Annotated in this window: 42 protein-coding genes; 13 read left to right on the top strand and 29 right to left on the bottom strand. The window is 44.8% G+C overall.

Annotated features, from left to right (window positions below):
* Positions 1 to 215: 215 nt before the first annotated feature.
* From lon to A1359_RS20110, 4 genes are all read right to left on the bottom strand, one after another.
* The gene (lon, locus tag A1359_RS20125) at positions 216 to 2,621 is read right to left on the bottom strand and encodes an endopeptidase La (protein ID WP_066987712.1); all 2,406 of its coding nucleotides are present in this window, start codon (positions 2,619 to 2,621) and stop codon (positions 216 to 218) included.
* Entirely contained in the window at positions 2,611 to 3,030 is a 420-nt protein-coding gene (locus A1359_RS20120; RefSeq protein WP_066987710.1) for an Hsp20/alpha crystallin family protein, read from the bottom strand. Before A1359_RS20120 ends, lon begins: the two co-directional genes overlap by 11 nt.
* 111 nt (positions 3,031 to 3,141) lie before the next feature.
* On the bottom strand, positions 3,142 to 5,427 hold the full coding sequence (locus tag A1359_RS20115) for a putative bifunctional diguanylate cyclase/phosphodiesterase (RefSeq protein WP_083960740.1): 2,286 nt from the start codon (positions 5,425 to 5,427) through the stop codon (positions 3,142 to 3,144).
* Positions 5,424 to 8,045 carry a chemotaxis protein CheB gene (locus A1359_RS20110; RefSeq protein ID WP_066987708.1) on the bottom strand — a complete coding sequence of 874 codons (2,622 nt, stop codon included), beginning with the start codon at positions 8,043 to 8,045 and terminating at the stop codon, positions 5,424 to 5,426. The genes A1359_RS20115 and A1359_RS20110 overlap by 4 nt, the downstream gene beginning before the upstream one ends.
* Positions 8,046 to 8,312: 267 nt before the next feature.
* Between A1359_RS20110 and A1359_RS23580 the strand changes: the two genes are divergently transcribed.
* The 5 genes from A1359_RS23580 to A1359_RS20085 all read left to right on the top strand — a co-directional run bounded on the left by A1359_RS23580 (position 8,313) and on the right by A1359_RS20085 (position 11,874).
* Positions 8,313 to 8,507: a DUF2934 domain-containing protein gene (locus tag A1359_RS23580; protein ID WP_066987706.1), complete on the top strand. Its 195-nt coding sequence runs from the start codon at positions 8,313 to 8,315 to the stop codon at positions 8,505 to 8,507.
* 157 nt (positions 8,508 to 8,664) lie between these two features.
* The gene (locus A1359_RS20100; protein WP_232322414.1) at positions 8,665 to 9,516 is read left to right on the top strand and encodes a hypothetical protein; all 852 of its coding nucleotides are present in this window, start codon (positions 8,665 to 8,667) and stop codon (positions 9,514 to 9,516) included.
* Positions 9,517 to 9,643: 127 nt separating this feature from the next.
* Positions 9,644 to 9,835: a DUF2934 domain-containing protein gene (locus A1359_RS23345; RefSeq protein ID WP_066987702.1), complete on the top strand. Its 192-nt coding sequence runs from the start codon at positions 9,644 to 9,646 to the stop codon at positions 9,833 to 9,835.
* Between the two features lie 112 nt (positions 9,836 to 9,947).
* On the top strand, positions 9,948 to 11,243 hold the full coding sequence (locus A1359_RS20090; protein WP_066987699.1) for an ATP-binding protein: 1,296 nt from the start codon (positions 9,948 to 9,950) through the stop codon (positions 11,241 to 11,243).
* Complete coding sequence (locus A1359_RS20085) at positions 11,236 to 11,874, top strand: response regulator transcription factor (RefSeq protein WP_066987698.1); 639 nt, start codon at positions 11,236 to 11,238, stop codon at positions 11,872 to 11,874. Before A1359_RS20090 ends, A1359_RS20085 begins: the two co-directional genes overlap by 8 nt.
* Before the next feature lie 40 nt (positions 11,875 to 11,914).
* Here A1359_RS20085 and A1359_RS20080 read toward each other — a convergent pair whose 3' ends face one another.
* On the bottom strand, positions 11,915 to 12,502 hold the full coding sequence (locus tag A1359_RS20080) for a hypothetical protein (protein WP_066987696.1): 588 nt from the start codon (positions 12,500 to 12,502) through the stop codon (positions 11,915 to 11,917).
* Between the two features lie 390 nt (positions 12,503 to 12,892).
* On the opposite strand from A1359_RS20080, the gene A1359_RS20075 reads away from it, so the two are divergent.
* Both A1359_RS20075 and A1359_RS20070 read left to right on the top strand, forming a co-directional pair.
* Positions 12,893 to 14,212, top strand: coding sequence for a DUF2254 domain-containing protein (locus tag A1359_RS20075; protein ID WP_066987694.1), 1,320 nt, complete (start codon positions 12,893 to 12,895; stop codon positions 14,210 to 14,212).
* Positions 14,213 to 14,293: 81 nt separating this feature from the next.
* Entirely contained in the window at positions 14,294 to 15,655 is a 1,362-nt protein-coding gene (locus A1359_RS20070; protein WP_083960742.1) for a mechanosensitive ion channel family protein, read from the top strand.
* Between the two features lie 201 nt (positions 15,656 to 15,856).
* Here the strand turns inward: A1359_RS20070 and A1359_RS20065 are convergent, their stop codons facing one another.
* From A1359_RS20065 to A1359_RS20040, 6 genes are all read right to left on the bottom strand, one after another.
* Positions 15,857 to 16,315: a hypothetical protein gene (locus tag A1359_RS20065; RefSeq protein ID WP_066987690.1), complete on the bottom strand. Its 459-nt coding sequence runs from the start codon at positions 16,313 to 16,315 to the stop codon at positions 15,857 to 15,859.
* 87 nt (positions 16,316 to 16,402) lie between these two features.
* The gene (locus A1359_RS20060) at positions 16,403 to 16,789 is read right to left on the bottom strand and encodes a thiol-disulfide oxidoreductase DCC family protein (RefSeq protein WP_066987688.1); all 387 of its coding nucleotides are present in this window, start codon (positions 16,787 to 16,789) and stop codon (positions 16,403 to 16,405) included.
* 7 nt (positions 16,790 to 16,796) lie between these two features.
* Positions 16,797 to 17,528 (bottom strand): MBL fold metallo-hydrolase, encoded by a 732-nt coding sequence (locus A1359_RS20055; RefSeq protein WP_232322412.1) that lies wholly within the window; start codon positions 17,526 to 17,528, stop codon positions 16,797 to 16,799.
* A gap of 51 nt (positions 17,529 to 17,579) precedes the next feature.
* Entirely contained in the window at positions 17,580 to 18,014 is a 435-nt protein-coding gene (locus A1359_RS20050) for a GlcG/HbpS family heme-binding protein (RefSeq protein ID WP_066987686.1), read from the bottom strand.
* Positions 18,015 to 18,137: 123 nt separating this feature from the next.
* Positions 18,138 to 18,338: a hypothetical protein gene (locus A1359_RS20045; RefSeq protein WP_157200612.1), complete on the bottom strand. Its 201-nt coding sequence runs from the start codon at positions 18,336 to 18,338 to the stop codon at positions 18,138 to 18,140.
* A 96-nt stretch (positions 18,339 to 18,434) separates the two neighbouring features.
* A complete protein-coding gene (locus A1359_RS20040; RefSeq protein WP_066987682.1) occupies positions 18,435 to 18,878 on the bottom strand; it encodes a ferritin-like domain-containing protein in 444 nt (147 codons plus the stop codon).
* A 615-nt stretch (positions 18,879 to 19,493) separates the two neighbouring features.
* Here A1359_RS20040 and A1359_RS20035 point away from each other — a divergent pair.
* From A1359_RS20035 to A1359_RS20020, 4 genes are read left to right on the top strand one after another with little or no spacing between them, the layout of a single operon-like run.
* Positions 19,494 to 20,957, top strand: coding sequence for a sensor histidine kinase (locus A1359_RS20035; RefSeq protein ID WP_066987680.1), 1,464 nt, complete (start codon positions 19,494 to 19,496; stop codon positions 20,955 to 20,957).
* A gap of 15 nt (positions 20,958 to 20,972) precedes the next feature.
* Positions 20,973 to 21,548, top strand: coding sequence for a hypothetical protein (locus tag A1359_RS20030; protein WP_066987678.1), 576 nt, complete (start codon positions 20,973 to 20,975; stop codon positions 21,546 to 21,548).
* A 5-nt stretch (positions 21,549 to 21,553) separates the two neighbouring features.
* Complete coding sequence (locus tag A1359_RS20025) at positions 21,554 to 23,158, top strand: sensor histidine kinase (RefSeq protein ID WP_066987676.1); 1,605 nt, start codon at positions 21,554 to 21,556, stop codon at positions 23,156 to 23,158.
* Positions 23,151 to 23,879, top strand: coding sequence for a response regulator transcription factor (locus tag A1359_RS20020; RefSeq protein WP_232322411.1), 729 nt, complete (start codon positions 23,151 to 23,153; stop codon positions 23,877 to 23,879). Before A1359_RS20025 ends, A1359_RS20020 begins: the two co-directional genes overlap by 8 nt.
* A 48-nt stretch (positions 23,880 to 23,927) precedes the next feature.
* Here the strand turns inward: A1359_RS20020 and A1359_RS20015 are convergent, their stop codons facing one another.
* From A1359_RS20015 to rpoE, 5 genes are all read right to left on the bottom strand, one after another.
* The gene (locus tag A1359_RS20015; RefSeq protein WP_083960739.1) at positions 23,928 to 24,986 is read right to left on the bottom strand and encodes a lytic transglycosylase domain-containing protein; all 1,059 of its coding nucleotides are present in this window, start codon (positions 24,984 to 24,986) and stop codon (positions 23,928 to 23,930) included.
* 597 nt (positions 24,987 to 25,583) lie between these two features.
* A complete protein-coding gene (locus A1359_RS20010; RefSeq protein WP_066987674.1) occupies positions 25,584 to 26,987 on the bottom strand; it encodes a DegQ family serine endoprotease in 1,404 nt (467 codons plus the stop codon).
* 48 nt (positions 26,988 to 27,035) lie between these two features.
* Positions 27,036 to 27,869 carry a MucB/RseB C-terminal domain-containing protein gene (locus A1359_RS20005; protein WP_232322409.1) on the bottom strand — a complete coding sequence of 278 codons (834 nt, stop codon included), beginning with the start codon at positions 27,867 to 27,869 and terminating at the stop codon, positions 27,036 to 27,038.
* A gap of 110 nt (positions 27,870 to 27,979) precedes the next feature.
* Positions 27,980 to 28,483, bottom strand: coding sequence for a sigma-E factor negative regulatory protein (locus A1359_RS20000; RefSeq protein WP_066987669.1), 504 nt, complete (start codon positions 28,481 to 28,483; stop codon positions 27,980 to 27,982).
* 10 nt (positions 28,484 to 28,493) lie between these two features.
* Positions 28,494 to 29,084: an RNA polymerase sigma factor RpoE gene (rpoE, locus tag A1359_RS19995; RefSeq protein WP_066987668.1), complete on the bottom strand. Its 591-nt coding sequence runs from the start codon at positions 29,082 to 29,084 to the stop codon at positions 28,494 to 28,496.
* A gap of 137 nt (positions 29,085 to 29,221) precedes the next feature.
* Between rpoE and nadB the strand changes: the two genes are divergently transcribed.
* Complete coding sequence (gene nadB / locus A1359_RS19990) at positions 29,222 to 30,841, top strand: L-aspartate oxidase (protein ID WP_066987666.1); 1,620 nt, start codon at positions 29,222 to 29,224, stop codon at positions 30,839 to 30,841.
* Here the strand turns inward: nadB and gspD are convergent.
* The 13 genes from gspD to A1359_RS19925 form a co-directional block, all read right to left on the bottom strand.
* A complete protein-coding gene (gene gspD / locus A1359_RS19985) occupies positions 30,838 to 33,111 on the bottom strand; it encodes a type II secretion system secretin GspD (RefSeq protein WP_066987664.1) in 2,274 nt (757 codons plus the stop codon). The two genes, nadB and gspD, sit on opposite strands and share 4 nt — an antisense overlap.
* The gene (locus tag A1359_RS19980; RefSeq protein WP_157200611.1) at positions 33,101 to 33,592 is read right to left on the bottom strand and encodes a hypothetical protein; all 492 of its coding nucleotides are present in this window, start codon (positions 33,590 to 33,592) and stop codon (positions 33,101 to 33,103) included. Before A1359_RS19980 ends, gspD begins: the two co-directional genes overlap by 11 nt.
* Before the next feature lie 107 nt (positions 33,593 to 33,699).
* Positions 33,700 to 34,278 carry a type II secretion system protein GspM gene (gspM, locus tag A1359_RS19975; RefSeq protein WP_066987660.1) on the bottom strand — a complete coding sequence of 193 codons (579 nt, stop codon included), beginning with the start codon at positions 34,276 to 34,278 and terminating at the stop codon, positions 33,700 to 33,702.
* Positions 34,271 to 35,479, bottom strand: a complete 1,209-nt coding sequence (locus tag A1359_RS19970) for a PilN domain-containing protein (RefSeq protein WP_066987658.1) — start codon at positions 35,477 to 35,479, stop codon at positions 34,271 to 34,273. The genes gspM and A1359_RS19970 overlap by 8 nt, the downstream gene beginning before the upstream one ends.
* Positions 35,451 to 36,455, bottom strand: a complete 1,005-nt coding sequence (locus tag A1359_RS19965) for a type II secretion system minor pseudopilin (protein ID WP_066987657.1) — start codon at positions 36,453 to 36,455, stop codon at positions 35,451 to 35,453. The genes A1359_RS19970 and A1359_RS19965 overlap by 29 nt, the downstream gene beginning before the upstream one ends.
* Positions 36,424 to 37,089, bottom strand: coding sequence for a prepilin-type N-terminal cleavage/methylation domain-containing protein (locus A1359_RS19960; RefSeq protein WP_232322402.1), 666 nt, complete (start codon positions 37,087 to 37,089; stop codon positions 36,424 to 36,426). The genes A1359_RS19965 and A1359_RS19960 overlap by 32 nt, the downstream gene beginning before the upstream one ends.
* On the bottom strand, positions 37,086 to 37,511 hold the full coding sequence (locus A1359_RS19955; RefSeq protein WP_066987655.1) for a type IV pilus modification PilV family protein: 426 nt from the start codon (positions 37,509 to 37,511) through the stop codon (positions 37,086 to 37,088). Before A1359_RS19955 ends, A1359_RS19960 begins: the two co-directional genes overlap by 4 nt.
* Positions 37,498 to 37,959 carry a GspH/FimT family pseudopilin gene (locus tag A1359_RS19950; protein WP_066987653.1) on the bottom strand — a complete coding sequence of 154 codons (462 nt, stop codon included), beginning with the start codon at positions 37,957 to 37,959 and terminating at the stop codon, positions 37,498 to 37,500. Before A1359_RS19950 ends, A1359_RS19955 begins: the two co-directional genes overlap by 14 nt.
* Positions 37,960 to 37,965: 6 nt before the next feature.
* The gene (gspG, locus tag A1359_RS19945; protein WP_066987651.1) at positions 37,966 to 38,391 is read right to left on the bottom strand and encodes a type II secretion system major pseudopilin GspG; all 426 of its coding nucleotides are present in this window, start codon (positions 38,389 to 38,391) and stop codon (positions 37,966 to 37,968) included.
* Positions 38,392 to 38,404: 13 nt separating this feature from the next.
* Positions 38,405 to 39,622, bottom strand: a complete 1,218-nt coding sequence (locus A1359_RS19940) for a type II secretion system F family protein (protein ID WP_066987649.1) — start codon at positions 39,620 to 39,622, stop codon at positions 38,405 to 38,407.
* A 127-nt stretch (positions 39,623 to 39,749) separates the two neighbouring features.
* On the bottom strand, positions 39,750 to 40,712 hold the full coding sequence (gene hflC, locus A1359_RS19935; RefSeq protein WP_066987647.1) for a protease modulator HflC: 963 nt from the start codon (positions 40,710 to 40,712) through the stop codon (positions 39,750 to 39,752).
* Positions 40,709 to 41,686, bottom strand: coding sequence for an FtsH protease activity modulator HflK (hflK, locus tag A1359_RS19930; protein WP_066987645.1), 978 nt, complete (start codon positions 41,684 to 41,686; stop codon positions 40,709 to 40,711). Before hflK ends, hflC begins: the two co-directional genes overlap by 4 nt.
* A gap of 233 nt (positions 41,687 to 41,919) precedes the next feature.
* The gene (locus A1359_RS19925) at positions 41,920 to 42,399 is read right to left on the bottom strand and encodes an FKBP-type peptidyl-prolyl cis-trans isomerase (RefSeq protein WP_066987643.1); all 480 of its coding nucleotides are present in this window, start codon (positions 42,397 to 42,399) and stop codon (positions 41,920 to 41,922) included.
* 54 nt (positions 42,400 to 42,453) lie between these two features.
* Between A1359_RS19925 and greB the strand changes: the two genes are divergently transcribed.
* Positions 42,454 to 42,945 (top strand): transcription elongation factor GreB, encoded by a 492-nt coding sequence (gene greB, locus A1359_RS19920; protein WP_066987641.1) that lies wholly within the window; start codon positions 42,454 to 42,456, stop codon positions 42,943 to 42,945.
* Positions 42,946 to 43,230: the final 285 nt, after the last annotated feature.

Below are 43,230 nucleotides of genomic sequence, written 5' to 3'. Positions count from 1 at the left end.
CTTAATGGCATTGACGCGGAGCATGGGAACCATAGGAGGAAGTTAATTTTGGCGAAATCCTAAGCACGTAACGTATCTCCCTTTATAAATAATGCATTCCCATTAAAAAAATGGATATAAGTATAAATACCTATGCAATCTGCATTGCACAAATTGATTTGCCGCATCGGCGGTTTAGAGCAATAAATTAAAGCAGGCTTTCTGGGATGTACGGACTATATTTCTATACTTTGTAAAGCGTCTTCAACACGTTCCAGCCAGACAAAGTTAAGTTGTTTTCTGACGGCTTCAGGAATTTCTTCAAAGTCGCGTTGATTCCTGGCTGGCAGCATGACGGTTGTTATGCCGGCACGCGCCGCAGCAATTACTTTTTCCTTTATGCCACCCACGGGTAGCACCATGCCGCGCAGGCTAATTTCGCCTGTCATGGCGATGTCGCTTTTAACCGTACGCTCTGAAAATGCTGAATATAAGGCAGTGAACATGGCAACGCCGGCACTGGGGCCGTCTTTGGGGATAGCCCCAGCGGGCACATGCACATGAATGTCGTGTTTTTTGAATATATGGGGGTCCAAAGATAAGGCAGTCGCGTGTGATTTCACCAGACTCAATGCCGCTTGGGCGCTTTCTTTCATCACATCGCCGAGCTGCCCGGTTAGTATCAACTGACCGCTGCCCGCCACTTTGGCAGCTTCAATAAATAGAATATCTCCGCCAACCGGTGTCCACGCCAAACCGGTCGCCACGCCCGGCACGCTAGTGCGCATCAATACTTCGCTTTCAAATTTTCTGGGTCCAAGAATTTCCGGAATATGTGCAACTTCAATTTTTCGACTCAGTAGTTGGTCTTCAGCAATTTGCATGGCTACGCGGCGAAATACTGAACCAATTTCGCGTTCCAGATTTCGACAGCCCGCCTCGCGGGTATAGTCCTGAATAATGGTTTGTATGGCTTCATCCGTGATGCTGCATTGCTCTGGCGTCAAACCGTTGGTTTCTAACTGACGACCAATCAGATAACGCCTGGCTATCTGGGCTTTTTCATCCAGGGTGTAACCGGTGAGTTCTATCACTTCCATGCGATCTCTCAGCGGCATCGGTATGCTATCCAGCACATTAGCCGTACCAATAAACATGACATGGCTTAAATCAAACGCCACACCCAGATAATTGTCGCGAAAGCTTGAATTTTGTTCCGGGTCCAATACTTCCAACAATGCGGAGGATGGGTCGCCCTGAAAACTGGCGCTCAGTTTATCCATTTCATCCAGCATAAATACCGGATTATGAGTGCCTGCCTTGCGTATTGATTGGATGATGTTTCCGGGCAGCGCGCCGATATAGGTGCGTCGATGCCCACGAATCTCGGCTTCATCATGTGTGCCACCCAGACTAATGCGCACAAATTCTCGCCCACTGGCACGGGCAATACTGCGTCCCAGCGAGGTTTTGCCGACACCTGGCGGGCCGACAAAACACAAAATCGGACTTTTGCCATGCGGATTTAACTTGCGCACAGCCAAAAACTCCAAAATGCGCTGCTTAACTTTATCCAGGCCGTAATGATCCTCATCCAGGATTTGCCTGGCTTGGCCAATATCAATCACGCCTGGGCTGGCTTTTGACCACGGCAGTTCGGTTAACCAATCCAAATAGGTGCGTATCATGGAATATTCACCGCTGGCATCAGGCATATGCTGCAAACGACTCAGTTCCTTAAGCGCCTGTTTTTCTACTTCATCAGGCATCTTCGCGTCATTAATGGCTTTTCTAAGCTCTTCAATTTCAGCCAGATTGCCTTCGGTTTCGCCCAATTCTTTCTGAATGGCTTTAAGTTGTTCGCGCAGGACATATTCCCGCTGATGCTGCCCCATACTTTCCTGGGTTTGTTCGTTGATCTGATTGGAAAGCTTTAAGACTTCAATCTTATAATTGAGGAGTTCAAGCACTTTGTCGAAACGCGCCTGAATATCAAACAACGCCAGTAATTGCTGTTTTTCCTCGGGTTTTGTAATCAGATAACTGGCAATCAAATCAGCCAATAAGGCAGGTGCAGTGACCGATTGAATGGCATTAACCACTTCTGTCGGCGGTTGTCCTGTCAAACTAAGCACCTCCATGGCCTTTTGCTTAACCGTGATCATCCGCGCCTCAATATCCTTGGAATCAGAGTCAGGTTCGGTAATCAATTCCACGCGGGCCACCAGATAAGGGTAATCCGGTAAAAATGTTATGACACGAAAGCGTTTCACACCCTGGCAGACCACATGATGTGTGCCGTCAGGTGTGGTGATATAGCGTAAAACCTCGGCTACGGTACCAATGTCGTAAAGATCGTCCGGTTCCGGATCGGCATCAGTCTCATATTTTTGCATCAACAAGCCAACGGGCTTTTCCGAACGTATGGCTTGTTGCAAAGCGGCAATCGATTTTTTACGGCCGATGACTAACGGATGCAACACTTGTGGAAACAATACAGTTTCCAGCATAGGTATAACGATCAGTGCGTCCTCCGGCACTGTTAGCGAAGATGATTTATTTTCACTGCTTAGTTCGGTAAGTGATTTCTCCGCGTTGTGCTCATCCGCTTGGAATAGCTTTTTCAGATCCTTAATGTCCATGGGAGCCTGTATGTTTTTTTAGCGTAAGGATCAAACAACCGTTTGCAAGCTCACGGCCACCCAATTCATAATCACCTACCGGGAGTTCAAGACGCCGTTCAAAACGTCCATAGGGTATTTCAAGTCGTTTGATTTCGGCTTCCGGACTGACTGGCAAATGGCGTTTGCCGCTAACCATCAGATGCGTGCCTTCCAATATCACTTGTAGATGCTCTGGTGCAACACCGGGCAGCGCCATCATGATTTTAAATTCTTGCCGCGTTTCGTAAATGTCGACCAGTGGCTCCCAAGTGGGTGGTCTGGCATGCAAATCGGCCGGTCTAAAAAATTGTCTATGCAATCGATCTGCTCGATTCAGCATGGCACAGGCTTCTGCCCACATCCAGGCATCAAGATCATCTAATGACATAAGTTTTGCACCCTACTGAAATATTATGTGGCGATAGCAGTAATACCGATTAAGCCTTTTTATAACCCGTAACCTAAAAGGGTTTGGCGCAGTTGGCTGGAGCGACTCAGTTTAATAACAACGAGTTAATTCTGGCCAATTAAACACCTTAGGTTGAAACAATTTTTCAAAATCATCCGCATTGATCGGCTTGGAGAACAGGTAGCCTTGCCCAAAGTCGCAACCTGCGGCTAACAAAAGTTCACGTTGCAACTCAGACTCTATGCCTTCTGCAATGACCTTCATGCCCAGTTCGTGCGCCATGACGATCATGGCTTTACACAATGCCAAATCACTGATGCCTGAGGTAAGATTTCGCACAAACGACTGATCGATTTTCAAATAATCGATATGGTATTTATTCAAGTAAGACAATGATGAATAACCGGTGCCAAAATCGTCCAGAGAGACCTGAAAACCGGCATCGCGAAAAGATAATAATTTGTCTGACACGTCGCTGGAAACATCCATCAGCAGACTTTCAGTAATTTCAACCACAATGCTGCCCTTGGGCATACCAATTTCCAGCATACGTTCTAGCCAATCTTGATTACCCATACGCTGACGAAATTGAATCGGTGATTTGTTCACACTAATTTGAAATTGCGGATCGAATTTTGCCCGCCAGAGTTTGACCTGTTTGACGGCTTCATTAAAAACCCAATTTCCCATTTCGATAATAAACCCGGTTTCCTCGGCAATATTGATAAATTCAGCAGGATTGACCAAACCTCTTTGCGGATGCAACCAGCGTATCAGCACCTCTGCTTTATGCATTTCCCTCATCTTCAAGTCGACGATAGGTTGATAATAAAGTAAGAATTGATGAGCAGCGAGTGCGCCGCGTAAATCGTTGGCCAGGTAGATTCTATTCTCGGCAGATTCCTGCATGGCCGGCGTGAAATAACAAAAATGATTGCGCCCGGCTTCTTTAGCCGCATACATGGCTTGGTCGGCATTTTTTACCAGTGCTCCCAGTTCTTCCGCATCGTTGGGACAAAGCGTAATACCAATGCTGACGGAGATATAGACTGTTTCGTTCTGTATCTCATAGGGTTCGCTCAAGCACTGAAGCAGCGCATCAGCGACCCGATCGATACTGCTCAAATCCTCCAGCTCACCCAGGATGATGGTAAATTCATCACCACCCAACCGGGCTACGGTATCAACCTCGCGCACACAGCTTTTAAGCCTATTCGCCACCTCTATCAGTAACTGATCGCCGACTTCATGTCCCAGAGTGTCATTAACATCCTTAAAGCGGTCCAGATCGAGAAACAGCAGTGCCAGCGACTTATGATCGCGATGCGTCTGTTTGATGGCTAATTGCAGCCGCTCGTGAAACATGCTGCGGTTGGGTAAACCGGTGAGTGGATCAAAGTTGGCTTGTTTCCAGATCAAGGCTTCGTTCTTTTTCTGTTCGGTCATATCAGAAAACGTCACCACCCGTTGCCGCACTTCACCTTCGGCATCGTAACTGGTATGAATAGTCATCCAGGTCGGGAAGTAATCACCGTTTTTACGCTTATCCCAGATTTCGCCTTGCCAATGGCCTGTTTTCAGTAACACGGCCCACAGGTTGCTGTAAAAGTCTCTATCATGCCGACCGGAATTCAGCAGATCACTATATTGACCTAAGGCTTCTTGCTCTGTATAGCCGGTTAACGCTGTAAACGCTGGGTTAATAGCAATAATCTGGTTATTTGGATCCAGGACCATGATGGCTTCGCCGATGGCCATATACACCATAGCCGCCAGTTGTAATTCACGATCGTGTTGTTTACGTTCGGTAATATCGCTCACAATAACCAGACAGTGTGGCTGATAGGGTTCTGTATGGGCCTCGATCGCAACAATAATGGACCGGTTTTTAAGTTGCAGCTCAAACTCAGCCGATTCGCGCTGGTTAGAGCTCAGGGCTTTTGCTAAAAAAGCGATAAAACTGGATCGTGCGTGGTCACTCACCAGGGCCATAAAACGTTGTTGACATAATCTGGCGCGGGGTATGTCGAGTAATTTGGCTGCAGCATGATTGGCCTGAATAATATGACTCTGGCTGTCCAAGGTAAAATAAGCCATAGGTGCAAAGTCATACAGATGGGTGTAGCGCTCCCGGGCGCCGTCCAATTCTACTTGCGTCCTGCGGAGCACATTATTCTGATTTTCCAGCTCAATTTGATGGATTTGCAATTGCTGATTTTGCATTTCCAGTTCGAGCTGATGTACTTGTAATTCGTGGACTAATTTTGCGTTACTCCATGAATGGCTGGGTTGCTTGTCCGATTTTACTAAGAGTGGCTGCTGGGTTAAGGTTGGCTGTTTGTCCTCATCATCCAGGTGGTTGTCTGATTTTTTCATTCGATTTTGTCTCGTAACTCAGCCTCCAGCTGTTTGATCTCACAAATATCGACAAAGGTAATCACCACACCGTCAATCACATTATCCTGCGTTCGGTAAGGCATGATGCGCACTTTAAACCAGCGATTATCGAAGGTTTTAATCTGTTGGTCGATAAAGGCCAGAGTCTGCGCCACTTTTTGGATATCCGCCATGAATTGCGGGTAATCCAGGTCGGTAACGATATCAGACAATTGCCGCCCCAAATCGCCGGGTATCAGTTTGAATAAATGAGTGGCGTAACTGGTGAAACGTCTGATCTTGAGTTGATTGTCCAGAAAAACCGTGGCGATTTCCATGCTATCAAGCAAGTTTTTCATATCGTTGTTCACCCAGGTCAGGTCTTCAACTTTTGATTGCAGCTCTGCATTCACCGTTTGCAATTCTTCGTTCAAAGACTGCATTTCTTCTTTTGAGGTGTTGAGTTCTTCGTTGGTGGATTGTAATTCTTCGTTGGATGACTGCAGTTCTTCGTTGGCGGATTTGAGTTCTTCCTGAGAGCTTTGCATTTCCTCGCGGGTAGTCTGTAAATCTTCCAAAGCCTGCTGTAATTGAGTTTCTAAAAGTTTCTGTATAGCGCCGGGTTTGCGGCGTCGCAACTTGCCGCTTAAAGGCGGGGCGATATCGTTAAAAACGACAATTAATTTATTGCACAGTAGATCGGGTGACGTAAGGGCTTGCACAGTCAGGTTGATCGAATGAGGTATGCCATTCATGTCTAGAGTTAAATCCGGTACGAAAACGGCTTCTGGTTGTCGCTGTGCCTTCTTTAACGCCAGCGCCAGTTCATTACGCAACCCTTCACGCGCCATGGCATAGATATTCCAATTAGCCTTGCCGGCCGCCGGTTCCAGATATTTGCCGGTGCGACCTGAAATATAAACAATGTCGCCATCTGTATTCACCAACACGGCCGCTGGGGTGAAGTGCCTAAGCAAAAATTGTTCTGTTAGCGTTTCAAGATTTGCGGGCTGGCCGGTCATAGATTGAGTACTCCTGGGCTCTTTTTCTGCTAAAACAGACACTGGGAAATATTTGATCGGAAACTCTAGCGAGGAAGTCATTGGTAAAATATTATCAATGCGCTGATAGAGACGTGCGTTTTTATCAATCGGCTTAAACAAGCTAATCTGACTACCAATCGTTTCGGCATTACCCAGCATTAACAGACCATGAGCGGTCAAGGCGTAGTGGAATAACGGAATTAATTTATTCTGTAGCTGTTGATCAAGATAGATCATTAGGTTTCGGCAACTGATGATGTCCAGCTTGGTAAACGGTGGGTCCATGATGATATTTTGCGGGGCAAAAATCACCATCTCGCGTATGGTTTTACTTATCCTATAGCCGTTTTCTTCCTGGATAAAAAAACGCTTAAGCCGTTCGGTGGACACATCCTCACTAATATTAGCCCGGTAAAAACCTTGCCTGGCTTTCTCAATCGCGTCGTCATCCAAATCGGTAGCAAAGATTTGCAGCGAAAATCCTGTTTGAGATTGACGTTGATTCAACACTTCGTTAAAGACCATGGCCAGTGAGTACGCTTCTTCTCCGGTACTGCAGGCCGGCACCCACGCACGCAGAGGCTTGCCCATAAGATAGTTATCCAATAATGCTGGCAGAGCAACGGTTTTAAGCTGTTCCCATACAGCAGGGTCTCGAAAAAAATTAGTCACGCCAATTAAAAGTTCTTTAAACAGCAAGTCCAGCTCATGAGGATTTTCGCGCAAATACCGCACATAACTGGCAATCGCATCAATTTTATGTAAACCCATGCGACGCTCTATACGCCGATAAATCGTGTTTTTTTTATACAGTGAGAAATCATGGCTGGTACGTTCGCGTAACAGAATGATGATCTGCTCCAGGCTATTTTGCGATTTAAGTGGCAAAATCGGTTCTGAGCCGACAATGCTGCTATCGGCAACATGATGACTATGATTGAGATAGTTGATGATATGTGTTGGCAATTCTTGCGCCGGCGCCACAATATCAGCCAGTCCGGCCTGAATAACGCTACGCGGCATGGCATCAAATTTAGCGGTTTCCGGGTCTTGCACCAACGACAGTCCAGCATTTTCTTTGATGGCACGTAACCCCAAGGTACCATCACTGCCCATGCCGGACAAAATCACCCCAATCGCACGTTCGTGTTGATCTTCGGCCAATGAACGAAAAAAGAAATCTATCGATAGACGCAGGCCGCGCGCAGCAACTGGATCCAGTAAATACAGACTGCCATGCAGAACGGAGAGGTCCTTATTTGGCGGTATCACATACACGCAATTGGCTTTTACCTTCATGCGATTGCCAGCCTGAGTGACTCGCATGGGGGTAATGCGTTGCAACAACTCCGGCATAACTCCTTTATGTACGGGATCAAGATGCTGAATGATGACGAAAGCCAAGCCACTATCGGCAGGCATATGAGATAAAAAGGCTTCCAGTGCTTCCAGGCCACCAGCAGACGCGCCGATACCCACGATTCTGGGGATACCGCTAGCGCGATTACGCGGAGGCTTTTTAGTCGACTTTTGCGTAATCAGAGTATCCGGTGTTTGGGTTTTAGATATTGGCATACTACTTAGGTGTTTTCATGACTCGGTTTTAGACAATCTGTCGATGTTATTCCCTCTCAGGCATCCGTTTAATCAGCTCGCTGAAGATTATTTGGCAGTCTCGCACAAAACCCATAGTTCGGTAAGTGATATTTGTATACGTATTTGCACGTATTTTAATCGAATTAAATAATTGTTAGCCTATAAAGCATTCCATGATTACACCTATTTTGATGCCAGTTTTTAACTTTAATTCATGGGTTACTGAGCATTTAAGAGGAGAATAGCATGAGTACTAAAGCTAACCCATCAACACAAAAACTACATACATCTTCTGTAGAAACTGCCGAAGTCATACCGGAGCCTGAGATAGACGAACGCATTGCTGAATTGGCCTATTACAAAGCTGAATGTCGGGGATTTGAACCTGGCTATGAATTGCAGGATTGGCTTGAGGCAGAAAAAGAAATTTCGCTGTTATAGAATATATTTTGAAAAATAATATCCAATAAATGAGCAGTATTTTATCAATCATTAGCGTTAATCTAGCTTGACTTACAATAATAAATTAATCGTAAAATAGATTAAAATAATTAATACTCATATCATAGGCTGACAAATTCTCTTCTGTTGAGCAACTTTGATAGTTTTTAAGGAAAATAATATGAAGCGTTCTCAGAGTTTTAATAGAAAATGCGAACCAGGATATAAAGAAATTAAGCGGGAAATAGCCATACACGAAGCAGGACACGCTGCGGCAATTTATTTAGGCAATAAGAAACAGGGATTGCCCGTCGTTTTTTTTCAAATTTATATTAACCCATTAAAAAACAGCTTACATAACAACCTAGGTTTGAAAGGACGAGATAGCCATCAGTATGTTGCAAAAATCGAGGGTGGGCGCTTAATCCACACGCTACCTTATTCTTTTAGCGAAGCAACTAAAGACTTTTCGACGGCTCAAAAGCGTGCTTTCGAACAGGCATTTGAGGCTGATATTTTTAATATGCTAATAGGTCCATTGGCTGAAGCCAAGTATGTGTCGCTACGCGATGACGAGGCGATAAACTTTGGTTTGGTGAATATAGATTCATTGCATTTCTATGGTGGATCATCCGATCTTGAGATGATTAACGAATATGTTGACTGCTATATTGAAGACGATAATTTAAGAAAAAATAAAATATCTTATTTATTCAAGGCTGCATATGACTTTATCAGCAATCAATCTAATTGGTTGGCTATTACAGCCTTGGCTGAGGCCATTTTAGCGGATGACAAAAAAATCATCGAATACGAAGATATTATCGAAATACTGGAACATGGTCGCCATGTTGCCAGTCAACATGAGCTGCATATTCCTGAATATTTTCACACTAATCTGGTTAAACAAGCATTGTTTGAGCCCGAAACAATCAGGCCTATTACCTATTATCATTGTTATGCCGAATCATCGGATCAGGTTTTATTTGAAGAAGCCACAGCCATCTAGGTCAATTTTTAAGTTTTACACCCATAGTTGTTGGATGACATGGATGCATGACCTGTTCTGAATCTGCAAAATTTTTAGCTTTACACTAATAGTCAATTAAATTATTTAATCAAAAAGGGTGTGTAAAATGAAAATATCCAAGACTAAAGAAACCAAAAAATACGCTATAAACCCTGAGAATATCGTTATTATACAAATGCCCTATTTTGACGATGGCATTTCTAGGCTGGCTTATTTTAAGGCTGAAAAAAGAGGTTTTGTACCCGGTTACGAACTGGATGACTGGCTTCAGGCTGAGCAAGAGTATATACCGAAATAACTCAATACTGTCAGCATAGACTAACACCCTTAACGCTCTAGCCACTCTCTCTGGCGTTTGATGATTGGCATGGTGTTGGATTTTTATATGAATATGCCGCTGAAGGTGCAACATGCCAAGATCAGCCAAGTCCAAGCAGGCTCATGCCGACGAATTGCGTAGCAAAGCGGAGCAATGTTTGCAGGAACAGCCTGTTGCAGGCCACTGTGATAAGGAGGCAGATACCTGCAAGCTCATGCACGAATTACAGGTCTATACCCTAGAACTGGAAATGCAGAATGAGGAAATATTATCCACGCAGGCTCAATCTTATGCTGCATTGGATCGCTATACCGAGTTGTTTGACTTTGCGCCAGTCGGTTACCTCACTTTAAATAACCAAGGTCGGATTATAGAAATCAATTTAACCGCTGCCGCCATACTGGGAGTCGAGCGAGCAGACATTATCGGTTCGCTGATAACCACTTACATCGAAAACCAGAAATTGTTCAAGCACTATCTGGATCAAGTTTTTAACTATGCCAACAATGTCGTTATCGAACTGAATATCCTGCGCCCGGATGGCAGCTTGCTGGACGTCCAGATGGAAAGTCGAGTGAGTAGTAGTGAGGAAGTATGCCCTCTGCAAATTCGTACAATCTTGACCGATATATCCAGCCGGAATTCTTTAGAGCGGCAATTACAACAACAACGTAGTGAATTGGAATTACTGGTTAAGCAGCAGGTAGCGATACAAACCGCCGCCGCCATCGCACATGATCTTAATCAGCCGCTGGCGGCGATTTCAGCATTTAGTGAAGCTGCGCTGGCTTATCTGCATAAGGAGGTCATTTCTGCTGCCCCATTGCAACGGGCGCTGAAAGGTTGCGTAGAACAAGCGCAACGCGCCGGCCTATGTTTGCACGAACTGCTTGGTTTTTTGCAAAAGCGTGAACTGGTAACAGAGCCTTTTAATCTGAACTTACTAATCCAAGATGTGCTGACAATTATTCAACATGATAGATGTCGTGATTTTAAGCCGGAAATCAGACTCGACTCGAATTTACCAGCAGTCATAGCCAACCCGCTACAAGCCAGAAAAGTGTTGCAGAATTTGTTGTGTAATAGTCTTGATGCCATGGAAGGCACTGGTTTTAAAATCGATGATATTTTAATTAGCGTTTCTACTCGGGCTGAGTGGAACATGGCTCAGGTCACGGTGCAAGACAGTGGGCCTGGAATAGATGCCGATACTGCGAAACGCATTTTTGAGCCCTTTTTTACCACTAAACTCAACGGCAGCGGACTAGGGCTGGCAATCAGTCGTTCACTGATCGAAGCTAACGGCGGCCAACTTTGGATGGAGCCGAATGTAGATCAGGGCGCTATCTTTCATTTCACGCTGCCATTTGCACCATCGCATGAATAGCAAAATTCAACCAGAGACAGCCATATACATTATCGATGACGATGTGGCCATTAGGGATTCATTATCGCTAATGCTCGAATTGGAAGGTTACTCAGTTCAGAGCTTCGACGGTGCCGAAGCATTTCTGGCGGCAGGCCCCTACACTTGCGTCAACTGTTGCGCCATTGTCGATATCCGCATGCCGAATATGACAGGACTTCAACTACAGCAGGCGCTCATCGAACGAAGTATTTTGATACCGATTATCTTTTTGACCGGATTTGGCGACATCCCCACGAGCGTTAAAGCCATCAAAGCCGGGGCCATCGACTTTTTGACTAAACCTATCACAAAGCAAAATCTTTTGAAATGTGTTCGGCAGGCGTTACAAATATCCCAACGGTGGCATACCGAGCTTGAACAGCGTCAAGCAATTCAGGCGCGCTTGAATACTTTGACCAGCCGAGAACAGGAGATAATGGCATTAGTCATTAAGGAACAATCTAACAAAGAGGTCGCGCGTCTACTGGGTATTAGCCATCGCACAGTGGAATTGCATCGCTCCCGGTTAATGCAAAAGATGAACGTTAATAGTGTGCTTGAGCTTGCTAAAGTTTATCAATCCGTTCAGTCTGAGCGACGACAACGGTAGTCTTGAATGCGTTGAACACAGGTTTACTCTTAGAGTTGCTTTACTCCAAATCTTTAAAATCATGTCGGGTTAATTGCACATCCGAGCGGTATTTGGCCGCATGACCATAAGCAATGAATTTATGATATCGGCTGTGTAGGTTTTTCAAACGTCCGGCATGCTTTATAGGGCACCAGAACTGTTCAGTACGGGCGGCTATTTCCTGCAAGTAAGCCACCAGGCCATTAAAATAGCTACAGTAGGCGCAATTAATTTTTTCTATGATATTCAAATAATCTAAATACGCCCGGTCGAAGTTGAAATAATCTTGCCGTTTCACCCTTGGAATGCCGTAAATAGGAAAACAAACCCATTGATACAGACTACAGGTCGCATCCATCAACAAAGCGGGAAAAATACACATCCAGATTAATGGTGCACTGATGATATGTTTAAGCGGAGCATCTTTTAAATAAAGGTATAGCGACTTGATATAAGCCTTATTCCGAATAATAGCGTTTTGTTCAAAATAGACTTTGCGTTTGCGGATTTCGTAAGCAAACGTTTCTTGTTGCTTTTGCAATTCTTCGAGTAACTCATTTTCCAACGCTTTCATTTTATTCAACAGCGTTTCGAGTTCAGTTGTCATACATATTCCTTAGGTGCAGGTTTTTAAGCGTTGGCTGACCAACTGCGGGCTTGTTTTCTGCACTAAAAAGGAGAATCAGTGCGGGTTGACGTTGAACGGTCTTTTTAGCCAACGATTCGTGTTAGCGTCTCCTGTGTCAGATTGTCTATCTCTGAACATTTCGTTCACAACATTAGGTGTTTGTTTCAGTTGTCAGTACAAAGGTCATGGCGACAACTATGCAATGGCCGGAACTTTAAAAACCCGATTTGGGTTTGATGATGTTAAGGTAGTCATACAGTATCAGGGTTTATAATTTAGATGCTTTCTTTTTACTGTAACCCTCGAAACTGTCAAATCCGAAGTTAGGATTAAGTTAGAGTTATTAACCAATAATCGACTGACAAGGCAATGAGAACCTGGCTGATTCATTTTTGGGAATATCTACGCAATAGCTACTGGTTAATTCCTGCCATTATGCTTTTTACCTCAATAGGTTTGGCCTATAGCATGCTAGTGGCTGATGCGCATATCAATTTATTGCATTTTAGCGGACTTCGCTGGCTGGTTTTTACCAGTTCAGCGGGTGCTCAGGCCGTGCTGTCAACTATCGCAAGCTCGACATTTGCCGCTGCTACCTTGACCTTTTCGGTGACGATGGTCACGCTGAGTCTGACCAGTTCACAGTTCGGACCTCGCCTGCTGCGGAATTTTTTACGGGATCCTTTTAATCAATTTATCTTCGGTGCGTTTATTGCCAACTTTGTGTATTGTTTGCTGATTATGCGTGGCATGGTGGTTGCCGATAACCGGATACCCAGCATGTCCATCAGTCTGGCAATTATTCTAGTGTTGATCAATGCACTGTTGTTTATTGGCTTCATTCATCATTTAACCTCCTCTATTCGCTTTGAACGCATGGCCTATGATATTGGCCAGGAACTCCTCGAAGCTATACACCGTGTTTTACCCGAACCCTATACCGAAAAAGATAATTTGGCGGCTGAGGTTGCGCTACCGAATGTCGGCGAAAGTGTAATTAAAACCGATGCATTTGGTTATCTTCAAGCCATCAATTATTCGGCACTATTATCGCTGGCCGAGAAAGAAGCCATCACCATCAAGCTGTTATTTAAGCCGGGACACTACATTTTACCTGGCAGCCCCATTGCTTATGTGTGGCCAGCCTTGAATCAAAAAGCGCATATTGAAAAGTCCATATCTAGCAGTTTTTTGCTGGGCAAAGAACCCAGTGGCGAGCAGGATTTAGAATACTGCATCAGACAATTGGTCCAAATTGCGGCGCGGGCTCTGTCACCTGGGATTAATGATCCGTTTACCGCAATGACTTGTATCGATTATTTGGCCACAGGACTGGCTACTATTGCCAAACTGCAATTACCGGAGTTTCAAATTAGAAATGAGGCAGGACGATTACTGCTGGTAAAGAGTGAGATATCTTTCCAAAACCTGTTGGAGGCTAGTTTTGTCATCATCCGGCAAATGTGTAGTGATAATCCTTCGGTGGTGATTTATTTGCTTGAGACGTTTTTGCATTTGGCCCCTCTTGCTCAGCGTAAGGCCGATCGGCAAGCGATTGAACGAATCTCCCGCTTAACATTTGAATCTGCATTAAATCATCACCTTTTGGCTCCCGATGAGCAAGCGATCCAACAACGGTTTGAACAAATCAAACAAGCGTTAAAGCACTTGGAGAAAGCTAATAGCTAAATTACTGCCTTGCCAACCTTCTGCTGAGCGCGTAGGGTTCAACTAACCATGCTAACAATCTCAACCAAAAATAGGTTTACCGTGCGCAGTTATATTCTTCTGCTGATTTTATTGGTATCGCAAACAGGCATAGCTAATAATGCTTATGCAGATGCCATTGATCAAATTTTATCCGGCAGTACTAAAGCCGATGGTGCAAAACTTGATAAACCCATTGAGCTGGAACACAGCAAGCAAAACGACTTACAGATAAAAAAACGCTTAACACAGATTTATTCGGAACTCGATGGTTTAAAAGAGCTGCAGGTGTCGGTCTCCAATGGGGTTGTGACGCTAAAAGGTAATGTAGATTCGAAAGCGGCTGAACAAAAGGCACTGGATTTTTCGCGGAATATTCAGGGTGTGATTGAGGTGCAGAATCAATTAACCCTGACTCATGATGTAACCAAACGGCTTAATACGCTTCAAGTTACGCTAAAAAACAGTATCGAACAACTCATCACCGAAACACCCATATTTTTATTGGCATTGGTGGTTTTTTGCTTATTTTGGGCTGTAGGTTCGTGGTTATCCAAGCAGCAAAGTCTATTCAGGAAAATAGCCGTTAACTATTTTATCGCCGACCTGTTAGGTAAGTTCGTGCATTTAGTGTTTACCCTGCTGGGCATCGTGTTGGCTTTAAGTCTATTGGATGCGACAGCGTTGCTAGGTACAATTTTGGGTGCTGCCGGTATTTTAGGATTGGCTATCAGTTTTGCTGTGCGAGACACTGTCGAAAATTTTATTGCCAGTCTGCTGTTAAGCATAAGAAATCCCTTTGAAGTCAATGATGCTGTTGATATCGAAGGCTTTCAGGGTAGTGTAGTAAGGCTGACTTCGCGGGCGACGATCTTGATGTCATTTGATGGTAATCATGTACGGATACCAAATTCAACCGTATTTAAAGCAGTCATCACAAACTATACGCGGCATCCAAATCGGCGGTTTGAATTTGATCTAGGGATAGGCTACGCGGAAAATATCGGTTATGCGCAAGAATTAATTTTGCATGTCCTTACCGACATGCAAGGCATTTTAGCAGAACCCAAACCGCAAGTGATCGTGAATGAAATTGGCAATTCGAATATTGTATTGCGGATATACGCCTGGATAAATCAAACGGAATATGACTTTCTTAAAGTGCGCAGCGAGACAATCAAGAAAGCTAAAGAATGTCTGGATCAAGCTCAAATTTCAGTACCTAACCCCACATTTGATGTAAACCTAACTAAAGCACCTGTCTTATATCGAGAGCCGCCCGCCACTCCGCCGCTAACTAAAGAAAGTCACGGCAGTATTACTGACGTGACAGCCGACGATAGTTTAAAAGAACAGATAATCTTGGATAACTTGGAGCATGCTGATGAAAACCTGTTGGTTTCGGATGGCCAAAAAGAAATTTAATGTTTTGGTCGAAAATATTGCTGGGCATGAAGCGCTAGGAGGCTGTCCGAGTATGCAATCTTTGAAAAAATGACCACTGCAGAGATCATTGTCTGATCAAAAATAGACTCTCTATATCGTGGTGAAAATTACATTCATCAAGCTGCTGGACAGTCTCCTAGATTCTCAAACCGTTTAGGAAAAAATTTATTAATTGATTTACTAATTCTCACAATCAACTTTCAATGAGCGGATTTTATTGCGAAAATTAAAGTCGCTGAGATCATGCACCTTGGTATTGGGAATAAAGATAAGCTCCTTATCTTCCATGGCGTCCTGTTCCGTTAAACCCAACGATTTTAATAAATCGGGATATTTTTCCATTGCTTTTAGGGTGAGCTTGAAATTGGTATTTTCAAACACAGTCACTTTTGCTTTTGGACCCACTTTAAGGCTGTCGATGCATAACTCCCAATTGTCGCCTTGGACATTTTTGAGGTTTTCCAATTGCACCGGCCCTTCCAGCCGTAAATGTTTACCGGAATATTGACTATCCCGATATAAATCGACCCAACACTCTTTATTTTTATCTTTGGCATAAGCTGCAGACACGGCGCTCCCAAAAACCAGTAGTGCAATTATTGCTTGAGCTGTTTTTGATATTAATTTTATGCGGTTCATTATTATTCTCCGTCTATCATTAATGATATTTTTGAAAGCTCACAATCAAGTACGATCTGATGCTCTCACTATTACTGTGCAAGCGTTTTACACCTCCCTCCGGCGTAACCGGCGGTTTACCTGCCAATGATACAATCTGGCCAATAAGGGCCTGATCAACGGCAGACCGATCAACCAGGCGACGGGCTTTAACAACGGCACTTTGTTCATTAATAAGATATAGGCATCCAGTTCCGAAACGATCTGGCCATTTGGCTGGCGGACATGTAATTCGGATAAGGCTTTTTGCGGATCGATGCCCAGTTCCCGTAATGGCAGATCCTGGCCGGTAATGTCGAACCAGCACACTTGATCCGCTGATGACGCCGAGAGTTTTTCGTAGGTTTTTCGGTCGCGTATGCATTTAGGGCAAGCGCCGTCGTAATAAACAATCAGCTTATTGTCTTCAGGCGGTTTTTCGACAGTTGATGACATAGCGCATTCACTTATTTAATACCAGCCGTTCGAATCCCGGCAACCAGTCGGCAAATTGCGCGACGTAGTTATAGCCGCAGACTGTTTTGAGTGGCAGATCTTTGACAATTTCTAATATCCGTCGTGCCTGTTTTAGGGTTTCCTGCTCAGGGCCGAATGGATTAAATTGCATGCCGGTATCGGTTAGAAACACATAATCGCAGATGAACAAAACATCTCGATAAATATAAAAGCTAAACCCCGGCGTGTGACCGCCGACATGATAAGACTGTATGCCATGCAGGTTAAAGTCATCGCTAAAGCGACTGTCTATATCAAACAATGCCACCAGCCGATGTCTGGCATCCAACTCATGCAACCAAACGTCAGCATACCAAAGGCGTCGGTATTGGTTGGACGCCCCTAAAAAATGGTGGTGGGTAAACAAAATGGTTTGCACAGGTGGCAAATCACGATTGAATGCTGACGGCGAATCTATCCACACCGCCGCTGTTTCAGTTTCGACTCGATACGCTGCATGCTCCAGCCCCAATTTGGGCACCGAAAGCAACTGGCTAACGTAATCATTTATGGGATGACTGGTAACGCGATAGGTTTGTTCGGCTGCATCCCAGGGCATGAATTGATCGTGCGTTGCCCCGCAAAACGGGCAAACATCCGGCATCTGTCCTATCATGTTGTATCCACAGACCAGGCAAACTGACTGCTGCATGTCATCAGGGGAATTTTGCATAGTCATTATCTTTTCTCCTGTATGGGTAAAACCTAAATATCGTTATCCACAATCCAGCTAGGTGCGCCAGGGATGAGACGGTAAATCGGATAGGCCAATGACAGCAACAGCGGCCTTGGCCACCTGATGATCGTTCTCCACCGAACTACCGCTAACACCAATAGCGCCAATCAAAACCCCGTCTTGATCAACAATCGGCACGCCGCCGGGAAAAGTAATCAGGCCCTGATTGGAATGTTCGATGCCAAACAACGGCCCGCCGGGTTGCGATAATTGTCCGATTTGCCCAGTATTCATACCAAAAAAAACCGCGGTTTTAGCTTTTTTGATGGCGATATCGATACTGCCTACCCAGGCACCATTCATGCGGGTAAAGGCTTTCAAATCGGCCCCGGAATCAACCACGGCAATACACATTTGGGTACCCAGTTTTTTCGATTCTGCTATTGCTGCGGCAATTGCCATTTCTGCTTGTTCGTAACTGACGTGCATGATGTTTTCCTGAGTCTGTGGTGATAAAAACCTATTGTGTTATCTGGTCGAGATAATTTGTTCGGGTCGGACTATCGTATCGAAGCGTTCGGTAGTCATCAACCCGCTGCCTCGCGGAGGCTGCTACGATGCTTTAAGGCCGACTTCGCGATGCGGACAACCAGCGCAGTGATCAGCATCATTGATTGTGCCATGGGTACCATAACCGGTTTGCCAACTCACTAACGGGAAGTACTCGCCCAATTCACTGTCTATCGCTTTTTGCGCTGCTTCGGCGTTGGCCAACGCTACACAAGGTTTGACGATTCGCCAATGTTTAGGCACCGGCACCTAACTAACGTCCAACGCATCGGTCTTGGTATGGAAATCAAACCTTAGATTGTTCATCAGATTCGTCTGTCGCCATTTTAGTGCCGAGTTTTACTCGCCCGGCTTCAACAGCATCTTCCGCACATCGCCCACATGAGTTTCCTCCAAAGCGCACATGCGTCTAGCATATTCTTCCAGCAGGACGCTACGGCCATCCACAAGATCGAGCAAGCGATGGTATTCGGCCAAGGCTTGGGTTTCATGTTCCAAGGATTCCCGCAGAATATCGCCTATGTCGTGGCGATGGGTTTCCAGCAGCGGACCTATGCCCAAGGAAGGATGACCGCACAGATGGGTGATCATTTCGCCCGCCTGATTGGCATGTAACAAGGATTCGTTGGCTTGTGCCCGCATCCACGACACAATGGGAATACGATTATAGCCAAATACCATTAGTGCGTAATGCGTGTAGCGAACAACGCCGGCCAGCTCAGCTTCCAGAATATTATTCAGAACTTTGATGACGGCATCTTGATCAATTCCACTGTTAGCCATGATAGCCTCCTGTGTCAGAATGAAGTGATTTTTCACTATAGACTTTTTCAATAATTAAGCAAACAGAAAACTCACCCAATCACCGACAGGCGCCTGAATTTTCAATAACAAGGCATCGAAAGCTTTGGCCCCATTTGCCTTGCCACTATTGGTAATTTCCAACCAGTGGCCGTCAGGTAATAACGTAATACTCTCTTGCCCAGGGCGTTATGTTAGTAGTGGTTAATTACCCGCAGGTTGCTCAGCACTCTCCCCTGCTTTAACATTAAACCTTGAGATACTGCACCTACACGTTGATAGCCGGATCAAGTTCAAACTTAAATTTTGCCAGCCAATCGCCAAAGCCCTGATGAAAAACCTGCGCCTCATCGTTTTCTATCGCCCGCTGAAAAGCGGTGAGAGATTAAGCGTATCATAGCGATATAAAAACCAAACCTGGAAAATGCTTGGAAAGCACATAATTGGAACCTGAAATTTTCTGCATAAGACGCTGATTCCAAAACCAATCAGCACCAAAAGTCAAACTTATTCCTTCATTGCAGGCTTTTGAGTTTTATTTTCACAAAAACAGGATTTGTCGTTACTATGGAGGGGTTATTAACATATTGCCTGCGGATGAAATTCAAAAATCTTTTATCATTAAAATCTTTGATTGTCTTAGGTTTTTCAACTGCCATAATTCCACTTTTTTTAGGCGTGATGTATGCCGCCTATGGACTACAAGAGACGTCTGCACTGGGTAGAACCATTAATTCTCAAGTGTTCGAACAAACCAAAACCATACATCTGGTTTTGCAAAAAGCCTCAGATATTGAACGTAAAGCGCGACTGTTTGTTTTGTTATCAGACCCGGCGCTGCGGCAACCTTATGAGCGAGAATCCTATGAATTAGTCAGAACCTCTTTTAAACAGGCTCTAAGCGACTTATTAAAGCTGCATGTTGACAACAAAATCGCCTTGCTGGTAAATGAACTTTCCGAAAAGGAAAACCTCATTTATCAACAAATCATAGGCTCTGAAATTGATAACGCCTTCGAATTACCTATCGACGAAGCTTTTCTGGGCTTTCGCGAATCGTCAAATACACTATCGAAAGAATTCGAAGATCATGTTGAGCACACCTTTAACGAATTGCGCCAATTGTCGGAATCGCTGGAACAAGGACTACTGATCAAAGGCGCTATTTTATTATTGATTTCTTGCCTGTTCGTGCTGGCTTTGTTGACCGTATTATCACGATCATTCCGGCAACTTGATAGCTCGATTCGTCGCCTGGGATCTGGGGAATTGCAAGAACCTATCGAGGTCACTGGACCTGCGGATTTGCGTTATCTTGGCGAGCGCCTGGAATGGCTACGCACACATTTAAAAGCCTTGGAGACATCGAAGCAACAATTGATGCAAAACCTGGCCCGCGAAATTGAACAACCTTTGCTTGCGCTTCAAAATAACAATGAATGGTTGTTCAATGCTTCAGCATCAGGGCTTAAAAGCCCTACGCCGGATATTGCTAAAGAAATGAACCTCAGTATCGAGAAATTGAAAACCATTTCAGAACAGCTATCAAAATACAGCCAACTACACGCCGCACCAGTTCTGGATCAAAAACAACAGGTGGACATGCAAGCGCTGTTGGAATCGGTAATAGATGATTTTCACGATGCACTAGCAGCCAAATCAATTAGCCTTAAAAAACTGATCAAGCCCATTAATATGCAAGGTTTTCCAGAGCAACTACGCGGCCTGCTTGAACAATTACTCTCCAACGCCATTAAATTCTCACCCGCCGTAGGCGAAATACGCCTTATGTTGCGTGAGGCAGGAGACCAAATGGAATTAGAAATCGAAGACGATGGCCCTGGTTTAGACTCTGAAGAGCGTAGCCACGTTTTCGAACCCTTTTATCGTGGCAGTTCTCCTAGCCCAACTGAAGCACCCAACCCAAGTCCTGGCTTAGGACTGGCTATGGTTCAGGAATATGTTAGCTATCATCAAGGCAAGGTCGAATTTATCGACCCTAGACAGGATCAGCAAGGGGCCCGAGTCAGGGTACAAATACCGCTGGATATTGAAGATTAAGTATTAGGAATGTTTATGCTCCCCACTCTAAACATGCGTTTATGTGCATCAATCATTTTAGTTTTCATACTTTCCGGTTGCGCCGAGTTTAACTCAACCCCGAACATAGCTACGACGCCTTATAACGACCCATACGCCCAATCCGGTATCGATGACCTGCTTGCCTTTGGTGCCAGTATGGCCGCAATGTCAGAGACCGCCAGAGCGGATTTGTGTAAATCCCTCCAGAGCACTCAAAAAGTCTCTTATTCGGAGGGCGTACAATTGCATCTAATGGTCGGCCGTTTATTGTCAGATGCCTGTGGAGATATCACTAAGATTCTGGAAGGTGTAAAGTCACTCAGCCCTAGCTACACTGCTGACGAGCGCATGCAAAGATTGATTGCAATTGATACTCAGACTTTGATACGCATGCATAACCTTGAGAAAAAACAACGGGTAGTCTTACAAAAACCTAAAAAATCTAAAGCCGTAGTTGAAACAAAAGACCCCCCCGAACCTAAACATAACGAAACCAATTTACTGCGAGAAAAACTCGAAGCCATTCGCTCGATTGAAAAACAAATGGACGAGAGCATAGACGGCAATTAATCACTATGTTTCGTTTTCGACTAGCACTGGTAATTGCTGTTTCCTTTAGCTTTGTGTTGTTGTTGGGTGCTGGCATGTACTGGGGTTCTGAGCAGGTTGCTGGTCATTTCCAACGTAGCCAGAGCGCTTATAAGGCTTTTGACCATTATGAACGCCTGTCTCAGGAAGCCTATCGTTACTTCAAACAGCAGATGGATCGCTTGATTACCGGCGGCTCAAACGCGGAAACCGAGTTGGAGACATCCAAACAACGTTTGCTGGAGGCTATGCAAGCCCTCAGAGATCAAGCAATTAAACAGCCGACTAATCCGACCGATCGGCAAGATCAAGATAAATCCGCCGAATTGGAGCGTGTTGCCAATCTGACGGCCTTTCTGGATGCCAGTGAATATCGCTTTAATGAAGTTGAACACTTATATAAACAGGGCAAACGTGACTTAGCTTTACTGGCTTTATCCAAGTTTTCCGATGAGGAAATTGATGTCAAATTTCAGCCTCTGATCGATGATGCTATTCATAATGAGCGTAAAAAAGCTGCACAAGCCAAACAAGAACTGGAAAATCTGGTTAGGCAGTCACGCTTGGCCGCTATATTCGCATCGGTTGTGGCTGCCATTTTCAGTCTGACAGCCGGCATTTTTATGTTAGGTCGGCTCAAAAAACCTATAGAAGCCTTAATGCAAGGTACAGATGAAATTGCCTCAGGCAATCTGAGCTACCGGATTTCCTTAAATTCTGGCGACGAATTCGCCTATCTAGCCAGCCACTTCAACGAAATGGCGCTCGAATTAGGTGTACAGCAAGAAAAGCTACGACAAAATCAAGCAGAACTGGAGTATCGCGTAGAAGAACGTACTTTTGAGCTGCATCAATTAAACCAAGAACTCAAACACATGGATACCGAAAGACGCGAGTTTTTAGCCGATATCAGCCATGAGTTGCGTACACCTATGACCGTCATTCGCGGCGAGGCCGAAGTCACCTTGCGCGGACCCAATCGCGATGCCGAGGAGTACAAAGACACTTTACACCGCATTGTTGATCTTTCTATGCAATTAGGAAAATATGTCAACGATTTACTATTTCTGGCTCGCGCTGAAACGGCTAATTTACAATTTGAATGGGACGAATTGAATTTGACCGAACTGATAGGCAGCAGTGTAGAAGATTTTAAAGTCATGGCTGAAGTTAACAACATCAGCCTATCGTTTACTGGCCTTGAACAATCGATTTGGGTCAAGGGGGATAAACAACGATTAAGGCAGGTATTGTTCATTTTGGGCGATAATGCATGCCGCTATTCAAAACCAGGCGGACATATCCGTATTACTTCGTGGCTAGAGGCAGAATACGTGCATATCAGTCTGGCAGACCAGGGTATTGGCATACCCAGTCAAGATCTTGAACAGATTTTTGACCGGCATTTTCGCAGCCAAAATGCCCGCTTATTGCAAGACGATGGCTCCGGCCTGGGCTTACCGCTGGCCAGATCGATTTTGAAAGCACACGGTGGACTTATTAACGTAAGTAGCACAGAGAATACTGGCTCTACATTTACAATCAGTCTTCCCCTAATTTCTGCAAACGAGGATCATGTTTCCTATGAGTGAGCAACAACTTAAACCCAACAATTCCAGCGACGCTGGTTTTTTGCGCATTTTGCTGGTGGAAGACGACAAACGCATTGTAGATTTTGTCGAACGCGGACTGAAAACCGAAGGTTATGCAATAGATGTTGCCCGCTGTGGTCTGGACGCTATTGCTATCGCCGCTGAAAGCCAGTTCCAGGCCATTATTCTTGATTTGGGCTTGCCAGATATAAACGGCCGCGAAGTATGTGAGCGCTTACGTCAAAAAGGCATCGATACACCTATCCTGATGCTGACAGCCCGCGATACCGTACAAGACAAAGTAACCGGCTTGCGCTCAGGTGCCGATGATTACATGACGAAACCGTTTGCATTTGAAGAATTGCTGGCACGCATCGAGGTTTTAGTGCGGCGGCGCAGCAGCGAAGTCAAACTGGATTTAAAGGAATTGCAAATTGCCGATTTGACTTTGAATGTCGATACTCACGAGGTTAAGCGCGGCACAACCATTATCGACCTGACACCGAAAGAATTTGCCTTGTTGGAATGCTTTATGCGCATGCCGGATAAGGTACTCAGCCGCACCCGGATTCTGGAACAGGTCTGGGGCTATAGCGCCGACCCCTTAACCAATGTGGTGGACGTTTACATCCGCCAGTTACGCCGCAAAATTGATGATGATCACGAACTGAAACTACTCAAAACAGTGCGCGGTTATGGTTACAAAATGGAGTCTTCCTGAAAAGCCGCTTAAGCACGGCTTTTACAAAAATCCAGTCATATCGGCAAATTAATCCGCGGCCAGATATTGCCCTGAATTAATGGCATCTTCGTACCGAATACCCTCAGGAAAGAAGGGATCTGGATTGTTGGCGATTTCACGTGCGGCCAAAAACTGGGCATAATAATTCCGTGAAGCAAAACCGAATGCTGGGCCATCGTATTGATCGACAATGCGAACAAAATCAGGCCCCATATGGTTTTGCGCCCGTTTCATACCACCAATACCATGATTGTAGGATGTCAACGCAGTGGGCCAATCACCTAATTTTTTGTAGGCGTAGGTCAAATAATTGGCAGCGCCATTAGCTGACGCGAAGGGGTCCAAGCGCAGATCGACTTGATTCTTGCCTGGCATGAATGTTTGAGCAGCTCCTTTGGTGAACTGCCACATGCCAACAGCACCGGCAGATGAGCGCGCTGCTGGCTGAAAGGAAGACTCCACATGCGGCAAATAAGCCAATTCCTCAGGTAAGCCGGCATTTCGAAAGATTCTTCGAAATTGCAGGTTATAACGACCACTGATTTCCAACCCACGTTTAAACCGCTCCCGGGTACCGCGTTGCGCTCGTACACGCTCACTGGCACCGGACAATATAGTATTCAAAGGTCTGCCCGTGCTTTCAAGTTTGGCAATTATTTGTCGATCATTGGCGTTTAAAGCTGCGTTGTATCGCAGCTTGCTTTCTAAGCTCGAAATCTGCGCTTTCCAAAAGTCGCAACGCGCACTCATGATTTGTTTTTGTTCGCTAGTCAGACCTTCACCAACGTTACCCGGCAAAGTAATCACCTCATAGACCACATCCATATAACGATTGTCATGATAGGCCACTTGCGAACGCTGCCAAACAGCATAGGTTTTGCGCCAAAAATCCACCGCAGGCTCCAACGGGGCAGGCTTAGGAAAAACACCCGAATAGGTTGCAGGGGTAAAACTCTTGTTCACTTCAAAGGGTTGCTTCAAAACGCTAGCTTTGTCTTGTTTGACTACCGGGGCGGTGCTACTGCAAGCATTTAACAACAGTAAGGCAAGCGGAAACAGGGAAATTTTCAGGATCAGTCTAGTCATTGTCTTGTCGTGGGTTGATTAAGCGTGACGGCACGGAAAAATCGCTTAATTAAAATTGCAAGCGAACATATTTAAAGTCTTTATACGAATGATAGTGCTCATTTTAATTTAAAGCACAAGTTAAATGTGACGCAGCTCACATTTTTTTCGGTAAATTTGAAACTTATTGTACTCCCTATGACTATCTGCAACAAAATCCGCCTTAACATCTCTTAAACAGCTCTGATATTAAAATTGATGGTGCAGATTAAATTGGGCATGATGAGCAGCATTATTAGAGATATTCATGCCCACGTTTAGGATACTGAATGGAAGTTAAGTAATGCACAGGCTCCCTTCCAGCTCCATGATTAACTGAACAGGAGGAATCCGTTCGGTTGAATTACAGTCATCCAGAGACGCTTTCTGCAAAGCCAATCAATCTGCAACCAACAAATCCCCACTTTGTTTCACGCGGAATTATTTGAAAAACATGTCTGGGTAAATATCTGACTTTAGTGACTATTACACTCTTTAAGACACAAAAAAACCGTTGCCGAGTGATCGACAACGGTTTTTATTTGAATAGGATGAATACGACTTTAGGCAGTATTGATCTTATTTATCGATTTTAAAGGCTATAAATACCGGACTACCATTGCGTTGAATCAACATGGCTATCGATTTTTTTAACGGTAAGTTTGCAATTATTTTATTAAAATCCGCTGCATTTTTTATGGGTGAATTTTGGACGCGTAAAATCACATCACCTGGCTGAATACCTGCATCCATGGCAATACCTTTATTGACTTTTTGCACCAGGACGCCGTTTTTTTCCACTTGTAATTGCTGACGCTGCTCCTCAGTTAAATCGGATACCGCCAAATTTAAACGGTTAACGGCAAATTCGGGCGCTGCGCTGGGTGCTAAGTTATTACTAGCTTGCGGAGGCAGCAGACCGATTTTAACATTTAGATCTTCTTTATCTCCCTGCCGAATAATTTTAATACTGGCGTTTTCGTTAACCCCAAACATACCGACGAGAGGTGGTAACTCACCTGAGGTTTCGATCACATGTCCATTAAAGTCAACAATGATGTCACCTATCTGAATACCTGCTTTTTCGGCAGGGCCACCAGGAATGACTTTTGCAACCAATGCCCCATGCGGCCTATCCATACCAAAAGACTCTGCCAACTGACGGGTTACATCCTGAATTTGTACGCCCAACCAACCGCGTGAAACTTTGCCTTTAGTTTTTATTTGCTCCGCGACATTCATCGCCACATCAATCGGAATTGCAAAAGATAAGCCCATATACCCACCTGAGCGGCTATAAATTTGCGAGTTGATGCCTACGACCTGGCCATGCATATTAAACAAAGGCCCACCTGAATTACCGGGATTAATGGCTACGTCAGTCTGGATAAAAGGCACATAGTTACCATCCGGCAAACTTCTGCCTTTTGCGCTAACAATACCGGCAGTGACGGATTGTTCAAAACCAAAAGGCGTGCCTATCGCCAAAACCCATTCACCAACTTGTAATTGTTCCGGTGAACCAATAGTCACCACCGGCAAATCATTTGCCTCGACTTTAATCAAAGCTACATCGGTGCTTTCATCGGAACCTACTAATTTTGCAACCAGTTCACGCCTGTCTTTAAGTTTGACAATGATTTCCGAAGCATTATTGACCACGTGATGATTCGTCAAAATGTAGCCATCTTTGGAAATAACAAACCCGGAACCCAATGAATTGGTTTCTCGTGGCACATAACCACGCCCTTCCGGTCCTTGAAAGTATCGGCGAAAAAAGTCTTCCAGTTCAGGCGGTACATCCTGCGGCATCTGCTGCTCAGAGTCCAGCTGAGTTGTATCTGGCGCATTTTGCGTAGTACTAATATTGACAACCGCATCGCCGTTGTTTTTAACCATTTCGGTAAAATCAGGCAGTTGAGCATAGGCTGCGGTAGTCAATAGCAAAAAAAACCAGATGCTATTTACAAAATTTTTGAACATTTGTTCTCCAGTCTTACGATGTAAAAATGATTATTAAAGAATTTAAAGCTATCGCACATCAACCTTGTTAGCGACTAATTGGATGGTTTCCATAGGAACCTCACCCATTACAGTGATTTGTACATCACCCATTACTCGACTATAGGAGTTCACAGGCCCCAATGATCGCTGACCTTCGATACCCTTGTTGTTACCTTTGGCTTCAAAATAGATGGAAATATTGGAAAAACCATCACTAATCAGTAAATGATCAACCTGTTTATTTGATTGCTGCATAGATGTGCGGATGAAAAATATTTTTTCAAATCCGGCTGGTAAACTTTCTAATTGATAAGCTGAATTTCCAAAGGTTTCCACTTTGAATTCATGCAGATGCTGGCTGAGCACATTTTGTTGGGCTTGTGATGAAGTGCCGTTGTCATCGATGGCAAGCTCGGTAAATAAAACCTGTTCCAGGACATTACCATCCAAACCATACACTTCAACTTTTAGCGGCAGTGATGTGGCAGTGTCGACCCAGAGTTTTCGGGCATAACGCAAATTGTCTTTAGGCAAAATCGCAATAATTTGCGCTGGCCTCATGGCAATCATTTCTTGCCCTGCAACCGCTAAAAGATATTGCTCGGAAATTTGCTCCGCGTGCAAAGGTAAATTTACGATAAAGGATCGATCAACAGGATGATCGGATTCGACTTTTTGACTGGTTTCTTTATATAAGCAACTAATTTCCCCAGAATTACGGGTGATTTCACGTAACGGCGTATTAAGCGATATCAGTCGCTCTGTCTCTATACCCTTTTCAACCGAATGTTGATATTTCATAGTATCGATCTGGCCGTTTTTCATGAACACAACAGTGCCATGATAACTAAGGGTTTTCATGGCATCACTGACATTTCTCAACCACTGCGAACCAGTTAAATTTTGACCTTCGCTAGCAAATGTACTGGATATAAAAAGCAAATAAAAGAGTAAAAATCGCATCAGCAAGCTTATTTTTTTTGATAGCTAGCCAGTCGTGCATAAGATTGCACACCGGTATCATTGTTAACGTGCCAGACTTTATCATGGGCTTGAAGATATTCTTTGAAATGGGCGTTCATCTGATCGGCTTGAACTGAACGTTGTGCTATCTGGTTGACACCTGCAAAAGGAAGAGTCTGTTTTTGCCATTTACTGGCAGATACCCAGACGACGGCTAAAACCACCGAAGCGGCAACCGCTAACGCAGCTTTGTGAAAAACCTTATCGTTTTTCTTGCGCGGTAAAAAATAAATGGGTTCTTGTTTTAACTGCTGATGAATCTTAGCAGCAAAATCCGGGCTGGCTACCGAGCATTGTTCCGTCTTCATGGCCTGACTAATCAACGCGTAACGTCGCAATTTAGCCTGCAGTTCTAAATCTTGTTGGACAGTCTTTAACAAAGACAATTCTTGAACAGCGTCAAGTTCGTCGTCAACTAATAATGACAGTTTTTCATTTTGTTGTGCTTGCATGGGAATACCTTTAACCGAGCAATGGGGTCAATTTTTCATCAATAGCCTCGCGGGCTCTGAAAATGCGGGAACGAACAGTACCAATCGGGCAATCCATGGCTTCGGCAATTTCTTCATAACTCATACCTTCAAATTCCCTTAAAGTGATAGCGATGCGCATTTCCTCCGGTAGGTTTTCAATAGCCAATTTGATCACATTGATAATTTGGTCATTCATCAATTGATGCTCTGGCGTTTCTATGTCTTTAAGCTGTGGTGCGTTTTCGGTTTGTTCGGCATCCTGCATATCCACTTCATAAGCAGTGTGCCGTCTGGAACGCGATAACAAATAATTTTTGGCAGTGTTAATCGCAATTCGATAAAGCCAAGTATAAAAAGCACTCTCGCCGCGGAAATCAGCCAAGGCTTTGTAGGCTTTGATAAAGGTATCTTGCGCCACATCTTGTGCTTCACTGGGATCTTTAACATATCGATTTACCAGATGCACAATCTTATGTTGATACTTGATAACCAAAAGATCAAAAGCAGCCTTATCACCTTGTTGGACTCTTTGCACCAAATTATGATCTAAATCTTCTGCAACCTTTGTTGATTCGTTCACTACGTTATATTGTCGATAAAATAGACAGAATTAAACCGCATTAGTTCTGGCAATACAAAAAAAATTACCCAATAGCTAAAACACGTTATTATTTTTCAAAACTGTAACAAAACTTTAATCTTTGTACTTGTAAAACATTGACTGCACATACCCTAAATAATTATGACGTACTAATCGCCGGTAGTGGTGGCGCCGGCCTTAGTCTAGCGCTGCACCTGGCTGACAGTTATCGCGTTGCGGTACTATCTAAATTCGCTCTGACTGAATGCAGTACTTATTATGCTCAAGGCGGTATTTCGGCCGTTTTTGACGATCAATATGATTCTATAGAATCACACATTGATGACACGCTGATTGCTGGTGCTGGTCTTTGCGATCCGGACATTGTACAGCTTACGGTCTCCCAAGGGCGCAATAGCATCGAATGGTTACGCACTCAGGGGGTAAATTTTACCGAACGAAAAACCAAAAACGGCATTAAAGAACTACACCTCAACCGTGAAGGCGGTCACTCTCATCGTCGCATTGTACATACCGATGATGCGACCGGCAAAGCGGTATCGCTGTCACTTATCGAGCGCGCCCAGCAACACCCTAATATAGACTTACTGGAACACCACAACGTAGTGGAACTCATCACTGCCGAAAAACTGGGCTTATCTACCCAGCATATCTGCGGTGCCTATGTGCTGGACAATAAAGCCGACTGCATCAAAACCATTACCGCTAAAATTGTAGTGCTGGCTACCGGTGGCGCAAACAAAGTATATTTATATTCCACTAACCCGCATACTTCCAGTGGTGACGGCATTGCGTTAGCCTGGCGTGCCGGCTGCAGAGTCAGTAACATGGAATTCATGCAGTTCCACCCAACTTGCCTCTATCACCCTTCTGCACAATCGTTTTTAATCAGCGAGGCTGTCCGTGGCGAGGGTGGTCATTTGATTCTACCGGATGGTGAACGTTTTATGCGGCGCTATGATGAGCGGATGGAATTGGCCCCGCGCGACATCGTGGCTAGAGCTATCGACAGTGAAATCAAAAAACTCGGCATTGACTGTGTTTATTTGGATATTAGCCATAAACCCCGTGAATTCATTCAAAAACATTTCCCCACCATTTACTCACAATGTTTGGAACTGGATATAGACATTAGCCAGCAACCGATTCCAGTGGTCCCTGCTGCGCATTATACCTGCGGTGGCGTATTGACCGATCGCAACGCCAGAACCGATATTCCCGGCTTGTATGCCATTGGTGAAGTAGCCTGTACCGGTTTGCACGGCGCCAATCGCATGGCCAGCAACTCATTATTGGAATGTTTGGTATTTGCGGAGCAGGCCAATCAAGATATTCGCCGTCAATTTGCTAACCTGCCGGAACCGCCTGCAATCCCGGCATGGGATGAGTCGCAAGTCAGCGACTCAGACGAAGAAGTTGTGATCGCGCATAACTGGGACGAACTGAGGCGCTTTATGTGGGACTACGTTGGCATCGTCCGCACTAGCAAGCGTTTAGATCGCGCCATGAATCGCTTAGTCCTTTTAAAAGAAGAAATCAGCGAATATTACGGTCAATTTCGTGTCACCAGTGATTTACTTGAATTGCGTAATTTGGTGATTGTCGCTGAACTGATCATTCGCAGCGCCCAACATCGCAAGGAAAGTCGGGGGCTACACTTTACCAAAGATCATCCTGACCTAGACAACAGCCAACCACCCCAAAATACTATCCTGACGCCTGGCCAAAATCCTTAATAAACAGGCGCATTAGAAGGTGTCGGCGGTATCTCATAAATACTTGACAGCTTGCGTCTGAATTCATCAGTAATTAATTGTGCATCCTGCCGCGTATTCACCACACGAGGCGTTATCAGAACGACCAATTCGCTCTTGTTTTTATTCCGCGTGGTGCCGCCGAACAAAGGCCCTATGTAGGGAATGTCATACAGTATCGGCACACCGTTTTTATTATTTGTATTTTCTTCCCTTATTAATCCACCCAAAACAATGGTTTCGCCACTTTGTATCACAACGCTGCTTTCTACCTCGCGTTTTTGAATGGTTGGGGAGTCAATATTACTACCGCCGGTAAGGGCTGTAGTCTGAGTTGCTTGATTAACGGTTTGTAAAATATCCATTAATACCAACCCGCCAGAATTAACCCGTGGTCTAATGGATAAATTGATCCCGGTATCGACCATTTGAATGCCGCTAGTTACAACCACACCCGCATTAGGATCAACGTTATTCACAGTATTTGTATTGGTCGATTCCGAGGTACGAATAGGCACAGAATCACCCACTTTGATCGAAGCTTCCTGATTATTTAAAACCATCAGAGAAGGAGAAGAAATAACGTTGATATTATTTTTAGACGCGTTAGCACTTAATAAAGCTTTTATATCGCCTGAATCACTGGCAAAGGCATAAGTTAAGCCACCTGTCATGATGCCCTTGCCAATTTCTTTCATACTAATACCGCCATCACCGCCCGATATTTCATTAGCTCCACCATTATTGTGGCTAAAAAACCACTGGATGCCATATTGTAATTCATCCTTAAGAGTCACCTCGACTATCGTCGCATCAATTAAAACTTGTAAAGGCAGTACGTCTAACTGTTTGATGACATGTAGAATTTTGGTATATTCTTCAGAATCGGCAACGATAACTAAAGCATTATTACCCTCGTCGGGAATGATTTTTACTTTGGCCATTTCGGAATTATTGTTTACACCGCCGCTACCAAAAGTATTACTGTTAATCGAGTTTGAACCACCCGTTTGCTGATTACGGTTACTCAATGTGCTGTTCATGCCACCTGTCCCGGAAGTTCCAGTGCTGGAACCGGATGAACCACTACTACTGCCACTGTTGCTGCTACTGTTACTGCTATTGCTGCTACTATTACTAACCGACATCGAGCGGCGACCGGAGGCTATTGAAGCCGAGCGTGAGTTGCTCATGGAGCTAGTACCGAAAATATTGCTCAGGGTATTGGCCAATTCCACTGCGCTAACATTCTGAGCGCGATAAACATTCACACCACCACTGATATCATTCCGAGTACGATCCAGTCTCAACACCCAACTTTCTATGTCGTTTAGATATCTGGGGTTATGAGTAATTGCCAGTATGGCATTCAGTCTTTCGATTTCGATAAAGCGGAAAAAACTATTTTTATCGGTTTTATCGCCTTCCGCAACCCGATTAAAAATCGGCTCCAACTCTTCAATGATTTTTGAGGCATCCACATGTGCCGGGGTAAACAAGGCAAACGAGCGCCCTTTTAACACATCAACATCAAAGGTATTGATAAAGTCCTGGATGCGGTTCAATTCGCCAGCAGAGCCTGACGCCAGCAAAATATTGCGATTTGCATCCACTGATAATTGTGATTTTTCCGGCAACATGGGTTTAAGTATTTCAGCAATTTCACCGGCAGCAACATTCCTAACCGGAATCACTCGCGTCTGATAACCTGAAGGCATACTCGAACTACCGAATGATTTAAATGTGCTGCTGTACATCGCTTCGTTGGAAGGTTTGATGACATATAAGCCGGATTCGACCACCAAAGCCGCATTGTTGACGCTCAATAGCATTTCCAGGGTCGGAATCAAATCATCCTTGCTTAATGGTTGCGTGGTCTGCAAAGTTACCTTGCCGCTGACCTGTGGGCTAAGCGTGTAATTTTTACCCAGAATATCGCTTAAGATAACTTTGGCTACTTCGCCCAGATCTGCATCATCAAAATTTAAACTATATTCACCTTTTCCGCCGCTGGTTTTTGCAGTTGTAGGCCTTATTCGATTATTTATACTGGATTCATCGCTAGGAAAAATTTCAACCTTGGTGGTTTTAGTGTCAACTTCAGGCTCAAGAGGTATTCCCAAATCTTCTGGTAATGGTTTAGCTTGAGGCAGCGGTATTTTGTCATGCAGTTGCGGGCTGATAAATTCACAGCCTACCGTCATCAAGGCCAGCGCCAATATTTGCAATGGTTTGCTGGATTTAACTATCATTGTTTTCATTCTCAGAAGATGGGTTATTAATTGGTGCAACAGGTGCTGCGGGTTGTCTGGGTGCTGCCGGTTTTTTGGGTGGCGGAGGCGTTTTAGAAGGCAATCTGGGATTTCGAAGCATGACGGACTTTTCCTGACCGCCTTGTTGCAAAACGACTCGATCGGCTTGTATCTGCTTCAATTGCCATCCGGATATAGTTTGGTCTTCATTCAGTTTTAAAAACTTTCTAGCTTCATTTTGTTTACGAAAAAGAGCTACCTGCCGCTTGTTTTTGGTATAAATACCAATCAATGACCAATCATCCAGCTGATCATTAGTAGAGGCTTCGGAACTGGTCTCTACAATTTCTGGCAAGGGTTTTCGCCCTTCAATGAACAAAGGTCTCTCAACGATATTAATAAAACTCTCTGCGCTTTGTTTAGACAAACTCAGCTGCGGCAGTTCATCTGCCTGATAATCAGCTTGAATTTTCTTATCCATAATAGACTGTAGTTGATTACGACTGTAATCGCTATAACCCCACTCAAAAAGCAAAATCACCCCCAGCCCACTAGAAGTCAGCATTTGCCATGAAAAAAACCGACCTTTCATGGCACCTGGCTCCGCATGAAACTCACTACCTGAAAGCTGATATTAAGCTGCCCGCTAGGCTCAACTTTGTGAGTGGTCCGATTACGCACACCTCGCACTGGATTAATATCTAATTGATCCACGACCAATATGGGTACTGCCGTCTCGATGCTATGCAAAACGCTCACCATAGTATCCATGGTACCCGTCATTCGCACTTTTACAGCAACCCGAAAAAATCCATCATTCATTTTACCCGGTAAACCCTGAGTACTTGTCAGTTGCCCACCGGCATCCGATACCGCCGTTTTAACGATGTTTTGTAACTCGGCGGATACTAATGCTTCCGTACTACTGGTACTAAAATAATTCTGCGTTTCAAATTGTTGCTTGATCAGCAGCAAGCCTTCGGCCACCTGAGTTTCCCTGCCGGCAATAGTCTGCTGTCTGTGTAAACGAAACAGCAAATCGTTTTTTTCTTCATGATAAGCCAAGCTCATGCTAACCAGTGGTAGCAGCACTGCAAATAGCACAACAGCCACCACCAGCAACAGCAAGCCGACGGCAAACCAGCGTTGAAAACGGCGCTCAATCACCCTTCACCTCCTCAGTGACTTCGCTATTGTTTTCCTCCAGCATTTTCTGCATATCTACATTATTTTGATCGGATGGCTCCACGACAGCAGCATCCGACTCATTATTAATGCCTACATCGACCGGCATACTGACATCCAGGCTAATTTGAAAGCGCTCGCGGCCGGTGGTTTTATCCTGCGTCAATGGCGAAACAAAACTGACATTGCTAAAAAACTCAGATTGTTCCAATACGCTGATCAAAGCAGAAGCGGCCGGGGATTGACCCTGGATTTGCATCCGTTTATCGGAATATTGCAGGTGAGTGAGCCAAGTATCGTCATTTAACAAATTACTCAGCTCTCCTAATACTGCTAGCAGGGCGGGCGACTGATATTTAATATCAATCAACTTTTGTGTTTCAACGCGTAAAGCATCCAGTTCTGTTTGTTGTTGATCAACAATGCGGTTTTGTTTTTCCAATTGTTGGATACGGGTTTTCAGGCTATCAACGGTTTGCCCTTGCATCCAAATTGGCCATACCAAAACCCATAGGGTCAACAGCACCAACAGACCGCTGGTAATCCAATGCATGGACTGACTTAGCTTACTACCCTGGTGTTGATAGCGATCCGGCAGTAGGTTGACTGCATGTCCTATCTGCGGAAAATCTTCTAATACTTGCTGATAATCAATTTTGTGAGGTCGCACCCCTAAAGCCGCAACCTGAAGCAATTGTTCATCCAAACTGACTTTTGGTGCTGCAATCAGCAATACTTCAAGTTGACTATGATCCGTCTTGCCCAACATGATCGCATTGAAATAAACCTGCTCGACAGAAAATGGGGTGTAACGATCCAGCTCAAAACCCACCACCTGCTGCAGATTTTCATGGGCTGCGGCTGGCAGATAAATCAGTTTATGTATGGCCTGATCTGCAGTTAGCCGCAATACAATTTCAGCTTTTTCTATGGCAGGATATTGAATTTTTAATTGTTGAAAACCAGTACTTGTCGCTAAATCCAACTGTCGACGTACAACAACTTTGCCATCATCATCAAAAAAAACCGCAGCATAACCATGTACTTCCGGAGTAAGGATCACGCAACCATGCCGGTCACGTAAGCGTTGTCGCAGGGCTTTTGGCACCAAAAATACCAATTCCCTACCCCACCAGTTAAAAAAACCCTTTAGATCAATATCTATCGTCGTATCTAAATTCATCTTGAATAGTAATTATCGGGGATTCCATTTCATCATTGAATGACGATAAAGCTTGTAAACTTTGTTTCCAGTCCATTATCTCAAATGGCGTAAAACCATCATTTCCCGGACTTTTCACCACAACTTCTAATCCAGCTGAGGCTTCGTTCTGTACAATGGCTTCAGCAATAATAGTATAAGTTTGATTTTCGCTGATAAATGCCTGTTCCGAATCATGTTCATTACTCATTAGATCATTTTCGGCTTGCAAACGCTTTTGCAGTGCAACGTCTTCAATATTGCGATCCTTTAAATCCTCAGCCAGAACAGCCAACATCTCAGGCGAGGCAAAACGTTGATTAACTTCCGTTTCACCGGAATAGACGGTAATGAATGGCCGAATTGCGCTAAATATTCTTTCATTCATTCCCAGCACTAATTGTAACTCTTCCAGGCTTTGAAATGCGGCATTGCTGGGGCTATAAAATAAGCCAGTCTGTTTATATTGTCTTCTTTCAGCGCCTTGGGTGCGCGTATCATCGTCTGCATCACGCCAATCCAAAAGTGCATTTAATAGCTGCTGCTGTTGCCAGTCATCCTGTAAAACCGATTTCAGCAAAGCACCAATCTGAGCCTCACTGGAGGCATTGATATCAACTTTGCCGGATTCTGCAAAAATACGCAGGCGAATCCTGCTTTCATCAGCGACTATTTCATAAACCGTCCCATCAGCTTGCCAACGCATATCAGGATCGGCTTGATTCAGCATAAATACCGCCCGCATAATACCGCTTTCGGCTAGCGCCAAGGCTTGCGCATTATTTTTGATCGCCAGACTGACACTGCTATCTCGACGCATGCTCATGGCAAAACTACCCGCCATCAGAGTCAACAAAGTCAAAATCCAGATAACAATCACCAAAGCCAATCCCTGTTGCCTTAGGTTGTTTTGAGGCATTGGCGGTTTAACGAATATCGCCATCAGCACTGCCTTCATCAACAGTTTCCGGACTGACTGCTTGGCTGATTTTTAAAGCAAACACCATCTCAGGCCAGTAACTACCATCATCAAGCTCAATCGAAACTTTGATCAAGCTGGGCAGACGGTCGGCAATGCTCCACTCATCTCGCCACATCAGCTCTGCAACATCCTCTGTTTTACCAAAATAAGAAAACCTCAATTCGGCAATATTCTCTAGCAACACTTCCGGCTTTCCCATTTCTAGCCTGGCTTCAGGACGATACGGGATTAAGGTTACCAGCAGATTTTTGCTGTTGGCCGGGTCAAGTGTCAGGGTAAACACTTGCAAACCTTTACGCGCCGAACTGGCTGGTAATGCCGACACAAAACGCAGACTTTGGCTAAAACCCTGAAAGGCCTGCTGCGCTTCAATAGCAAAATCTTGTTCATCACTCAATAGGGGTAAGGGCCGAATTGCCATGATATGGCGCTTAAAAAACTGGTAAACCACGGCTTTTTGATTTACTTCGGCGATCTTGTTTTCGCCGGCATTCCAACTCTCCGCAGCAATTTTTAAGCTGCTAAACAATAACACCACCATGACACTTAATAGTGTCATGGCAATCAATACTTCGATTAAAGTAAAACCATGGCAGCGGCTTAGCCTCACAACGGTGCATCCCGAAATAATCGCAAACTAGTCAACTCAAACGAACGCTGCTTTGTCTGGTCATCTCCCCAACTAACTCGCACTGTCACCAACATCAATTGCAAATTAGTTTCAGACGACTCCTGCTGCTGCGATTTAAATCTGGGCATGGTTTCGGCTGGCCCGGCAACCGGGCTGATTCTAATCAGCCAGTCATATTTATCTGCTTCCGAACCTGTGATTTCACCTGCCTGTAATGGTGTTTCAATACCTGTACGGGCCATCAGAGACTCTGCGATCTGCACGGCGATTGTGTAATCTTCAGAAACCACAGCTGCATTCACGCCGGAACCAAAAATGCGCAAAACGATAGTCAAGGCCACCGCCATAATGGAGAAAGCCACCAGAATTTCCAGCAATGAAAACCCTTTAGGCGGCCGCATCAGCAATGGCAACCGCGCCCGTCATCCAGTTAACATCAATCCGCCGTAATTGTGGACCCCATTCCAGTGTGATACGACCACCGGTCGATGAACCATCGCCAAAAAACTTAATACTCCCCTCTTGACCCTCGGCAAATTCTTCTTCGGCGACAATCAGAGAAATACCGATACGTTCGTCTAAACGATAAATTTTGTCACGATTACTGATGCGATAACTGTTTTCAGCCAAGTTAACCGCCACACTAACGGGTTGCCGACTCATCAAGGCCTGACCATGAGCATAGCGCAAAGCCGAAGCAATATCGCGGGCAGCGGCCTGTAAGCGAGTGGTTTGATTACCTGAGGAAATATTGCTGCCAATGACTGCAAAGCCCAATACGCTGATCAGTAGAACAATGATCAACTCAAGCAGGGTAAATCCTTGCGCAGCTTTTGCAGCGGTTGGCACGACAGCTTATTCCCAGCTATTAATATCCTGATCTTCGCCTTCACCACCTTCAGTTTCATCGGCGCCATAGCTAAATACATCGAAACTGCCGTGCTGGCCAGGATAGACATAGTGATAATCGATCATCCAGGGATCTTGCGGTACTTTTTCTTTACGCAGATAAGGTCCATTCCAGCGCTTGGCATCGGTAGGTTTTATAACCAGCGCACTTAAGCCTTGTTGTTGGGTGGGATAACGGCCTTCATCGAGTTTGTACATATCCAGTGCTGCAGACAAATCTTCAATTTGAACTTTGGCCGCTTTGGTTTTGGAAGCCCCCATGTGCTTCATAACCTGTGGACCGACGATACCGGCCAGCAAAGCGATAATCCCTAAAACCACCAAAAGTTCCAGCAAAGTAAAACCGCGCAGGCGGCTAAGATTGTGTTGCATGTTTGCTCCTCCTTTAAACAGCAAGATCGTTGACACTTAAAATAGCTAATAAAATAGACACAATGATACCGGCTATCATAAGCCCTAAGGAAATAATTAACGCAGGCTCCAACAAGGCCAGCATGCGTTGGATGGTGGTTTTAAGCTGCTTATCGTAAATGACAGCAATCCTTAACAACATTTCTTCCAGACGTCCGGTTTCCTCACCCATTTTAATCATTTGCACCGCTAATTTGGGATACAGATTTTGCCGACTCATAGCCTCGGACATCGTACGGCCTTGTTTCAATTGCTCTTCCGCATCCGCCAGAAAATCCGCCAACACCGAATTGGTAACGGTTTCCCGCACAATACCTAGCGATTTTAAAATCGACACCCCATTGCCAAGCAAAGTGCCAAAGGTACGACTAAAATTGGCCGTTTCCATGTTAATCAAAATATCGCCAAACAACGGCAGTTGCAAAAAACGTCTATCCCATTCTTTTTTAGTAATGGGATTAGACAATTGCGATTTCATAAACTGTGTACTACCCAGTATCAGCAATAGTAAAAGCCACCAGTAACTTTGTAAAAAATCTGCCAAGCCAATGACGATTTGCGTCGGAATCGGCAATGCCTGGCCGGCACTATCAAACATTTCCTTGAATTGCGGCACCACGAATGTCAGCATCACAAACAACGAAGCCACAGACATCACTAATAAAATGGCCGGATAAATCAACGCTGTGCTAACAATGTCTTTCAGTTCCTGGGTGCGCTCCATGTAATCGGCTAAACGCTGCAGCACACCGCCCAAATTACCGCCCATCTCACCCGCTCGTATCATATTCAAATAAAACTTGGAAAACACTCCGCTTTGGCTTTCCAGCGCATCAGCCAACGCCTTGCCGGCCTTAACTTTTTCAAGCACATTAGCCACCAACTTACTTAATTTTGGATTTTCTTCAGTCAGCTGCAGCAAAATAGACAGCGAACGGTCCAGTGGCAAACCGGACTCCAGTAAAGTCGCCAATTCTCCGGTCAAGGTAGTGATTTCTTTATTCGTCAATCGCAACGAGGCTGATTTAAGCTTAAATCCCAGAAAAGCCTTTTCTTTGGCGATTTCGATACGGATTGGAATCAAGCCCTGATTTTGCAACTCCAGCAATAAAGCCTGCTCGTCCACAGCTTCCCGGGTGCCTTCTTCGGTCAAGCCTTGATTGTTAACTACCTTGTAGGAAAATAATGGCATGTAAATAATGGCTTTTTAACAACACAAACTGAATAAACATTTTTGCCATGGATGAACCAAAGATAAATCAAATCTTTTAACGTCAGATTAACTTGAATTCCCCAAGGTTCCATCAAGGCAAATTTACTTATTCCCCTTTTTGTACTCGCTTCAACAAACCAAACAATTCGCTGTTGGTCGACAACACAATACTGGCATCGTTATTGATGACTTTACGGTAAGTTTCCATGGTTTTTACAAATTTATAAAACTTAATGGCCTCCGGATTTTGCGCATAGGCTTTGGCGTAAATTTCGGTGGCTTTGGCATCGGCCTGGCCTTGAATTTCCTGCACCTGTTTGTAAGCAGTAGATTCAATTTCGTTGAGGTCGCGCTCTTTGTTACCCTTGATGCGCGCCGCTTCACCCTCGCCTTCCGATCTAAATCTTTGCGCAATCTGCAGGCGTTCGCTGATCATGCGTTGATAAATGCGTTCCAGCACTTGCTGGTTGTAATTGATACGTTTAAAACGCACGTCCAGCAACTCGATGCCAAATTCTTCCAGCTTGGGTGCAGCGGCGTCGAAAACGTGTTTTTCGATGGCAACTCGCCCGACGCGGATTGGCCGTAACACGCCCAGTGTGCCTTCACCGGCCAAATCACCCAGGGTTTCATCGACAAATGGCTTACGATCTTTATCGGTCCGCACCACTTCGATTAGTTCATGGCGGGCAATCGCCGTGCGGGTTTCACTGCCTAGTATGTCTTCCAGACGTGATTGAGCACTACGTTCGTCGCGCAAGCGCAAGTAATAACGCATAGGGTCGGTGATGCGCCAACGGGCGAAAGTATCCACTTGCACATAGGTTTTATCCTTGGTGGACATTTCCACCATCGGTCCATCCCAAGCCAGATAACGCTTATCAAAGCTATTGACCTGTTGCACGAACGGCATTTTAAAATGCAAACCGGGCGTAGTAACCGGATCGCCAATCGGCCTGCCGAATTGGGTAATAATCACTTGCTCCGCCTGATTCACCGTATAAGCTGACAGCATTAAAACCGTAGCAACTGTGCCTAACAATAATCCCGCTTTTATGGATAATTTCATGGCGCAGTCTCCAACATTTTGTTAGTGAGCGGCAACATAGGCATAATCTGTTGCACAGTGTCGTCAACAATAATTTGCTGTCTGGCCTGAGGCAAAACATCACCCAGGGTTTCCAAATAAATACGGGTGCGGGTTACCTCCGGGGCTTTTAAATATTGCTCTAAAACCTGGTTAAACGCGGCAACATCACCCTCGGCTTCGTTGATGCGTTTAAAGCGGTAACCTTCAGCAGCGCGGATTTTCTGATCGGCTTCGCCGCGTGCCCGTGGTACGGCTTTGTTATATTCGCCGTTAGCGATGTTGATGACGTTTTCTCGGTCCTGTTGCGCCCGATTGACTTCATTAAAAGATGACTGCACCGGTACCGGCGGATTGACGTTTTTCAGTTGTACTTGATTGATGGTGACGCCCAGATTGTAGCGATCAGCTAACTCCCGGGTGCGCGCTAACACAGAATCCTCGATTTCCTGCCGGCCGATGGTAATGATTTCATCCACGGTTCGGTCACCGACCACTTCACGCATTACGGCTTCCGAGATATCTCGCAAAGAAATACCTGGATCGCGCACATCGAACAAATATTTTTCCGGATCGGTGATGCGATACTGCACGATCCACTCTACCAAAGCAGAGTTCAAATCACCTGTGACCATGGATTTTTCCAGAGCAGGATCGTCGCCGGTTTGAGCAGGATTGGTAAAACCGGCGGTGGCGAAACCGAATTCCAGCTTTTGTTGTCGCTGGGTCGGTACTTCAATCACTTCATCAATACCAAACGGTAGTTTTGCGTGTAACCCCGAAGGCACTTTATCGATATATTCACCAAAGCGCAGCACGACTCCTTCCGATTCGGCTGGGATGGTATAAAACGACATATTCAATCCAGTCAACAGCACAATGGCCAATAGAATATTCAGCGGCGATAACGGTAGTGAAGCCGGAAATCGTTGAAAAAAAGTTTTGGATTCGTCCACGTATGCCCCCTGGATTTGAACACAGCCAGAACAACAAGGTTTCCAGCTGTGTCCATCTAGCAATATAAAAAGCAGCGATGATTCTGCACGTTAACAAAAACTCGTTTTGCTATATTTTGACCCAACAAAAATATCTTAGTATTGAATATTTAATTTCAAGCCAAGATTCTTTCGCTACTCAAAATAACAATTCAGAAAAAAAAGCGCCCTTTATATCTCTAGCGCTGAGCCTGTTAATGATGATCACAACCGGTGCCATGAATATGTCCATGCGCCATTTCGTCATCGGTAGCGGGTCTGACATCGACGACTTCAACATCAAAAGTCAAGGTTTCGCCCGCCAATGGATGATTACCATCGACAGTGACATCATCGCCATTAATTTCGGTGATGGTAATCACTCCGGAACCGTGGCTGACATCGGCATGGAATTGCATGCCAATTTCCAAATCCATCCCATCAAACATCTTTTTGGAAACCACCTGCACCATATCCGGCGCTAATTCACCATAGGCATCTACTGGTGGGATGGTAACCTTAAAACTATCCCCAACGGACTTGCCAGCCAGTGCCGCTTCTAAACCAGAAATAATGTTGCCTGCACCATGCAGATACAACAACGGCTCTTCGCCGCGCGAGCTGTCCAGCTGTTCGCCGCTGTCATTGGTTAAGGTATAATGGAACGAAACAGCTGTTTTATCAGTGATTTGCATAATTGCCTTGTTGATAGAAGTTAAATTGTCATTATAACCTTATCCCGGAAGCGCATGTCACGCTGGAGACCACCCCGCCCTAAATCGTCACCCTATATCACACTGGAGGGCTACAAAACTCTGGAAACCGAGATGAACCAGTTGTGGGAGAGACGCAAACATGTCACCGCCGCTGTCACTGCGGCTGCAGCAGAAGGTGATCGCTCGGAAAATGCTGAATACATTTACCGAAAAAAAGAACTGCGCGAAATCGACCGCCGCATTCATTATCTGCAAAAACGCTTGCCTTCTTTAACGGTGGTTTCAGAAAAACCTGGCAACCTGAATCAGGTTTTTTTCGGTGCCTGGGTCACGCTTGAAGACGAGGCAGGTAAGGAAATTACCTATCGCATCGTCGGAGCTGATGAAATTGATACCAGTGGCGGGTTAATCAGCCTGGATTCGCCCATGGCCAGAGCCTTGTTAAAAAAAATGCTAGATGACGAAGTGGTGATCGCTCTTGGCGATCAACAACAGCGTTATTACATCGTCGCGATACATTACTGATACCCCGATCATCATTTTTCTGGCGTCTGAAATGGAAACTAATACTACTGGCTCTTTAATCAACTATGCTTTATATAATTTTGACACCTAACAGGCGTTGATGCTGGCACATGAATATCCCGCTGAAACGCAACAACTGTATTTTCAATAGCATCGTGATTTTTCTGCTCAGATTACTAAGGAATATGCATGGAATATCATATGCAAGAATCCTGTGTAGGTGCGGATTTATCCGCAAAGTGCGAATAAATTCGCACCCACAGCTGACGAACTTGTTTCATGCGC

Source organism: Methylomonas lenta (assembly GCF_001644015.1).
Classification (GTDB): Bacteria; Pseudomonadota; Gammaproteobacteria; order Methylococcales; family Methylomonadaceae; genus Methylomonas; species Methylomonas lenta.
This window is presented reverse-complemented; position numbering and strand designations above follow the sequence as displayed.

Bases quoted from the DNA above. Each gene is read 5' to 3' on its own strand.
- lon (WP_066987712.1), bottom strand. From the start codon at position 2,621: ATGGACATTAAGGATCTGAAAAAGCTATTCCAAGCGGATGAGCACAAC.
- A1359_RS20120 (WP_066987710.1), bottom strand. From the start codon at position 3,030: ATGTCATTAGATGATCTTGATGCCTGGATGTGGGCAGAAGCCTGTGCC.
- A1359_RS20115 (WP_083960740.1), bottom strand. From the start codon at position 5,427: ATGAAAAAATCAGACAACCACCTGGATGATGAGGACAAACAGCCAACC.
- A1359_RS20110 (WP_066987708.1), bottom strand. From the start codon at position 8,045: ATGCCAATATCTAAAACCCAAACACCGGATACTCTGATTACGCAAAAG.
- A1359_RS23580 (WP_066987706.1), top strand. From the start codon at position 8,313: ATGAGTACTAAAGCTAACCCATCAACACAAAAACTACATACATCTTCT.
- A1359_RS23345 (WP_066987702.1), top strand. From the start codon at position 9,644: ATGAAAATATCCAAGACTAAAGAAACCAAAAAATACGCTATAAACCCT.
- A1359_RS20090 (WP_066987699.1), top strand. From the start codon at position 9,948: ATGCCAAGATCAGCCAAGTCCAAGCAGGCTCATGCCGACGAATTGCGT.
- A1359_RS20085 (WP_066987698.1), top strand. From the start codon at position 11,236: ATGAATAGCAAAATTCAACCAGAGACAGCCATATACATTATCGATGAC.
- A1359_RS20080 (WP_066987696.1), bottom strand. From the start codon at position 12,502: ATGACAACTGAACTCGAAACGCTGTTGAATAAAATGAAAGCGTTGGAA.
- A1359_RS20075 (WP_066987694.1), top strand. From the start codon at position 12,893: ATGAGAACCTGGCTGATTCATTTTTGGGAATATCTACGCAATAGCTAC.
- A1359_RS20065 (WP_066987690.1), bottom strand. From the start codon at position 16,315: ATGAACCGCATAAAATTAATATCAAAAACAGCTCAAGCAATAATTGCA.
- A1359_RS20060 (WP_066987688.1), bottom strand. From the start codon at position 16,789: ATGTCATCAACTGTCGAAAAACCGCCTGAAGACAATAAGCTGATTGTT.
- A1359_RS20055 (WP_232322412.1), bottom strand. From the start codon at position 17,528: ATGACTATGCAAAATTCCCCTGATGACATGCAGCAGTCAGTTTGCCTG.
- A1359_RS20050 (WP_066987686.1), bottom strand. From the start codon at position 18,014: ATGCACGTCAGTTACGAACAAGCAGAAATGGCAATTGCCGCAGCAATA.
- A1359_RS20040 (WP_066987682.1), bottom strand. From the start codon at position 18,878: ATGGCTAACAGTGGAATTGATCAAGATGCCGTCATCAAAGTTCTGAAT.
- A1359_RS20035 (WP_066987680.1), top strand. From the start codon at position 19,494: ATGAAATTCAAAAATCTTTTATCATTAAAATCTTTGATTGTCTTAGGT.
- A1359_RS20030 (WP_066987678.1), top strand. From the start codon at position 20,973: ATGCTCCCCACTCTAAACATGCGTTTATGTGCATCAATCATTTTAGTT.
- A1359_RS20025 (WP_066987676.1), top strand. From the start codon at position 21,554: ATGTTTCGTTTTCGACTAGCACTGGTAATTGCTGTTTCCTTTAGCTTT.
- A1359_RS20020 (WP_232322411.1), top strand. From the start codon at position 23,151: ATGAGTGAGCAACAACTTAAACCCAACAATTCCAGCGACGCTGGTTTT.
- A1359_RS20015 (WP_083960739.1), bottom strand. From the start codon at position 24,986: ATGACTAGACTGATCCTGAAAATTTCCCTGTTTCCGCTTGCCTTACTG.
- A1359_RS20010 (WP_066987674.1), bottom strand. From the start codon at position 26,987: ATGTTCAAAAATTTTGTAAATAGCATCTGGTTTTTTTTGCTATTGACT.
- A1359_RS20005 (WP_232322409.1), bottom strand. From the start codon at position 27,869: ATGAAAACCCTTAGTTATCATGGCACTGTTGTGTTCATGAAAAACGGC.
- A1359_RS20000 (WP_066987669.1), bottom strand. From the start codon at position 28,483: ATGCAAGCACAACAAAATGAAAAACTGTCATTATTAGTTGACGACGAA.
- gspD (WP_066987664.1), bottom strand. From the start codon at position 33,111: ATGATAGTTAAATCCAGCAAACCATTGCAAATATTGGCGCTGGCCTTG.
- A1359_RS19980 (WP_157200611.1), bottom strand. From the start codon at position 33,592: ATGGATAAGAAAATTCAAGCTGATTATCAGGCAGATGAACTGCCGCAG.
- A1359_RS19970 (WP_066987658.1), bottom strand. From the start codon at position 35,479: ATGAATTTAGATACGACGATAGATATTGATCTAAAGGGTTTTTTTAAC.
- A1359_RS19965 (WP_066987657.1), bottom strand. From the start codon at position 36,455: ATGAAGGCAGTGCTGATGGCGATATTCGTTAAACCGCCAATGCCTCAA.
- A1359_RS19955 (WP_066987655.1), bottom strand. From the start codon at position 37,511: ATGCGGCCGCCTAAAGGGTTTTCATTGCTGGAAATTCTGGTGGCTTTC.
- gspG (WP_066987651.1), bottom strand. From the start codon at position 38,391: ATGCAACACAATCTTAGCCGCCTGCGCGGTTTTACTTTGCTGGAACTT.
- A1359_RS19940 (WP_066987649.1), bottom strand. From the start codon at position 39,622: ATGCCATTATTTTCCTACAAGGTAGTTAACAATCAAGGCTTGACCGAA.
- hflC (WP_066987647.1), bottom strand. From the start codon at position 40,712: ATGAAATTATCCATAAAAGCGGGATTATTGTTAGGCACAGTTGCTACG.
- A1359_RS19925 (WP_066987643.1), bottom strand. From the start codon at position 42,399: ATGCAAATCACTGATAAAACAGCTGTTTCGTTCCATTATACCTTAACC.
- greB (WP_066987641.1), top strand. From the start codon at position 42,454: ATGTCACGCTGGAGACCACCCCGCCCTAAATCGTCACCCTATATCACA.